Annotated in this window: 57 protein-coding genes (1 of these 57 cut by a window edge); 31 read left to right on the top strand and 26 right to left on the bottom strand. The window is 67.8% G+C overall.

Features of this window, described 5'->3' with window-relative positions; all coding sequences use genetic code 11:
* Together FHU13_RS22080 and murB are read right to left on the bottom strand one after the other, a co-directional pair.
* On the bottom strand, positions 1–508 hold the 5' portion of the coding sequence (locus tag FHU13_RS22080; RefSeq protein ID WP_183437996.1) for a D-alanine--D-alanine ligase. The gene continues 416 nt to the left of window position 1, outside the view; the window shows 508 of its 924 coding nt (coding positions 1–508); it begins with the start codon at positions 506–508; its stop codon lies off the left edge, out of view.
* 43 nt (positions 509–551) lie between these two features.
* Positions 552–1475: a UDP-N-acetylmuramate dehydrogenase gene (gene murB, locus FHU13_RS22075; RefSeq protein ID WP_183437995.1), complete on the bottom strand. Its 924-nt coding sequence runs from the start codon at positions 1473–1475 to the stop codon at positions 552–554.
* Between the two features lie 293 nt (positions 1476–1768).
* Here murB and FHU13_RS22070 point away from each other — a divergent pair, with 293 nt between their 5' ends.
* The gene (locus FHU13_RS22070) at positions 1769–2152 is read left to right on the top strand and encodes a transcriptional regulator (protein WP_183437994.1); all 384 of its coding nucleotides are present in this window, start codon (positions 1769–1771) and stop codon (positions 2150–2152) included.
* Positions 2153–2166: 14 nt separating this feature from the next.
* Here FHU13_RS22070 and murC read toward each other — a convergent pair whose 3' ends face one another.
* The 3 genes from murC to FHU13_RS22055 are packed head-to-tail and all read right to left on the bottom strand — an operon-like array spanning position 2167 to position 5892.
* The gene (murC, locus tag FHU13_RS22065) at positions 2167–3573 is read right to left on the bottom strand and encodes a UDP-N-acetylmuramate--L-alanine ligase (RefSeq protein WP_183437993.1); all 1407 of its coding nucleotides are present in this window, start codon (positions 3571–3573) and stop codon (positions 2167–2169) included.
* 46 nt (positions 3574–3619) lie between these two features.
* A complete protein-coding gene (murG, locus tag FHU13_RS22060; protein ID WP_183437992.1) occupies positions 3620–4729 on the bottom strand; it encodes an undecaprenyldiphospho-muramoylpentapeptide beta-N-acetylglucosaminyltransferase in 1110 nt (369 codons plus the stop codon).
* On the bottom strand, positions 4726–5892 hold the full coding sequence (locus tag FHU13_RS22055; protein ID WP_183437991.1) for an FtsW/RodA/SpoVE family cell cycle protein: 1167 nt from the start codon (positions 5890–5892) through the stop codon (positions 4726–4728). The genes murG and FHU13_RS22055 overlap by 4 nt, the downstream gene beginning before the upstream one ends.
* 264 nt (positions 5893–6156) lie before the next feature.
* On the opposite strand from FHU13_RS22055, the gene guaB reads away from it, so the two are divergent.
* Positions 6157–7647: an IMP dehydrogenase gene (gene guaB, locus FHU13_RS22050; RefSeq protein WP_183437990.1), complete on the top strand. Its 1491-nt coding sequence runs from the start codon at positions 6157–6159 to the stop codon at positions 7645–7647.
* A gap of 465 nt (positions 7648–8112) precedes the next feature.
* Here guaB and FHU13_RS22045 read toward each other — a convergent pair whose 3' ends face one another.
* Positions 8113–8958: a hypothetical protein gene (locus tag FHU13_RS22045; protein ID WP_183437989.1), complete on the bottom strand. Its 846-nt coding sequence runs from the start codon at positions 8956–8958 to the stop codon at positions 8113–8115.
* A 219-nt stretch (positions 8959–9177) separates the two neighbouring features.
* On the bottom strand, positions 9178–10059 hold the full coding sequence (locus tag FHU13_RS22040; protein WP_183437988.1) for a hypothetical protein: 882 nt from the start codon (positions 10057–10059) through the stop codon (positions 9178–9180).
* 207 nt (positions 10060–10266) lie between these two features.
* Here FHU13_RS22040 and panE point away from each other — a divergent pair, with 207 nt between their 5' ends.
* Positions 10267–11205: a 2-dehydropantoate 2-reductase gene (gene panE / locus FHU13_RS22035; RefSeq protein ID WP_183437987.1), complete on the top strand. Its 939-nt coding sequence runs from the start codon at positions 10267–10269 to the stop codon at positions 11203–11205.
* Between the two features lie 22 nt (positions 11206–11227).
* On the opposite strand, the gene FHU13_RS22030 is transcribed toward panE, so the two are convergent.
* The gene (locus FHU13_RS22030) at positions 11228–11404 is read right to left on the bottom strand and encodes a hypothetical protein (protein ID WP_183437986.1); all 177 of its coding nucleotides are present in this window, start codon (positions 11402–11404) and stop codon (positions 11228–11230) included.
* A gap of 95 nt (positions 11405–11499) precedes the next feature.
* Between FHU13_RS22030 and FHU13_RS22025 the strand changes: the two genes are divergently transcribed.
* Positions 11500–12852 (top strand): RsmB/NOP family class I SAM-dependent RNA methyltransferase, encoded by a 1353-nt coding sequence (locus FHU13_RS22025; RefSeq protein WP_183438072.1) that lies wholly within the window; start codon positions 11500–11502, stop codon positions 12850–12852.
* Positions 12853–12987: 135 nt separating this feature from the next.
* Entirely contained in the window at positions 12988–14016 is a 1029-nt protein-coding gene (locus FHU13_RS22020) for an alpha/beta hydrolase (RefSeq protein WP_183437985.1), read from the top strand.
* Positions 14017–14072: 56 nt separating this feature from the next.
* Here the strand turns inward: FHU13_RS22020 and FHU13_RS22015 are convergent, their stop codons facing one another.
* Positions 14073–14300 (bottom strand): hypothetical protein, encoded by a 228-nt coding sequence (locus tag FHU13_RS22015; RefSeq protein WP_183437984.1) that lies wholly within the window; start codon positions 14298–14300, stop codon positions 14073–14075.
* A gap of 169 nt (positions 14301–14469) precedes the next feature.
* Between FHU13_RS22015 and guaA the strand changes: the two genes are divergently transcribed.
* Together guaA and FHU13_RS22005 are read left to right on the top strand one after the other, a co-directional pair.
* The gene (guaA, locus tag FHU13_RS22010) at positions 14470–16035 is read left to right on the top strand and encodes a glutamine-hydrolyzing GMP synthase (RefSeq protein ID WP_183437983.1); all 1566 of its coding nucleotides are present in this window, start codon (positions 14470–14472) and stop codon (positions 16033–16035) included.
* A gap of 71 nt (positions 16036–16106) precedes the next feature.
* Entirely contained in the window at positions 16107–17051 is a 945-nt protein-coding gene (locus FHU13_RS22005; RefSeq protein WP_183437982.1) for a DUF6925 family protein, read from the top strand.
* A gap of 72 nt (positions 17052–17123) precedes the next feature.
* Here the strand turns inward: FHU13_RS22005 and FHU13_RS22000 are convergent, their stop codons facing one another.
* The 5 genes from FHU13_RS22000 to FHU13_RS21980 all read right to left on the bottom strand — a co-directional run bounded on the left by FHU13_RS22000 (position 17124) and on the right by FHU13_RS21980 (position 22077).
* Positions 17124–19475 (bottom strand): TonB-dependent receptor family protein, encoded by a 2352-nt coding sequence (locus tag FHU13_RS22000; RefSeq protein WP_183437981.1) that lies wholly within the window; start codon positions 19473–19475, stop codon positions 17124–17126.
* Positions 19476–19514: 39 nt separating this feature from the next.
* On the bottom strand, positions 19515–19880 hold the full coding sequence (locus FHU13_RS21995; RefSeq protein ID WP_183437980.1) for a hypothetical protein: 366 nt from the start codon (positions 19878–19880) through the stop codon (positions 19515–19517).
* Between the two features lie 112 nt (positions 19881–19992).
* Positions 19993–20400, bottom strand: a complete 408-nt coding sequence (locus tag FHU13_RS21990; RefSeq protein WP_183437979.1) for a hypothetical protein — start codon at positions 20398–20400, stop codon at positions 19993–19995.
* 172 nt (positions 20401–20572) lie between these two features.
* A complete protein-coding gene (locus tag FHU13_RS21985; RefSeq protein ID WP_183437978.1) occupies positions 20573–21232 on the bottom strand; it encodes a 3-oxoacid CoA-transferase subunit B in 660 nt (219 codons plus the stop codon).
* A 107-nt stretch (positions 21233–21339) separates the two neighbouring features.
* Positions 21340–22077, bottom strand: a complete 738-nt coding sequence (locus tag FHU13_RS21980; RefSeq protein WP_183437977.1) for a CoA transferase subunit A — start codon at positions 22075–22077, stop codon at positions 21340–21342.
* A 365-nt stretch (positions 22078–22442) separates the two neighbouring features.
* Here FHU13_RS21980 and FHU13_RS21975 point away from each other — a divergent pair, with 365 nt between their 5' ends.
* Positions 22443–24344: an AsmA family protein gene (locus FHU13_RS21975; RefSeq protein ID WP_183437976.1), complete on the top strand. Its 1902-nt coding sequence runs from the start codon at positions 22443–22445 to the stop codon at positions 24342–24344.
* 36 nt (positions 24345–24380) lie between these two features.
* Here FHU13_RS21975 and FHU13_RS21970 read toward each other — a convergent pair whose 3' ends face one another.
* Complete coding sequence (locus FHU13_RS21970) at positions 24381–25592, bottom strand: D-alanyl-D-alanine carboxypeptidase family protein (RefSeq protein ID WP_246714791.1); 1212 nt, start codon at positions 25590–25592, stop codon at positions 24381–24383.
* Positions 25593–25805: 213 nt separating this feature from the next.
* Here FHU13_RS21970 and FHU13_RS21965 point away from each other — a divergent pair, with 213 nt between their 5' ends.
* From FHU13_RS21965 to FHU13_RS21940, 6 genes are all read left to right on the top strand, one after another.
* The gene (locus FHU13_RS21965) at positions 25806–26195 is read left to right on the top strand and encodes a hypothetical protein (protein ID WP_183437974.1); all 390 of its coding nucleotides are present in this window, start codon (positions 25806–25808) and stop codon (positions 26193–26195) included.
* A 94-nt stretch (positions 26196–26289) separates the two neighbouring features.
* Positions 26290–27441, top strand: coding sequence for a ribonuclease D (gene rnd / locus FHU13_RS21960; RefSeq protein WP_183437973.1), 1152 nt, complete (start codon positions 26290–26292; stop codon positions 27439–27441).
* 253 nt (positions 27442–27694) lie between these two features.
* The gene (locus FHU13_RS21955; protein ID WP_183437972.1) at positions 27695–27982 is read left to right on the top strand and encodes a hypothetical protein; all 288 of its coding nucleotides are present in this window, start codon (positions 27695–27697) and stop codon (positions 27980–27982) included.
* A gap of 48 nt (positions 27983–28030) precedes the next feature.
* Positions 28031–28957 (top strand): DNA-3-methyladenine glycosylase family protein, encoded by a 927-nt coding sequence (locus tag FHU13_RS21950; protein WP_183438071.1) that lies wholly within the window; start codon positions 28031–28033, stop codon positions 28955–28957.
* Between the two features lie 19 nt (positions 28958–28976).
* A complete protein-coding gene (locus FHU13_RS21945) occupies positions 28977–29414 on the top strand; it encodes a GNAT family N-acetyltransferase (protein WP_183437971.1) in 438 nt (145 codons plus the stop codon).
* A 56-nt stretch (positions 29415–29470) separates the two neighbouring features.
* Complete coding sequence (locus FHU13_RS21940; RefSeq protein WP_183437970.1) at positions 29471–29689, top strand: hypothetical protein; 219 nt, start codon at positions 29471–29473, stop codon at positions 29687–29689.
* Positions 29690–29702: 13 nt separating this feature from the next.
* Here FHU13_RS21940 and FHU13_RS21935 read toward each other — a convergent pair whose 3' ends face one another.
* The 3 genes from FHU13_RS21935 to FHU13_RS21925 form a co-directional block, all read right to left on the bottom strand.
* Positions 29703–30617 (bottom strand): metallophosphoesterase, encoded by a 915-nt coding sequence (locus tag FHU13_RS21935; RefSeq protein ID WP_183437969.1) that lies wholly within the window; start codon positions 30615–30617, stop codon positions 29703–29705.
* A gap of 34 nt (positions 30618–30651) precedes the next feature.
* The gene (locus FHU13_RS21930; protein WP_183437968.1) at positions 30652–30867 is read right to left on the bottom strand and encodes a hypothetical protein; all 216 of its coding nucleotides are present in this window, start codon (positions 30865–30867) and stop codon (positions 30652–30654) included.
* 333 nt (positions 30868–31200) lie between these two features.
* Positions 31201–32592: an aminotransferase gene (locus FHU13_RS21925; protein WP_183437967.1), complete on the bottom strand. Its 1392-nt coding sequence runs from the start codon at positions 32590–32592 to the stop codon at positions 31201–31203.
* Between the two features lie 120 nt (positions 32593–32712).
* Between FHU13_RS21925 and FHU13_RS21920 the strand changes: the two genes are divergently transcribed.
* Entirely contained in the window at positions 32713–33252 is a 540-nt protein-coding gene (locus FHU13_RS21920; protein WP_183437966.1) for a hypothetical protein, read from the top strand.
* A 22-nt stretch (positions 33253–33274) separates the two neighbouring features.
* Here FHU13_RS21920 and FHU13_RS21915 read toward each other — a convergent pair whose 3' ends face one another.
* A complete protein-coding gene (locus FHU13_RS21915; protein WP_183437965.1) occupies positions 33275–33637 on the bottom strand; it encodes a hypothetical protein in 363 nt (120 codons plus the stop codon).
* Positions 33638–34119: 482 nt separating this feature from the next.
* Positions 34120–34923, bottom strand: coding sequence for a response regulator (locus tag FHU13_RS21910; RefSeq protein WP_183437964.1), 804 nt, complete (start codon positions 34921–34923; stop codon positions 34120–34122).
* Between the two features lie 179 nt (positions 34924–35102).
* Between FHU13_RS21910 and FHU13_RS21905 the strand changes: the two genes are divergently transcribed.
* A complete protein-coding gene (locus FHU13_RS21905) occupies positions 35103–35324 on the top strand; it encodes a NepR family anti-sigma factor (protein ID WP_183437963.1) in 222 nt (73 codons plus the stop codon).
* A 73-nt stretch (positions 35325–35397) separates the two neighbouring features.
* Here the strand turns inward: FHU13_RS21905 and FHU13_RS21900 are convergent, their stop codons facing one another.
* Positions 35398–35574: a DUF1328 domain-containing protein gene (locus FHU13_RS21900; protein ID WP_003599466.1), complete on the bottom strand. Its 177-nt coding sequence runs from the start codon at positions 35572–35574 to the stop codon at positions 35398–35400.
* Positions 35575–35803: 229 nt separating this feature from the next.
* On the opposite strand from FHU13_RS21900, the gene FHU13_RS21895 reads away from it, so the two are divergent.
* The 3 genes from FHU13_RS21895 to FHU13_RS21885 all read left to right on the top strand — a co-directional run bounded on the left by FHU13_RS21895 (position 35804) and on the right by FHU13_RS21885 (position 38349).
* Complete coding sequence (locus tag FHU13_RS21895) at positions 35804–35950, top strand: hypothetical protein (RefSeq protein WP_183437962.1); 147 nt, start codon at positions 35804–35806, stop codon at positions 35948–35950.
* Between the two features lie 353 nt (positions 35951–36303).
* Positions 36304–37326: a DUF2865 domain-containing protein gene (locus tag FHU13_RS21890; protein WP_183437961.1), complete on the top strand. Its 1023-nt coding sequence runs from the start codon at positions 36304–36306 to the stop codon at positions 37324–37326.
* A 90-nt stretch (positions 37327–37416) separates the two neighbouring features.
* Positions 37417–38349 carry an MBL fold metallo-hydrolase gene (locus FHU13_RS21885; protein WP_183437960.1) on the top strand — a complete coding sequence of 311 codons (933 nt, stop codon included), beginning with the start codon at positions 37417–37419 and terminating at the stop codon, positions 38347–38349.
* 11 nt (positions 38350–38360) lie between these two features.
* On the opposite strand, the gene FHU13_RS21880 is transcribed toward FHU13_RS21885, so the two are convergent.
* A complete protein-coding gene (locus FHU13_RS21880; RefSeq protein ID WP_183437959.1) occupies positions 38361–39140 on the bottom strand; it encodes a DUF1499 domain-containing protein in 780 nt (259 codons plus the stop codon).
* A 122-nt stretch (positions 39141–39262) separates the two neighbouring features.
* Here FHU13_RS21880 and FHU13_RS21875 point away from each other — a divergent pair, with 122 nt between their 5' ends.
* The gene (locus tag FHU13_RS21875; protein WP_183437958.1) at positions 39263–39736 is read left to right on the top strand and encodes a MarR family winged helix-turn-helix transcriptional regulator; all 474 of its coding nucleotides are present in this window, start codon (positions 39263–39265) and stop codon (positions 39734–39736) included.
* Positions 39737–39856: 120 nt separating this feature from the next.
* Here the strand turns inward: FHU13_RS21875 and FHU13_RS21870 are convergent, their stop codons facing one another.
* Entirely contained in the window at positions 39857–40045 is a 189-nt protein-coding gene (locus tag FHU13_RS21870; protein WP_041371474.1) for a general stress protein, read from the bottom strand.
* Positions 40046–40251: 206 nt separating this feature from the next.
* Here FHU13_RS21870 and FHU13_RS21865 point away from each other — a divergent pair, with 206 nt between their 5' ends.
* Complete coding sequence (locus tag FHU13_RS21865) at positions 40252–40473, top strand: hypothetical protein (protein WP_312889628.1); 222 nt, start codon at positions 40252–40254, stop codon at positions 40471–40473.
* A 184-nt stretch (positions 40474–40657) separates the two neighbouring features.
* A complete protein-coding gene (locus FHU13_RS21860) occupies positions 40658–41107 on the top strand; it encodes a Crp/Fnr family transcriptional regulator (RefSeq protein ID WP_183437956.1) in 450 nt (149 codons plus the stop codon).
* An 89-nt stretch (positions 41108–41196) separates the two neighbouring features.
* Here FHU13_RS21860 and FHU13_RS21855 read toward each other — a convergent pair whose 3' ends face one another.
* A complete protein-coding gene (locus FHU13_RS21855; RefSeq protein WP_183437955.1) occupies positions 41197–41640 on the bottom strand; it encodes a VOC family protein in 444 nt (147 codons plus the stop codon).
* Between the two features lie 188 nt (positions 41641–41828).
* Between FHU13_RS21855 and FHU13_RS21850 the strand changes: the two genes are divergently transcribed.
* The 6 genes from FHU13_RS21850 to FHU13_RS21825 all read left to right on the top strand — a co-directional run bounded on the left by FHU13_RS21850 (position 41829) and on the right by FHU13_RS21825 (position 48011).
* Positions 41829–42521 (top strand): L,D-transpeptidase, encoded by a 693-nt coding sequence (locus FHU13_RS21850; RefSeq protein ID WP_183437954.1) that lies wholly within the window; start codon positions 41829–41831, stop codon positions 42519–42521.
* A 114-nt stretch (positions 42522–42635) separates the two neighbouring features.
* On the top strand, positions 42636–43286 hold the full coding sequence (locus FHU13_RS21845) for a hypothetical protein (RefSeq protein ID WP_183437953.1): 651 nt from the start codon (positions 42636–42638) through the stop codon (positions 43284–43286).
* Positions 43287–43413: 127 nt separating this feature from the next.
* Positions 43414–43566: a DUF3096 domain-containing protein gene (locus FHU13_RS21840; RefSeq protein WP_003599447.1), complete on the top strand. Its 153-nt coding sequence runs from the start codon at positions 43414–43416 to the stop codon at positions 43564–43566.
* 224 nt (positions 43567–43790) lie between these two features.
* Positions 43791–46457 (top strand): pyruvate, phosphate dikinase, encoded by a 2667-nt coding sequence (gene ppdK / locus FHU13_RS21835; protein WP_183437952.1) that lies wholly within the window; start codon positions 43791–43793, stop codon positions 46455–46457.
* Between the two features lie 203 nt (positions 46458–46660).
* The gene (locus FHU13_RS21830; RefSeq protein ID WP_183437951.1) at positions 46661–46918 is read left to right on the top strand and encodes a hypothetical protein; all 258 of its coding nucleotides are present in this window, start codon (positions 46661–46663) and stop codon (positions 46916–46918) included.
* 187 nt (positions 46919–47105) lie between these two features.
* A complete protein-coding gene (locus tag FHU13_RS21825; protein ID WP_183437950.1) occupies positions 47106–48011 on the top strand; it encodes a cell wall hydrolase in 906 nt (301 codons plus the stop codon).
* Positions 48012–48140: 129 nt separating this feature from the next.
* Here the strand turns inward: FHU13_RS21825 and FHU13_RS21820 are convergent, their stop codons facing one another.
* Positions 48141–49772, bottom strand: coding sequence for an alpha-D-glucose phosphate-specific phosphoglucomutase (locus FHU13_RS21820; protein WP_183437949.1), 1632 nt, complete (start codon positions 49770–49772; stop codon positions 48141–48143).
* Between the two features lie 103 nt (positions 49773–49875).
* Positions 49876–50556, bottom strand: coding sequence for an MgtC/SapB family protein (locus tag FHU13_RS21815; protein WP_183437948.1), 681 nt, complete (start codon positions 50554–50556; stop codon positions 49876–49878).
* A gap of 139 nt (positions 50557–50695) precedes the next feature.
* Between FHU13_RS21815 and lgt the strand changes: the two genes are divergently transcribed.
* The 3 genes from lgt to pgeF are packed head-to-tail and all read left to right on the top strand — an operon-like array spanning position 50696 to position 53477.
* Positions 50696–51586, top strand: coding sequence for a prolipoprotein diacylglyceryl transferase (lgt, locus tag FHU13_RS21810; RefSeq protein WP_183437947.1), 891 nt, complete (start codon positions 50696–50698; stop codon positions 51584–51586).
* Positions 51587–51588: 2 nt separating this feature from the next.
* The gene (locus tag FHU13_RS21805) at positions 51589–52680 is read left to right on the top strand and encodes a class I SAM-dependent methyltransferase (protein ID WP_183437946.1); all 1092 of its coding nucleotides are present in this window, start codon (positions 51589–51591) and stop codon (positions 52678–52680) included.
* 29 nt (positions 52681–52709) lie between these two features.
* The gene (gene pgeF / locus FHU13_RS21800; RefSeq protein ID WP_183437945.1) at positions 52710–53477 is read left to right on the top strand and encodes a peptidoglycan editing factor PgeF; all 768 of its coding nucleotides are present in this window, start codon (positions 52710–52712) and stop codon (positions 53475–53477) included.
* Positions 53478–54034: the final 557 nt, after the last annotated feature.

Below are 54034 nucleotides of genomic sequence, written 5' to 3'. Positions count from 1 at the left end.
CTTCCTCCCCATAGACCCACGCGTCGGAGCCCAGAATCTGAGGCGGATGGGAGCGCTCTTCGCGCACGATGATGACCCCCATGGAGGAGCCCTCGGCGATGGGCTTGACGACGTAGGGAGGGGTTAACGGGTGTGACTTCGCCGCATCATGACGGTTAACGACCCGGCCCTCCGGAACGCTCACACCGGCCGCGCGCATGACCGTTTTGGCACGCTCCTTGTGCATGGCGAGCGCTGAGGCCAGCACGCCGGAATGGGTGTAGGGGATCTTCAGGATTTCGAGCAGGCCCTGAATCGTGCCGTCCTCACCTGCCGGCCCGTGCAGCGCGTTGAGCGCCGCATCGGGTCGGAGCTCCGTCAGCACGGAGGCGATATCGGGCCCGACGTCGACGCGGGTGACGCGATATCCCTCCCCTTCCAGCGCCGCGGCGCAGGCCGTACCGGAGCGAAGCGAGATCTCCCGCTCGGAGGACCAGCCGCCCATCAGGACGGCGACGTGCTTGGACATGGAGGGCTCCGTCGAAAAATTCGGCTTTAGGGAAGGGGCCGGCTCAGGCGGTCTCGACGCCGATCCGCTTGATCTCCCAGTGCAGCTCGACGCCGGAAGTCTCGCGCACCCGGCGGCGCACCTCCTCGCCGAGCCCTTCGATGTCGGCCGCGGTGGCGCCGCCGCGGTTGATCAAGAAGTTGCAGTGCATCTCCGAGACCTGTGCCCCGCCGCGGACCAACCCGCGGCAGCCGGCGGCGTCGATGAGCTGCCACGCCTTGCCGCCCTCTGGGTTCTTGAAGGTCGAGCCGCCGGTGCGCTCGCGAATCGGCTGCGCGGCCTCGCGGGCGGCAGTGACCCGCTCCATCTCCGCCTCGATTTCTTCGCGATCGCCGGGACGGCCGCGGAAGGTCGCGCTCGTAAAGATCACGTTCTCGGGTGCCGAGGAATGGCGGTAGCGGAAGCCCATTTCGGCATGGGTGAAGCTATGGACCTCGCCCTTCCGGTCGATGCCGCGGGCCTCGACCAGCACGTCAGTGGTCTCGCCGCCATGAGCGCCCGCATTCATGCGCAGCGCGCCACCGACGGATCCTGGGATGCCGCGGAAGAAGGCGAGCCCATCGAGGCCGGCTTCGGCTGCCGTCTTGGCGAGGCGCATGTCCGGCACGGCAGTGCCGGCGCGGATCATCTCGCCATCGATCTCGACCGAGCCGAAGGCCTTGCCACCGAGCCGGATCGTCACGCCGGGAATGCCGCCGTCGCGCACGATCAGGTTCGAACCGAGGCCGATCACCGTGACCGGCACGGACGGCTCGAGAGCGGCCAGGAACGTGGCGAGATCCTCCTCGTCGGCCGGGCTGAATAGAACCTGCGCCGGCCCGCCGACACGGAACCACGTGAGGTCGGCCAGCGACTGGTTTTCGAGGAGGCGACCGCGAAGGTTCGGCGCGGCGGCGCGGATGTCGTCGATGAGGGAGTGCGCGGTCATGCTAACCTGTCGCTCGCATCTGTCGATTCTGGCGGAGGACCGCGGTGGGACGGAGCTTGGTTTTCACCCGTGCTGCCGCTCGCGCCTTGAGTCGGATGCCGCGGAATACCGAGGATTTGATCCGCGGCAAGCTCCGTCCGCTCTCTCCAACAACGTCAATGCCCTCTAGGGCAGCGACGACCGGCGCCGCCTTCGGTTCGGCGACTGGCGAGTGCTCTTCACCAATGGAGCGGATCGGATCATTGTCCACAAGGTCGGTCCCCGAGGTTCGATCTACGGGTAGCAGAGGCACCATGACCATCGTGCGGACCCGCGCGCCCTCCGGCGAGGCCATCGTGATCCTGCCCGAGGCCGAGTTCGAGCGGCTGAGGGAATTGGCCGAGGACACGCTCGACACGCGCACGCTCGACGCTTCCGAGCGCCGGCTGGCGGCCGGCGAGGAGGAGCTTCTGAGTGAGGACGACTTAGCCGGCTTGTGCCGGGCGCCGAGTCCCCTCGCCTTCTGGCGAGGTCGGCGCGGCATCGCCGCCGACGGACTCGCGCAACTTTGCGCGGTCGAGCCGAGTCTGCTGGTTGCGATCGAGCAGGGAGAGGTCAAGGCCGAGCCTGCCATCTACCGGCGGCTCGCGCGCGCCCTCGACGTCGAGGACCTAGCGCCCGAGCCGGCCAGCGCGTGAAGCGAGCGCACATCTCACCCCTGCAACGCCGCCAACTCTCCCGGCAGCGCGTAGGCCCACTGGGTGATCGTGCCGGCGCCGAGGCACACCACGTAGTCGTTCGGGCCGGCGCGGCCGGCGACGAGGCGGGCGAGATCCTCCGGGCGCTCCAGGGCGACCGCGTCGCGGTGGCCGCGAGCCTTCAGGCCAGCGATCAGCGAATCGCGGTCGATGCCTTCGATCGGCGCCTCGCCCGCGGCGTAGACCGGGGCGACGATCACCGTGTCGGCGTCGTTGAAGCAGGTGCAGAAATCCTCGAACAGCGATTGAAGCCGGGTGTAGCGGTGCGGCTGCACCACCGCGATCACGTTGCCGTCGGTCGAGGAGCGGGCGGCGCGTAGCACAGCGGCGATCTCGACCGGGTGGTGGCCGTAATCGTCGAAGATCGTCGCGCCGTTCCACTCGCCTGTGCGGGTGAAGCGGCGCTTGACGCCGCCGAAGCCCGAGAGCGCCTTGCGGATCGCCTCCTCGGACACGCCGAGTTCGTGGGCCACCGCCAGCGCGGCGGTCGCGTTGAGCGCATTGTGGCGGCCCGGCATCGGCAGGACGAGATCCTGCATCTCCAGGCGGAAGCCGGGGCGGCGGTCGCGGATCATCACCCGGAAGCGGCTCTGGCCGCCTTTCAGGTCGATGTCGAGGAGGCGCACGTCGGCCTGCGGGTTCTCGCCGTAGGTGATGATGCGCCGATCCTCGATATGGCCGACCAGATCCTGCACGATCGGGTGGTCGATGCACATCACCGCGAAGCCGTAGAACGGGATGTTGTCGATAAAACGCCGGAAGGCGTCCTTGATCGCATCGAACGAGCCGAAATGGTCGAGATGCTCGGGGTCGATGTTGGTGACGATGGCGACATCCGCCGGCAGCTTGAGGAAGGTGCCGTCGGATTCGTCGGCTTCGACCACCATCCAGTCACCCGCGCCCATGCGCGCATTGGTGCCGTAGGCGTTGATGATGCCGCCGTTGATGACGGTCGGATCGAGGTTGCCGGCATCGAGCAGCGTCGCGACGAGCGAGGTCGTCGTGGTCTTGCCATGGGTGCCGGCCACCGCGACGCAGGACTTGAAGCGCATCAGCTCGGCCAGCATCTCGGCGCGGCGCACCACCGGCAGGCGGCGCTCGCGGGCCTCGACCAGTTCCGGGTTGTCGCGGCGGATCGCGGTCGAGACCACGACGAGGGCGGCGTTCTCGACGTTCTCCGCCCGGTGGCCGACGAAGGTGCGGATGCCGTTCTCGGAAAGCCGCCGGACATTGGCGTTGTCGTTCGCGTCCGAGCCCTGCACGGTGTAGCCGAGATTGGCCATCACCTCGGCGATGCCGGACATGCCGATGCCGCCGATGCCGATGAAGTGGATGGGGCCGAGCTTTTCGGGCAGCTTCATGTCACGAACCTTTAGAGCCCCGGAGCGCGCAGCGTCCGGGACGAGATCAGGCAGCGGCCGCGGTCTCGACGACGAGCGCGGCGAGGCGGTCGGCCGCGTCGAGGATGCGGGCGGTTTTGGCGGCAGCGGCGGCCTGGGTCAATTTCCGCGGCGCCTCGAACAGATCGACCAGCTCGGCGGCGAGCCGGTCGGGGGTGAAGGCGGTCTGCGGAATCGACAGCGCGGCACCGATCTGCGCCAGCGTTGCGGCGTTGGCGGCCTGATCCTGATCGAGCGCCCCGGGCAGCGGCACGAGGATGGCGGGCCGACCGATGGCGGCGAGTTCCGAGACCGTCGAGGCGCCGGAGCGCGCCACCACGAGATGGGCGGCGGCCATGCGGCCGGGCAGGTCCTTGAAGAACGGCGCCGCCTCGATCCCGCCGAGCCCCATGGCGAGGTAACGGTTCTGCGTCGCCGTCAGATCCTCGGGCCGCGCCTGCTGCACGAGGTGCAGGCGGGCGCGCAGATCTTCCGGAAGCCGCTCGATCGCGGCCGGCACGACCTCGCTCATGACGCGGGCGCCCTGGCTGCCGCCGAAGACGAGGAGGCGCAGCGGCGAGCCCGCATCGAGGGTCGGATAGGGCTGCTCTGCGACTGCGAGCACGGCAGGGCGAATCGGGTTGCCGGTATGAACGCGGCGCGCCGTCGCCTTCTCGGGGACGCCGCGCACATCCTTGAAGCCCGTGGCGATGACCCGAGCACCCTTGGCGAGGAAGCCGTTGGCCCGGCCCATCACCGCATTCTGCTCGTGCAGGATGGTCGGCACCCGCAGCAACTGCGCGGCGAGAATCGGCGGCACGGTCGGGTAGCCGCCGAAGCCGACCACGGCCGCCGGGTTTAGGCGCCGCACGGCGCGGGCCGCCTGCCCGAACCCGCGGCCGAGCGTCAGAACGGCGCCGGCCCGGTGCAGGGCCGAGCGGCCCGAGGGCGTCGCTGAGGCGATGGTGACGATCTCCTCCGCCGGGAAATCGCCCGCGATCGAGTCGACGCGCGCATCGGTGGCCAGCGCAACGCGGACGCCGCGCTCTTTCAGGGCGTAGGCGAGGCTCTGGGCCGGGAACAGGTGGCCGCCGGTTCCGCCCGCGCAGACCAGGACGAGGGGCGTGAAAACGGTCACTGCATCAGCCCCGGAACGGCGGAGGGCATCGTGCCGGGCGGGCGCTGGTTGACCGTGGTGGTGCGCGGCCGCTTGCGGGTGAGCGCCACGAGGAACCCCATGCCCAGTGCCAGCGAGATCAGCGAGGAGCCGCCGTAGGAGACGAACGGCAGGGTCATGCCCTTGGCCGGCATGAGCTGCGTATTCACCGCCATGTTGATGCAGGCCTGGAGGCCGAAGAGCGTTGTCAGACCGGTGATGGCAAGCCTCGTGAAGGTATCGTCGGTGCGGCGCGCGAGCTTGAGCCCGCGGATGACGATGTAGGCGAAGAGTGCCACGAGGCCCAGGCAGACCAGCACGCCGAATTCCTCGCCGGTCACCGAGAAGATGAAGTCGGTATGCGCGTCGGGCAGGTGGCGCTTGGCCACGCCCTCGCCGGGGCCGGTGCCGAACCATCCGCCGGAATTGAACGATTCGCGCGACCAAACCTCCTGGAAGCTGTCGCCCGATTCCGGGTCCATGAAGCGGTTGATGCGCTCGCGTACGTGGTGGAGGAAGGTGTAGGCGGTGAACACGCCGATCATGCCGGCGAAGCCTAAGCCCGCCACCCAGAACCAGTGCAGTCCGGCAACGAAGAACAGGGTGCACCACACCATCGTGATCAGCATGGTCTGGCCGAAATCGGGCTGGAGGATCAGCGGCACGATGGTCAGCGGCAGGAGCAGGAACGCGAGAGTGACACCGGGCATGTCGCGGCGGTTGGCGCCCTCCGAGAACGCCCAGGCGGTCACGACCACGAAGGCGGGCTTCACGAACTCCGAGGGTTGGAGACCGAAGGAGCCGAACTGGATCCAGCGATGCGCGCCCTTGATCTCGGGGCCGAACTTGCCGGCCAGGATGCAGAGCACCACGCCGATCAGCCACGTAGCCAGCGCGAAGCGCCGGATGTGGCGCACCGAAAGAAACGAGACCGCGATGATGAGCAGGATCGTCGGGGCGAGATACATCGCCTGCCGATTGAGGAAGTAGAAGGTCGGCAGGCCGATGCGCTCGGCGACCGGCGGCCCGCCGCCCATCAGGAAAACGAGACCGGCGACCATCAGGCAACCGAGGCCCGCGAGCAGGCCGCGATCGACCGTCCACCACCAATCCGCCAGGGGACTGCGTTCGGCGCGCGACATCATGGGGAGGGCTCGTCTCCAGCCGGCCGGTCCCGCAACAGGACGCGGGCGGTCCGCCGTGATCGTGGAACGTAAGGGTTAATGGTGGGTTGCCGCGCGGAGTCAGAACTGAGCCGAAGGGCTTCGATCGCCACTCAGCCATGCACCGCAAAGGGGTGCGGCGGCTTTGCGTGCATCGCATGCCCGTGATACTGGCCCCTGCCAACCCGATCCCGCTGGCCGGACGCTCCCGGCCCGGCGCAACACCCGTCTCCGGAGTTGGTTTCCATGGCCCGTATCAGCGCTGACACGATCATCGAGGGCCTTACCTTCGACGACGTGCTGCTGCGCCCCGCCGCGTCCTCGGTGATGCCCACCGAGGTCGATGTCGCGACCCGTCTCACCCGCACAATCCGGCTCAACCTGCCGATCATCGCGTCGGCGATGGACACCGTCACCGAGGCGCCGATGGCGATCGCCATGGCGCAGAACGGCGGGCTGGGCGTGATCCACCGCAACCTCGAGCCGGCCGAGCAGGCCGAGCAGGTCCGCCTCGTCAAGAAGTACGAATCGGGCATGGTGCTCAACCCGATCACCATTCACCCCGACGAGACGCTCGCCGACGCCTTCGAGGTGATGAAGAAGAACCGCATCTCCGGCATCCCCGTGGTCGAACGCGGCCCCAACGGCTCCCGCGGCAAGCTCGTCGGCATTCTGACGAACCGCGACGTGCGCTTCGCCACCAATATCGGCCAGCCGGTGGCCGAACTGATGACCCGCGACCGGCTCATCACCGTGCGCGAGGGCGTGACGCAGGACGAGGCCAAGCGGCTGCTGCACCAGTTCCGCATCGAGAAGCTGCTCGTCGTCGACGACCACTACCGCTGCATCGGCCTCATCACCGTCAAGGATATCGAGAAGCAGGTCACCTATCCCAACGCCGTCAAGGACGAGCAGGGCCGGCTGCGGGTCGCCGCCGCCACGACGACGGGTGATTCCGGTTTCGAGCGGGCCGAGCGCCTGATCGATGTCGGTTGCGACGTGATCGTGGTCGATACCGCCCACGGCCATTCCCGCAAGGTGCTCGACAGCGTGGCGCGGGTGAAGCAGCTCTCCAACGCCGTGCAGATCATCGCCGGCAACGTCGCCACCGCCGAGGGCGCCCGCGCCCTGATCGATGCCGGTGCCGACGCGATCAAGGTCGGCATCGGCCCGGGCTCGATCTGCACCACCCGCATCGTCGCGGGCGTCGGTGTGCCGCAGCTCACGGCGCTGATGGAGGCAGTCGAGGCCGCGCAGGGGGCCGATGTGCCGGTGATCGCCGACGGCGGCATCAAGTTCTCGGGCGACCTCGCCAAGGCGATCGCGGCGGGTGCCTCCGTCGCCATGCTGGGCTCGCTGCTGGCGGGCACCGACGAGGCACCGGGTGAGGTGTTCCTCTACCAGGGCCGCTCCTACAAGAGCTACCGCGGCATGGGTTCGGTGGGCGCCATGGCCCGCGGCTCGGCCGATCGCTACTTCCAGGCCGAGGTCAGCGACACCCATAAGCTCGTGCCGGAGGGCATCGAGGGGCAGGTGCCCTACAAGGGTCCGGTCGCGGCGGTGCTGCACCAGCTCGCCGGTGGCCTGCGGGCGGCGATGGGCTATGTCGGCGCGGCCACCGTGCCAGACTTCCAAGAGCGGGCGCAGTTCGTACGCATCACCAATGCGGGCCTGCGCGAGAGCCACGTCCACGACGTGACGATCACCCGTGAGAGCCCGAACTATCCGAGTCGGTGACGATATGGTCGCGAGGTCCTTTCCACGGGGCCTCGCAGGATCGGCTTCGGAGCCAGATCACACTGACCGGTAGGACCAGACATTCCAGGAAGATCAGCACGCGGAGCGTGGCGGCCACCGCGCGACCGCGTGCCGGGACCGGTGAGAGAGAGTGGCGCATCGTCGGCCTTAGCGGTGCGGCAAGAGCGGTGCGGCAAGCGGAGATGAGCGCGGATCTCTGAAACGTAATGATTATTAATCTAGTTGTAGAAAATTTCTCCCGCATCTAAAAAAATCTCCGCATCCCTGCGGCGGCTGCGGAGACCAAGTCTTGGGAGGAACGCGTCCGGCGAAGGTCAATAACCGCCGCTCCGGTACGTGGCGGAGTTCCTGCCTGACGCCAAAGTACCTTTCACGACCGGTTGCCTACCCTCAATGACATGAATCAAATAGTGTCGCACAATTCGAACCCGTGCGCACGGTAAGCTATGGTTTCGTCATCGGTGTGCTCGGTGCGGCCTCCGCCTGTCGATCGATCACCGCTGCGAACTCGTCCGGGCTCAGGGTGATGAACCGGCGCAATGCCTCCTGAAACTCCGCTTCCTTGTCGGTGGTGGGACAGGCAAAGCCGCGAGACTTCGTCACCTGCATGCGGATCGCTGCCTCGTAAGGAGCCATCTCGGGCCGGAGTACGGCCAACTTCGCCTCGACCGCTTCACGCTGCGCTTCGGTCGCAACCACGCCGCAAGTCCGCAATACGCCCTGAAGGGCGAGTCCTACCGTGTAAGTGGCCATCCGCGCCCGGGAAGGCAGCGGGGGTTCTACCGTCACGCTGGGCTTGCTCGGCGGTCCGCTCGCGCACAGACGCAGAGCGGCGAAGGCCGCTGCGAGATCGGGCGCGGCGACCGCCATGTCGCCGTCGGCGAAACGAAGGGCCAGCACTCGCGCGCCCAGCAGGTCCGGTACGATCGTCTCCGGCAGCGCCGTGCGCAGGATCTGTCCGTCGCCAGTCCAGATCAGCGTCGTCCCGGCAGGCTTTCCGTCGAGGAGCATCGGCACGGCGAACCGCTCGCCAGCCGGAAAATCCCAGTTCCTATCGGCGACTGCCAGGGTGAGCCCGCCACGGTCGAGCGAGACAATCACGAGGCCGATGATCTCGCCCCGTGTGTTCTTCTCGGTGCGGGTCATCCGGCAGGCCTGTGCGTCGGGCTGGCCGACACGGCGCTCGACCGTCCAGCCGCCCACGGTCTCGACCGCCGCGCGGTCCGCGGCAGCGAGCGGGCCGCCGAGGAGCGTCGCCAGCATCGCTGCCGTGACGGGTGAGAGGCGCACGCGACATCTCCGCGAGGACAGCCGGCCCCCGGCTCCCCGCGGAATGCGGAACAACCAGCCGGTCCGGAAAGCCTAGCCGCAGCGGGCCGGCGCAACCAGCCACGAAGAATGCATCCCTCACAGGGTTTTGCGGATGAGTGAAAAGGAGGGATTTCGTCCCGCCCCATCGTTCGGCTCTCTCTGGTGCCGAACCCTGTAGCGTATCCGCGCGTGTGAGCCTCAGAGCTTCGGGCCGGATGGAGCTTCCGGGTTCTTCTCGGCCGCGGGCTGTTTTTCCAGGGCGGCGACCAAATCTTCGGGGCTCATCTCAATGAACTTCCGCATGATCTCCTGGAAATTTCCCTGATTGTCCACCGTCGGGCAGGACTCACCATTGCGCTTCAATTCACTGCGCACCTTTGCTTCGAGCGGCGCCATCTCCGGCTGGAGCGCCGCCATCCTCGCTTCCACTCCGGCACGCTGCTTGCCGGTGGAGGGCACGTCGCATTCCTTCAGCACGCGCTGCACGGACAGCCCGATCACGTAGGCCGCAATCCGCTGCTGCGACGGCGTGGGGGGCTCGGCCGGTGCGGCTTGTGGAGCAGCGGCGGCGGATTTGGCCGGCGCGGCGTCGCAGCGCCGCAGCGACTCGTAGCCCGCCGCGAAATCCGGGATGCGGAAATCCGCGTCGCTGTCCTCGAAGCGCAGGATCACCGTCTTGGCCGCGAGCAGGTCGGGAACAACGCTGTCCGGCAACTGGGTGCGCAGGGTCTTCCCGTCTCCGATCCAGGTCGTCTTCAGCTTGATCTGCTTCTTGTCGAGGAAGAGGGGAACCTTGATCGGCTCCTCCTTGTCGAATTCCCAGCCCTGATAGACCAGCACGAGCGCGGCCGAGGAGTCCCGGAGAGCGAAGACCACCGCATTGGCGGCGTTGTTGTCATCCTTGTCTTCGTAGGCATGGGTCATGATGCAAGGATTGGCGCTGGTATCGCCGACCGTCCGCTCGATTTCCCAGCCCTTCACGACTTCGAAGGGCTGCCGTTCGACCGCCGAGGCAGATTGTGAGCTGAAGACGGGAAGTAGTCCCGCGGCCAGAGCGGCGAGGATGGGAAGGGCGCGCATGGGCGAAATCCGCAGAAGCCAGCAATCGCCGGTGCGGAATGCAGGGGCCGTCTGGTCACTAAGCTTAGCCGCAGCCGGGCTGCGACTCCAGATCTATGCAAGGCGCGTATCCCTCCATCGAGGAAACTAATGACCGGATCGCTGAGGCGACAGGGTGCGGGACGGAAGGCATCGCGATATGTGAGGACGCAACGAAAGGGGAGGACGATGCGGATTCTCGTGGTCGGGGCCGGCGCGACCGGCGGCTATTTCGGGGCACGGCTGGCGGAAGCCGGGCGAGATGTCACCTTCCTCGTGCGTCCGGCGCGCGCCGAGCGGCTCGCGGCAGACGGACTGCGGGTCCTCAGCCCTGTCGGCGACCTGCATATTCCGGCGCCGCAGACAGTGACGGCCGACCGGCTGGCCGAAGCCGGCCCGTTCGATCTCGTGCTCCTCTCCGCCAAGGCTTACGACCTCGACACGGCGGTGGCGGATGTCGGACCCGCCGTCGGTCCCGGCACGGCGGTGCTGCCGATCCTCAACGGTCTGCGCCATCTCGACGTGCTGGATCAGGCCTTCGGTGCAGACCGGGTGCTGGGAGGAAGCTGCGGCATCGTCGCTACGCTGACAGGCGACGGCGCCATCCGGCAGATGACCGACTTGCACAGCCTCACCTATGGTGAACGCGACGGCTCGCGCTCCGAGCGGATCGGGCGCATCGAAGCGCAGATGGAGGGCGTACGCTTCCAGCCGCGTGCCAGCGACAAGATCCTGCTCGAGATGTGGGAGAAGTGGGTCTTCCTCGCGACGCTCGCGGGGGCGACCACTTCGATGCGGGCCGCCGTGGGCGACATCGTCGCGGCGCCCGGCGGAAGGGCGTTCATCGAGGCGCTGCACGACGAGTGCCAAGCGGTGGCCGCCGCCAACGGCAACGGTGCCCGCGAGAAGGTGTTTGCCGGCGCCCGCAAGATGCTGACGGCCGAAAGCTCGGCGATGACGGCCTCTATGCTGCGCGACATCGAAGGAGGCGCCCGTATCGAGGCCGACCACATCGTCGGTGACCTGATCGAGCGCGGGCGGTCCAAGGGCGTGGAGACGCCGGTGCTCGACCGGGTGCTGACGCACCTCAAGGCCTACGAGCACCGGCGCGCCCGCGAAGCGGCTTGAGCAGCCCCGCCCGCACCGTTCGTCAGTATCGGCCGGGCGGCGGCGGAGGCGGGTTGCCGTATTCAAGCTGGGTCTTGGCGTCCGGCCGGCGGGCGGGCGGAGGCACTGGGTCGAGGCTGGGCGCGGCCGGCGCAGTGGAGCAGGCGGCGAGCGTGAGCGCGAGCAGGCTCGCGCAGACGACGGGCTTCAGGGACGGCATCCCGGGGGTCCTTTCCTCACATGTCCTTGACGGACGGGGCCATCGTGCCGTTCTGGACGGGTAAAAAGCCGGAAGCTCGGCCGTATCGTGTCGGGCTGCGGGTCCAAGCGTGGCCGCACGGTGGCAAGTTTAACGAAACGTTTCCGGAGCTGATCCTGACCCCCTCCGCCCGCCTCTCCGCCGCCATCGAGATCCTGGACGACATCGCTGAGCGCCGCCGCCCGGCCGCCGATGCCCTCAAGGATTGGGGCCTCGCTCACCGCTTCGCCGGCTCCGGCGACCGAGCGGCGATCGCGAGCCTCGTCTATGACGGCCTGCGGCGCCGGGCCTCCGCCGCCTGGATCATGGGCGGGGAGACCGGCCGCGCCATTGTCATCGGCATGCTGCGCCTGCAGCGCGGCCTGGCCGAGCCGAGCATCGCCTCTTTGTTCGACGGTGCGCGCTTCGCGCCCCCTCCCCTCACCGAGGACGAGCGGAAGCGGCTGGTGGAGGGAAGTCTCGCCGATGCGCCGCCCGAGATCGCGGGCGATGCGCCAGCTTTCGTGCTGCCTTCGCTGACGGCAGTATTCGGTGATGCGCTCCTGCCCGAGCTGCGTGCGCTCGGCCGCCGGGCGCCGCTCGACATTCGCGTCAACACACTGAAGCAGAGCCGCGAGGCGGCCTTGGCGACGCTCGCCGACCTCTCGCCTGAAGCGACGCCGCTCTCTGCCCTCGGGCTGCGCATCCCGCTGGGCGAGGACGGGCGCGGCCCGGCGCTCCACGTCGATCCGCTGTTTCTGGAAGGCGGATTCGAGATTCAGGACGAGGGCTCACAGATCGCGAGCCTGCTGGCCGCGGCGAGGCCGGGCGAGACCGTCGTCGATCTCTGCGCCGGTGGGGGCGGCAAGTCGCTGGCGCTCGCCGCGATCACCGGCAATGCCGCCCGGCTCATCGCCACCGATGCCGATCCGCGCCGGCTCGCGCCGATCCACGAGCGCCTGCGCCGCGCTGGCGCGCAGGTCGAGGTGCGCACGCCGCGCACTGGCAAGGCACGCTCCGACGTGCTGGCCGATCTCGACGGTACGGTCGATCGGGTGCTCGTCGATGCGCCCTGCACCGGCACCGGCACGTGGCGCCGCAATCCCGACGCCAAGTGGCGCCTGCGGCCGGGCAGCCTCGCCGGCCGGATCGCCGAGCAGTCCGAGGTGCTCGACCGGGCGGCCAAACTCCTGCGTCCCGGTGGAACCCTCGTCTACGTCACTTGCTCGCTCCTGCCCGAGGAGAACGATGCCGCCGTGGACGGGCTGCTCCAACGCGGACGCGGTGCGATCCAGGCGGTCGCGACCGATCTTGCTGCTGTCGCAGGTCTCGATGAAAGGGTCCGCCGGACGGCGCGCGGTATCCAGATGAGCCCGGCAATGACCGGCACCGATGGCTTCTATGTCGCGACGATGACACGCAAAAGCTGAGCGGGTGTCGGATCGGTCGCAGGCGTACGCGGTTGTCCACGGGAGCCGCGTAGGGGACACGTTGAAGCCGCCGCCACGGACGTGAATCCTGCGCGGTGCCGCGGCGGGAGTTGCGATGACGGCGAGGCCCAGACCATGACGCTCCATCGGCGAGCCCTCCTCGCAGGGACGGCGACGGTGCTGACCGGGGCCGGGACGCGGGCGCAGCAATCGGACCTGCAACCGGCCTTGCGTCTTCCGGTTCGTCCGCAGACCGGTGATATCGTCCAGCCTCTGCCGAAATCCGCACCCGGCTCGGACCTCGAAGTCATCGATCTGTGGCCGGATCTACCGCCGGGGGGCGGCGGCCCGTTCCGCTCGGAATACCGGTTCGACGAAACCCTGACCGGCGTCATCACCGCCGTGGCGCGCCCCTGCCTCCTCGTCATCCGTCCCGAACGCCCGAACGGGGCCGGTGTCCTAATCGCTGCGGGTGGCGGCTACCTGCGCATCGACATCGGCAACGAGGGACTGCCGGTGGGACAATGGCTGGCGCGCGCCGGCATCACCGCCTTCGTGCTGGTCTACCGGCTTCCGAGCGAGGAATGGCGCGACGGTCCCGACGCGCCGCGGCAGGATGCGCAGCGGGCCATGCGCCTCATCCGCTGGAAGGCGGAGGAATACGGGCTCGATCCGGATCGGATCGGCGTGCTCGGCTTCTCCGCGGGCGGCCATCTGATGGGCGTGACCGCGACCGATGCCGAGCAGGATCTCTACGACGACATGGACGATGCGGACGGCCTCAGCGCCCGCCCTTCCTTCGCCGGGCTGATCTACCCGATCATCACCATGCGGAAGCCGTTCGACCGCACCATGTCGAGCCGCCGGGTGCTTGTCGGCGACGATCCGCCCGATGCGCGGCGGCGGGCCTACTCGGTGGAGGTCCAGGTCAACGAGCGTACGCCGCCGGTCTTCATGGTCCAGGCGTCGGACGACCGGATCGCGGTGACCGACCATCCGCTGCTGATGTACGCAGCTTTGCGGGCAGCGAAGGTGCCGGCGGAGATGCACCTGTTCGAGCGCGGCGGCCACGGCTTCGGGCTGGGCGTGCCGGGAAGCCCGGCGGCGGCCTGGCCTGCGCTCTTCATGGCTTGGATGCGCGGCCACGGCCTGCTGAAGTCGTAAAAAAAGCGGCCCCCGTCTCCGGGGGCCGCTTGTCGTCCTGCGTGAGGAGACGCTGATCAGAAGCAGCGGCGCTCGCGGGTGATGACGACCCGGCCGAACCGGCTGCGGCGCTTCGTGACGACGGTCTTGCAGCGAGGACCGCGGATGACGCGGCGGCTGTACTGCGCCTGCTGGAAAAGACCTTCCGTCAGCGGAGCGGCGCCGGAAAGGGGAAGGGCCTGGGCCGGCGCGGTGGCGCCGAAACCTGCGATCGTGACGGCGATTCCGAAGAGGGCTGCTCTCATGGTCGGATGGCTCCTGTCCGTTTCGAGGGGCGTGCCGTGTCGCCCCGAATTCGTGAACGTGAGATTAACGGCGGTGACTTGAGGGCCGCCGCATGTGCCCCCCGACACGGCGCGCGTTGCGCGGCTACGAGGCCTCGTCTAACCGGTAGCGCAGAAGGCCCGAGGCAGCATGACCATCGACACGTCCCACCACGACAAGATCCTGATCGTCGATTTCGGCTCCCAGGTGACGCAGCTTATCGCCCGCCGCGTGCGCGAGGAGGGCGTCTATTGCGAGATCGTGCCGTTCACGAAGGCCGAGGCCGCCTTCGACGAGCACCGGCCCAAGGGCGTGATCCTGTCGGGCGGGCCCGAATCGGTGACGACGGACCTTTCCCCGCGGGCCCCGCAAAAGATCTTCGAATCCGGCGTGCCGGTCTTCGGCATCTGCTACGGCCAGCAGACCATGGCGGCCCAGCTCGGCGGCGAGGTCGAGGGTGGCCACCATGCCGAGTTCGGCCGGGCCGAGGTCGAGATTCTCTCGGACTCCCCGCTCTTCAAGGGCGTCTGGCATGTCGGCGAGAAATATCCGGTCTGGATGAGCCACGGCGACCGCGTCACGAAGCTGCCGGACGGCTTCGCCACCATCGCAATGTCGCGCAACGCCCCCTTCGCCGCCGTGGCGGACGAGGGCCGCCACTACTACGCGGTGCAGTTCCATCCGGAGGTGCATCACACGCCCCACGGCGCGCTGCTGATCCGCAACTTCGTGCGCGACATCGCCGGCTGCTCCGGCGACTGGACCATGGGCACCTACCGCGAGGAGGCGATCGCCAAGATCCGCGAGCAGGTCGGCAAGGAAAAGGTCATTTGCGGCCTCTCCGGCGGTGTCGATTCCTCGGTTGCGGCGGTGCTGATCCACGAGGCGATCGGCGATCAGCTCACCTGCGTCTTCGTCGACCATGGCCTGATGCGCCTCGGCGAGGGCGACGAGGTGGTCCGCCTGTTCCGCGACCACTACAACATCCCGCTCGTCCACGTTCAGGCGCAGGACCTGTTCATCGGTGCCCTCGAAGGGGTCGATGACCCCGAGGTGAAGCGCAAGACGATCGGCCGCCTGTTCATCGACGTGTTCGAGGCCGAGGCGAACAAGATCGGCGGCGCCGCCTTTCTCGCCCAGGGCACGCTCTACCCGGACGTGATCGAGAGCGTCTCGTTCTCCGGCGGTCCCTCCGTGACCATCAAGAGCCACCACAATGTCGGCGGCCTGCCCGAGCGCATGAACATGCGGCTCGTGGAGCCTCTGCGCGAGCTATTCAAGGACGAGGTGCGTCTGCTCGGACGTGAACTCGGTCTGCCCGAGAGCTTCGTCGGCCGCCATCCCTTCCCCGGACCCGGCCTTGCCATCCGCTGCCCCGGAATCATCACCCGCGAGAAGCTGGAAGCGCTGCGCAAAGCCGACGCGATCTATCTGGATGAGATCCGGCAGGCCGGGCTCTACGACACGATCTGGCAGGCGTTTGCGGTGATCCTGCCGGTGAAGACGGTCGGTGTCATGGGCGACGGACGTACCTACGACCACGTCTGTGCACTGCGGGCCGTCACTTCCGTCGACGGCATGACCGCCGATTTCTACCCCTTCGACATGGCCTTCCTCGGCCGCGTCGCCACGCGGATCATCAACGAGGTGAAGGGCATCAACCGGGTGACCTACGACATCACCTCGAAGCCGCCCGGCACGATCGAGTGGGAGTGATCCCGGCTTCGCCGGATCGACCCGCGCCCGACAGGTCCTGGGCCTTTGCGCGCGGTCACCGGACGGGATGGGTGGAGGCCGCCGACGTCGCAACGCTGCTGCGCGGCGCTCTGGCCGATGCCCAAGTCACTTGGAGTCTCGGCAGCTTCGGCGCCCTCGCCGAGTTCATGCGCGACGAGGACGAGGCGGTGCGCACCCTTCCCGATGCGCGGATGGGGCTCGCCACCGCCCGCGGTGCCATCGCTCTGAGCCCGAGCGCCGATCTGCGGCCCGTCGCATACGAGACCGGCTTCTCCGACGGCTACAACCACGCCGTAGCGCTTTGCCTTCCCGAATCCGCCTGCGCCATGAATGGGCGAAGCGTGGTCACCGAACTCGGCCCCGACCAGGAGGCGGCCCGGGCCGAGGACCGCGAGGCAATTCTGTTCGATCTCGGGCTCGGGCTGCTGGCCGTCGATGCCTGCCTGCGCGCAAGCGATCCCGAGGCCGTCGCATGCCTGCGTGCGGGCGTCGGCAGGCCGTTCTTCGCCCCTGACAACCCGATCGGCCCGCGCCTCGTGGCGATGAGCCTGCATCGGATCTTCCTCGCGCGCATCGGGCGGATCGAGGTCTATGCGCCAATCCCCGCTCCCGGCGGGATGAGTCCCGAGGGGCCGCACACGCATGTTCTGCCGAAGCTTCTTCGGGCGGGGCGCACGCACGCAGCGACGACTCCGATCCCCGATGGCTTCGTGCCCTGCGCAGGGATGCATCCGCCCCACCCCTACAAGGACGGATCGGGCCGCCGCATCCCCTTCGATACCGCCCGTCACGCGGCTTTCCAGATCTTGCTCGACCGCTGGGGCGATCCGGATCTCCTGGCGGTCAAGCGCGGGATGACGCCTTCGAAAGCTGTCTCACCGAAACACGCTCAATCGGCCCGCCGCGTCGCCGAGCTTCAGGCCCGCTTCCTCCGCGGCGGGAGCGCGGAGGCGATGCCGGGCGACAAGGACGAGACCGCCGCCGAGCACACCTGATGCCGGTTCCTGCCTGTTGCCGCCGGGCGTGGAGAAGGGGTGCGGAAGTGGCCGGCCGATCCGCGATCGCTGTCAGAACGACAGCTTCATGCCCGCCACGAACGTCCGCGGTGGTCCGGCGAAGATCGAGCCCGTCGTGCCGGCGAGGACGGCGCGGCCGTTCTGCGCGCCCGTCGCGGCGCTGATAGTGTTGGCCAGCGGGTTGGCTGAGCCGACATACGCCGTGTCGAGGACGTTGCGCAGCTCGCCGTAGAGGTCGATCCGCCGAGCGTATCCGTACGGCAGCAGGGCCGAGTAGTGGATGTTGAGGTTCAGGATCGCGAAGCCCGGCACCTTCAGGAAGTTGGCATTGTCGACATAGTAGCCATCCTGGGCCACCACTTCGGCGAAGCCGCCGAGCCCGGCCAGCGGCCCCGCTGGCACATCGTAACCGACCCGCGCCAGAAGCTGGTGGGCCGGCACGCCGGGAATGCGGTGGCCGGCGCGGTCGAAGCGCGCGCTGAGGCTGCCGGCGCTGATCTGCTCGACGTACTCGGTGTAGACCTGATCGTCGAAGGTATAGGCCAGCACGCCCCGCCAGCCGGTGGCGAGGGTCCAATCGGCTCCGACCTCGATGCCCCGATGCTCGGAGGCCGGCGCGTTGAAGGTATAGTTCAGCAGGCCGGCGCCCGGTGACTGCGTGACGAACTCGTTGCGGAAGAACTCGTAGAAGCCGGTCACGCTGAGCCGCAGTCCCTCCAGGGGGATGAAATCGGCGCCGAGATCGAACCCGAGATTCTCCTGTGTCGTCAGGTCGGTGTTGTTGCCCGGAAGTCCGGTGGCGTTCACGAACAGGCTCGCGAACGAGGGCGTGGCGTAGCCCGTGGCCACACGGCCGCGCAAGGCCCAGTTCGGAGCAGGCCGGTAAACGAGGGCGAGTTCCGGCGCCACGTTCAAGAAGCGGCGGTCGGCCGTGGCGAGCGCCGAGACCGTGCCGGCTGCGTTCGTCGCGAAGGTTCGGTTGCTCCCGGTGATGCTCGAATCCTCGGCGGAGAGCCCGGCTACGGCCGTCCATTGCGGCGCGAGTTCGAGTTCGAGCCGGGCCCGGCCGCCGAGATTCGCTTGCACCGTGTCCTGTAGTCCGATCAGCGCGCCGAGCCGGGCCCCTCCATAGGGCGCGCGGTTGAAGACCGAGGCGGTGATGTCGACGGCGCTGTAGGCGAGAGCCGCATAACCGACGGCCGGCAGACCGAACAGCTCGCCGCGGCGCGTCAGGTCGGTCTGCACGAAGTACGCGGGCAGGCTGCCCCGGCCTGAGGTCGTGTAGAACGGCTGATTGTAGTTGCGCTCGTCGAAGCCGACCTGCACCCGCCACGCGGTCTGGGCGTCGATGTCATGCTCCCAACGTCCGGCGATGATCGTGCGCCGGTCGTTGCGGCGGAATGCGCCTTCTACCGCCGTCACCGGCGCTCGCGGGCCGAAGGCGCCGTTCGCCAGCAGGCCGAAGGTGGTGCAGCCGGGTGCCCCCGTCGCCGCGGCTTCGCAGCCGCGCTGGTAGGGGTTGAGGCGGAACTGGTCCAACGACGCGCGGGCCGGGATGTTGGCGGTGACCTCGTTGTTGATGACCTTGAGGGTGAAGCGGTTATCCGGGGTCGGCGTGTAGCTCGCCAGCAGATTGACCGTCTGCGTGTCGTAGGAGGAATTGTCCTGGTAGCCGTTGGCGCGCACGTCGCTGGCGAACAGGCTGATCTCGAACGGGCCGCTCACGCCTCCGACGGTGAACGAGTGGCTGAGATAGCCGAAGCTGCCGGCATCGACGCCGATCTCGTAGCCGTCGATCTCGCGGCCGCTGCGGGTGCGAAAGGCCAGCGCGCCGCCGGTGGCGTAGTTGCCGAACAAAGCCGATTGCGGGCCGCGGAACACGTCGATGCGCGAATAGGCGCGGGGATCGACGAGATCGAAGCGCGAGGCGCCATCGGGCTGGGTGACGGGGAAGCCGTCCTCCAGCACCACCATGTTGCGGGTCACGCCGGTTGCGCGAGCGTTGTTGCCACGGATCGAGATCACCACGTCGCGCCCGCCATTGCCCTGACGCAGCGTGACGCCGGGACTGTCGAGCAGGACCGTGCCGATGGAGGTAGCGGGGCGGTTGGCGATGGTGCCCTCGCGGCCTACCGCAGTAACGACCTGACCGACCGGGCGCTCGATGACAACGGGCGCCGCGCCCGGCGGGGCGGCGATGCCGAAGCCGGGCGAATCGGAACCGCCTCCCGCCCCGCGCCGCGAATTGCCTTCGCCGGTCACGGCGAGTTCTTCGAGGATGACGGCTTCGTTGGCGGTTTCCGCTTGAGCCGCTCCAGGCAGAGCGAGCGACGACGCGGCGAGGAGACGAGCGACACGGCGCGCTGCGGTGACGCCGGCGGCGCCCGACAGGAACAATGGCATGGTTTCGAGGTCCGTCTCTGAGGGATCGCGGCGATCGGCTCAGACGACGGGCGGACCTCGGGGACCAGTGCCCTGATCCGGCGGGGCGCGGGCACGGATCGCCGCCACGGCCCGCCAGGGAAGCGGCACGGCGCGCGGCGACCACGCGGCGAGGGAAGAGGCTGCCTGTGGCGGCGGCAACAGGCTTACGGCCTGGACTTGGGTGCAGCAGGCGTGATGACCGCAGGTCTGACCATCCTCGGCCGGCTGTTCGGACGTCGCGTGCTCCGCACAGAGAATGCCGCCATCGAGGCGCGGCACGGCGGGCGCGAGGACCGTGAGGAAGGCCTGGAGTACGAGCGCATAGAGCGCGATCACCCCGATGATCGCGCGGCCGTGCACGGATCGGTGCGGGTGCTCGCGCATGGCCACGCTTCTAGGAGGCGTCCGTGCGAATGGTCAAAGCGCAGGCAAGGCCGATCCTGCGAGGGCGCCCGGGGGCTCGTGGACAGCCGGGCGCCGATGGCGAAAGAAACGATCAGGCCGGCAGACCCGTCGGCTCGAACAGAAAATCGTCGACGGAGGGGATCGTCACCGCGAGGCCGGTGCTGTAGCCCGCCTTCGACAGACGCCAAGGCCGCTCGGAGCGGGCGCGGATCGCCTCGGAGGGACGCAGGCGGCGCAGCGAGCCGTCCTCGCCCATCTCCTCGATGGTCAGGAAGCCGTAGACTTGGAGACGCGAGGCGATCAGCTTGGTCTCGCGGTCACCCGCCGGCACCCGCAAGCTGCCCGTCGCGTAGACCGCGTCCATCAGGCTGCGCTGGTCGGCCCGCGAGCGGCTCCGTGGTGCCGCGACGGCCCCGAACTCGGAGGCGATGGCTCCCTGCCGCGCCGCAGCCGGTCGGCGAAAGGGGATGACGTTGTCCGTTCCCGGAACGCTACGCATACACACGCACCTTCGTATCGCGAAAAGCTCCCCGACCGGTGCGCTCTCACGGCGCCGTCCCGGCCGATGCGAAGCTTTCGACGATCCCGATTAATGCCTGCTTAGCCATGCCAGCCCGCGGCGGGCGAAAGGCGTCCCGAAACGGGCCGCCTTCCTGTCCGGGCTCTGCGCCTCACCTCAGCGCGACCTTGAACGCGCCTTCCGTCTTGGCGCGGATCTCGTCCTCGGTGACGCCCTCGGCGAGCTCGACGAGCGTCATGCCGCCCTCGCCCTTCTTGTCGATGGTGAACACGCCGAGATCGGTGATCACCATGTCGACCACCTGCGTGCCGGTGAGCGGCAGGTCGCAGGCCTTCAGGAGCTTCGGGCTCTCGGAGCCGTCCTTGCCCTTGGCGACGTGCTCCATCACCACGACGACCTTCTTCACGCCGGCGACGAGATCCATCGCCCCGCCCATCCCCTTCACCATCTTGCCGGGGATCATCCAGTTGGCGAGGTCGCCGTTCTGCGCCACCTGCATCGCGCCGAGGATCGACAGGTCGATGTGGCCGCCGCGGATCATTCCGAAAGAGTCGGCCGAGGAGAAGTAGCTCGTGGTCGGCAGCGCGGTGATGGTCTGCTTGCCGGCGTTGATGAGGTCGGGATCCTCCTCGCCCTCGTAGGGGAACGGCCCCATGCCGAGCATGCCGTTCTCGGATTGCAACTGCACCGACATGCCCTCGGGGATGTAGTTCGATACCAGCGTCGGAATGCCGATGCCGAGATTCACGTAGAAGCCGTCTTCCAGCTCCCGGGCGGCGCGCTCCGCCATCTGCTCACGGGTCCAGGCCATGGTCTTGACGTTCCCTCGTTTGGCGCATCCTCGGAGCGACGATGTGCCGTCCGCCGCAGGGGCGGCGACGCGCCGTCGCGCTCGTGGCCTCTCGGCCGATGTTCGACTCAGATCTGGCCGCCGCCGGCCGCCGCCGCTTCCGGCTCCTTGCGCTTGCGCACGGTGCGCTGCTCGATGCGCTTCTCGCGCACCGGCACGTGGAGGATGCGGCCGATGAAGATGCCCGGTGTGTGGATGTGGTCGGGGTCTATCTTGCCCGGCTCGACGAGGTGCTCGACCTGGGCAACCGTCACCTCGGCGGCGGTGGCCATCATCGGATTGAAGTTGCGCGCCGTCTTCCGATAGACGAGGTTGCCTTCGGTATCGCCCTTCCAGGCGTGGACGATCGCCAGATCCGCGAACAGACCGCGCTCCATCACGTAGCTCTCACCGTCGAACTCGCGCACTTCCTTGCCTTCGGCGACCTTGGTGCCGACGCCGGTCTTGGTGAAGAAGGCCGGGATGCCGGCACCCCCGGCGCGGATGCGCTCGGCCAGCGTGCCCTGCGGGTTGAACTCGATCTCGAGTTCGCCGCCGAGATACTGGCGGGCGAATTCCTTGTTTTCGCCGACATAGGACGAGATCATCTTCTTGACCTGGCGGGTATCGAGCAGCTTGCCCAGCCCCACGCCGTCGATGCCGGCATTGTTGGAGACGACGGTCAGATCCTTCACACCGGAGGCCTGGATCGCGTCGATCAGCTCGTCCGGGATGCCGCACAGGCCGAAGCCGCCGGCCATGATCGTCATGCCGTCGCGCAGGAGGCCGGCGAGCGCGGCCTTCGGATCCGGGTAGACCTTCTTCATCGACAGCGTCCCTTCCTCGTCTTCCGCCGTAGCGAACGTGGCCAAGCTTCGGGCATTTTGATGCGGCGGCCGGCCGCCCTCCCGATCGATGGCGATCGGGTGTGCAACGCAAGACCGTCTTCGTCAAACCGGCGACGCATTTATGAGCGATGCAAAAATCCCGCGCCGTAACCGTCCGCCGGGTCGAAGGGGCCGCACCCGGTCCTTCTCCACAGCACGGCCGCGCCATCCACCGCGTTGCGGGCCGGTCTCGTCCCGTCCGCGAGACAGGAGGACCGGAACCGGCTAAGCAGGCGGATCGCACGGCTCGTCACGCCGATGCGGTTCGGTCCGATCCGATCCGTATCGCCCGCCCACGGAGTGCAATGTCGCTGCGCCGCACCCTTTCCGCCCTCGGACTTGGGCTTCTCGCCACGGCTTTGGTGGCCGGCTGCCTGCCTTGGTCGGTCGAGGCCCCCAGCGCAGCCCGCTTCGTGAGCGGCGGCCTGCAGCAGAGCTGGGGCGTGGCACTCGCGGCCCAGGGGCGCACCGAGGTGGTGCTGCTCCCGCTTCCGCGGATCGTGTTCCAGGATATCCGCCTGACCGAGGGCAATGCAGGTGGGCCGGTTCTGGCCTCGGGCGGAAGCCTCTCGCTTCAGCTCGGCCTCGCCGCCCTGCTCACGGGCCGGGTCGAAGTCGATTCCTTGACTCTCGACGGCGCCGAGGTGGTGCTGCCGCAGGAAGCCGGGGATACCCGATGGTCGAGCGCGTCCGAGCGGCTGACCCACAGCATCGCCGGCGAAGACGGGGACCGGCCGCGGCGGGTCATCCTCGCACGCTGCGCGGTCACCGGCCTCGATCCGCGGGTCGGAGCGCTGCGCACCGTCCGCGACGTCGATCTCACGGTCTCCTGGCCGACCTGGAGCGAGAGCCTCGCTTTGACCGGAGGCTTCCGCTGGAGCGACGGCAGCGCCCGGATCACGCTCGCGGGTCTGCGCCCCTACGCTCTCCTCTCCGGCGGTGAGAGCCCGTTCACCGTCGCCCTGACTTGGCCGACCGGTTCGCTGAACGCCGAGGGTAGCGGCAGCGTACGCGACGGTCTGAAGGCCGTCGGCACCGGACGCCTTCAGACCCACTCCCTCCACAGGACTCTGGCGCTCACCGGCGGAGGCCTCGCCCTGTCGCCCTTCATCGAAGACTTCTCGGTGGAGGGCAGCTTCGAGGCCGGCTCGGGTCAGATCCAGTTCCCCAGCGTCACCGTGCGCAGCGACGGCAACAGCCTCGAGGGCGCGGGCTCGGCCACCTTCGGCCCGCAGCGCACCGCGGTACAGGCCACCCTCGCGGCCGAAAACCTCAACCTCTCGCCCCTGCTCGCCGGCCTTCTGCGGCTGACGGGCTTCGATCACGCCGACGACCGGGCGTGGCGTGCGCGATCCCTCGACCTACGGCCGTTTACCGGGGGTGATCTCGATCTGCGGATCTCCGCCGGCAGCGCCCGGATCGGTCCGGTGCAACTGTCGGATCTCGCCTCCAGCGTCCTCGTCCGCGAGGACGGCATCGAAGCCTCCCTCGGCCGCGCCAACGTGCGGGGCGGCATGGTCAAGGGCCGCGTTTCCCTCGCCGCCGGGGAGTCGGCGGCGGCACTGACGCGGGTCAAGGCCCAGGGCAGCTTCGACGGGCTCGATCTCGGTGCCCTTCTGGACGATCTTGGACAAGCCCGCTGGATGGTCGGGGCTACGCGAGGGACCCTCACCCTGGAGGCCGCCGGGCATGATGTCGGGGCCCTGGCGCGATCCGTTTCAGGCCGGGTCGCCCTGGAGAGCGAGGACGGTGCCCTGTCCGGGCTCGACCTCGCCGACGTCATCCACCGCGGCGGGACGATGGCGCCGGGTGCGCTGGCGCGGCGCAACGGCCGGACGCCATTCGAGCACGCCGCCGTGACGCTGCTGTTCGCCGACGGCGTCGGCGAGATCGTCGAGGGCCGGCTCGCCTCCCGCACGCTCGGCGCCTCACTGATTGGGCGGGTCGCTCTGGCCGACCGCCGCTTCCAGGCTCGGGCCGAAGTCCAGTCGCGGATGAATGCCTCCGACGGAACGCCGCCGACGGCCACGCAATTCGAGATCACCGGCCCTTGGAATGCGGTGAGCGTTCGAGCGAGCGCAGATTCGCATCCGGGAGGAGACGACGCTCTGAAGAGTGCCGCCCCGGATTCCATCCGGCGGCCCGGAGCGGACCTGCCGCTCGGTCTCCGCGCCTACGCACCCGCGAACGTCTCCGCCGCTCCCTGAAGCCCGGACCAGTCGGGTCCGGGATCACCGTGAACCTCACGAGTTGCCGCTCGCCGCGCCCGCGGCGGACGTGCCACCGGAGCCGTTACCGCCCTTGGCCTTCTCGAAGGCACGGCGGAAGAGGTCGGTGCCGACCTCGAGCGCCGCGTCGAGCGCCCGCTGCGACAGGGTGCCGGCCTCCACCGTCTCGCCGGCATAGATCGGCTGCTCGAGGGCGATCGCGTCGCCGCGAGTGATGCGCAGCCGGCCGACCTCGCGGCCCTGCTCGACCGGTGCAACGAGCGGACCCTGATAGACGACCTTGGCCGTGACACGGTCGGTTGCGCCGCGGGGGAGCAACAGGCGCACCGGCTTCTTGGCCACCACCTGCACCGAGCCCTTCTCGCCGCCGAAGACCGAGACATCGGCCACGGTCTCGTTCGCGGCGAAGACCTGCCGCGGCTCGAAGGCGCGGAAACCCCATTCCATCATCTTGCGAGCCTCCGCCGCGCGGTCCCGCGCGGTCTTCAGGCCGGAGACGACCATGATGAGCCGCTGACCGTTTTGCACCGCTGATCCGGTGAGCGCGTAGCCCGATTCCTCAAGATAGCCGGTCTTCAGGCCGTCGGCGCCGATGTCGAGAGTCAGGAGCGGGTTGCGGTTCTGCTGCTTGATCTTGTTCCAAGTGAATTCGCGCTCGGAATAGATCTTGTAGAACTCGGGGTAGGTATCGATGAGGTACTGGGCGATCCGCGCCATGTCGCGGGCGGTCACTTTCTGGTCGGGGGCCGAGTAGCCGGTCGCGTTGCGGAAGGTCGAGCGCGTCAGTCCGATCTCCTTGGCGCGCTGGTTCATCATCCCAGCGAAGGCTTCCTCGGTGCCCGCCATGTTCTCGGCGATGGTGATCGCCGCGTCATTGCCCGATTGCACGATCAGGCCGCGCAGAAGGTCGGAGAGCTTGATGCGGCTGTTCACCTGCGCGAACATCGAGGAGCCACCCCCCCCCGCCCCGCCGCGGCGCCACGCGTCCTCGGTCACCGTAAACTCGGTGTCCATGGAAAGACGCCCCTCCTTGATGGCACGGAACACGATTTCCGCGGTCATCAGCTTGGCCATGCTTGCCGGAGAGAACGGCTCGTCGGCCGCCTTTTCGAACAGCACCGAGCCGGACTCGGCATCGATCAGGATCGCGTGGACGGCCGCGGTCTGGAAACTCTGGGCGCGCGAGGGCGCCGGATGGAGGCAGGCGCTGAAGACCGCAGCCAGCATCCCCGCGAGCGCCCAGCGCGCCGCTCGGAACCGTGTCTCACCCATTTTCGCCTCTCCCGCGAACCCGCTTTTCGCCCGTCCCCGCCAAGCGTGACCTTAGCCCGGATACAATGCGATTTCGAAGGCAAAGTTCGTTTCCGCACCGCGTCATGACGGCACCGGAAATCTCTGCGCGCGCTTGTGGAAAACACGGCCAAATCCCATATCAACACCATGGAATTTCGAGACTTTCATCCCATCAAGGCGCCCGGCCGCCGGGCCCGTCGCCCGGCCGCGCCGGCCCGAGCCGGCGAGGGTCAGGACCTCTGGCGGACGCTGCTGCTCGAAGGGACGTTCGAGGTCGTCTACGAGGATGCTCGCGGCGCCTGGACGACCCGTACCCTGGACGCGCGCGAGCTGAAGCTCGGGCCCGGCCGCACTCTGCTCGGTGGGACGGACCGGGCGCACGGCCTCTACCGCGGCTTGCGTGCCGATCGCATTCGGCGGCTGACCGAGCCCGCTTCCGGCACGCGCATCGAAACCGGCATCCTCGATTGGCTGCTGGCCCGCGCCGAGGCGCAGCGCAAGGCGCGCGGACCGCGCAACCCTCGTCGGGCGGCGTGAGCCGACGAAGTTTTCGCGTTTCCATGCAATCGCGTGGGGACAAGAGGGCTCTCGTCGGCTCGCGATAGCGCACGACCTTCGGTATAGCCAGTTCATGGAACTGATCTCCGCAACGCAGGCCTTGTCCGACGCCTGTGCCCGGCTCGCCGCGCAGCCCTTCGTGACCGTCGATACGGAGTTCATGCGTGAGACGACCTATTACCCGAAGCTCTGCCTGATCCAGATGGCGGGTCCGGACGGGTTCGCCTGCCTCGTTGATCCGCTGGCGAAAGATCTCGATCTCCAGCCGTTCTTCGGACTGATGGCCGACGAGAGCACCGTGAAGGTGTTTCATTCGGCGCGGCAAGATCTGGAAATCATCTGGTTGCTCGGCGGGCTCCTGCCGCACCCGTTCTTCGACACGCAGGTCGCGGCCATGGTCTGCGGCTACGGTGACTCCGTCTCCTACGAGCAGCTCGTCAACGATGTCGCCAAGGCGCGCATCGACAAATCTTCCCGTTTCACCGATTGGTCGCGCCGGCCCCTCTCCGAGGCGCAGCTCGCCTACGCCCTGTCGGACGTCACGCATCTCGTGACGATCTACCAAGTGCTCGCTGCCGAGCTGCTGAGCACCGATCGCGGCCTCTGGCTCGATGAGGAGATGGCGGTCCTCACCTCACCCGAAACCTATCAGGCGGAGCCCGCCCAAGCCTGGCGCCGGCTCGCCGGACGGATGCGCAAGCCGCGCGAGATCGCTGTGCTGATGGAGGTGGCTGGCTGGCGTGAGGCGGAGGCACAGAGCCGCAACGTGCCCCGTGGGCGCATCCTCAAAGATGAAGCGGTCATCGATATCGCCACCGCCGGGCCTCGCAGCGTCGAGGCGCTCGGGCGGCTGCGCACCATCCCCGCCGGCTTCGAGCGCTCGCGCACCGGCACCGAGATCCTCGCCGCGGTCGAGCGAGGTTTCGCCCGCGACCTCTCGCAGATCGCGCTGCCCGAGCGCAGCCGATCCCGCGGCGGCAACGGTGCACTGGTTGATCTCCTCAAGGTGCTGCTCAAGGCGGTAGCGGAGGCCGAGGGTGTGGCGCCCAAGATCATCGCAACCGTGGACGACCTCGAGGCGCTGGCCGAAGACGACGCGGCCGACGTAGCCGTTCTTCAGGGCTGGCGCCGCAGCCTGTTCGGTGACAAGGCCCTGGCCCTCAAGCATGGGCGCATGGCGCTCTCGGTGGAGCGCGGCCGGGTAACCGTGCGCGAACTGCCGTAGCGGCTCCGGCTCGCGACCAATCCGGATCGGGGGCTCCCCATCCGCTTCTCTCCCTCTCGGCATGCGCGCTGGCCGTCGCGCTCCCGGCCGGCCACGAATTCGTCGGGCTCTGGCACGGCAGTCGCCCCCGAGAAGACGTGGGAGAAGCGTACGTCTGTCATCGCGGGATCTTGGCGGCGGAACCGTGGTGACGTAGTTCGGGATTAAGTGGCAAATCTTTTTGCCTCTCGTTCCCGGTTGCTGTCCCCCACCCATGTTCGAGCCGAACGAAGTTCTTCAGGTTCTGAGCGGCCGCGGAGCCCTGTCCGCGGAGGGGATCGAGCCGGTGAAGGTCCGCTACAAACTCGTTGTCGAGCGACGCGACGGCATCGTTCGCGCCCATGGAAGCGTGACGGGCCGCCATAGCGCCCTGCACCCGCTCTGGCTCACGCCGGATGCGACGCTGCATCTGAAGGACGCACGTCTCCTGGCGGTCTCCCTCACCGATCTCGTGGGCGATACCGCCGAGTTCGAGAGCACCGAACCGGTTGCGCCGGGCTGAGACCCGCCTGAGAGTGGCGTGACTTTCGTGCCGCCCCTCCCCTGAATGATGACGCTCGCCCCTTCGCCCGAGGCCCGTGAAAACGGCGCTTGCTTCGCCCTTGCCGTTCGGCCGCCCTACGACTGGGCTCATCTCGAACGCTTCTTCGCCGATCATGCGAGCCCCGGCGTCGAGATCGTGACGGGCGGCCGCTACGCGCGCACATTCAGCCTGGACGGGCGGCGCGGCACGCTCTCGGTCACATTGCAGGCGGATGCCCTGTCAGTGCGCATCCACGGCCTCGGCTCGAATGATGCCCACGCGGAGGCCCTGGCACGGGTGCGTGCGATGTTCGACCTCGACATCGACCCGCAGGCGATCGCCGACGGCCTCGGCTGCGATCCGCTCACCGCTTCCCTCGTGGCACGGCGCCCGGGCCTGCGGATGCCGGGAGCCTTCGACGGATTCGAGCTGGCGATACGGGCCATCCTTGGACAACAGGTCTCGGTCGCCGCCGCCACCCGCCTCGCCGGCCGTCTCGTTGCCGCCTTCGGCACGCCTCTTGCCCCGGAGGAGCATGGAGAGGAGCCGGGCCTGACCCACCTGTTTCCGACACCGGAACAGCTTCAGGATGCCGAGATCTCACTCGTCCTCAACATGCCCCGCGCCCGCGGGCGGGCGATCCAGGGGCTCGCCGCGGCGATGCTGGCGACGCCCGATCTGTTCGCCCCGGGCCGCGATCTCGACGACACTGTCGCCCGGCTCAAGGCCCTGCCCGGCATCGGCGAGTGGACCGCGCATTACGTTGCCATGCGCGCAATGGCTCAGGCCGATGCCTTCCCCGCGGGCGACATCGGGCTGATGCGCGCCCTCGATACCGGCACCGGGCGGCCGAGCCGCACCGCACTTCTCGACCGTGCCGCGGCGTGGCGGCCCTGGCGCGCCTATGCCGCGATCCATCTCTGGGCCGAGGATGCCGCACGGAGGACGCCATGAGAGGCCATGAGAGGTTGCCATGACGATCCGTGATCCGGCTGCCGCCGACGAGGCCGATTGGCGCCGGCTCTGGGTGGGCTATCTCGCCTTCTACGGCGAGGATCTTGCCGAGGCGGTCACCGCCGCAACGTGGCGGCGTATCCTCGATCCCGCCTCGCCGGTCTTCGCGCGGGTCGCGGAGCGGGAGAAGCGGCTCGTAGGCATGACCGTCAACGTCCTGCACGAGGGAACGTGGACCGTTGCGCCGATCTGCTACCTGGAGGATCTCTTCGTGGCGCCCGACGCGCGTGGCACCGGGCTCGGCCGAGCGTTGATCGCCGACCTCATCGCGTTAGGGAAGGAACAGGGCTGGTCGCGGCTCTACTGGCACACGGAGACCGGGAATGCGCAGGCCCGGCGGCTCTACGAGCGTTTCGCCACAGCCGACGATTTCTGCCGCTACCGCCTCGTCCTTTGACCGTTAACGCCTCATTTACCATGACCGCATCACGGTCCGGTTCAGAGGAGAGAGCCATGAACCGACGAGTCGGCCGTAGTTTCGATGTCCTCAGCGAGGCGCAGCTCAGGGCCGGGCGCACCGCTGCCCGCCGGGTTGCTGCCGAAGCCCTGGTCCCCCATGCGGGCCCGCGGCCGATCGCCCAGCTTCTCGACACGATTCAGCAGGTTGCGGAAGCCGCGACCGGCGAGCGCAGCTTCCTGCATGTCGGCGCTCCGGCCTCGCGAAAGGGTTGAGGACGAGAGGGGATCAGGCTGCGGGCGCCCCGCTGCCGAGTTCAATCAGCACGATCTCGGGCGGTACTCCGAACCGTATGCCCACCCCGCTGACGCCCAGGCCGCCGGAGATGATGAGGTGGCGCTCGTCCTCGACCACATGCCCGTAGGCGAAGCGCTGACCGTAGCGCGAGGGCAGCACCGGCGAGTAGCCCAGCATGCGGATCTGGCCGCCGTGGGTGTGGCCGGACAGGGTCAGCGAGACGCGGGCGGGCACCTTCACGAAGATGTCGGGCTCGTGCGCCATCAGGATCACGGGCGCCGCGTCGGTCACCTGCGCGAGCGTGGCCGGGAGGTCGGCAAGGCTGCGGCGGCTGCCCACCGGTAGGAACGGCTCCTGATCGGCGAGACCGGCGATCCAGAACGGGCGGCCGTCATGGAGGAGCCGCACCGCGTCGTTCTCCAGCACCGGGATGCCGCGCGCTTCAAGCAGCCGACGGATCTCGACCGGCCCCCTGCCCGCTCGCATCGCCTCGCGGTCGTCCCACCAATCGTGGTTGCCGAGCACGGCGTAGGTGCCGAGCGGGGCGCGCAGACCCTCGGCGATCCTCGCGAAATCGGAGAGCGGCACCCTGTGCCACGTCACCTTCCGTCCCGCCGGGTAATCGCCGAGCAGGAGGATCAGGTCGGGCGCGAGCGCGTTCGTCGCCGCCACGATCTCCGCGACGCGGTCGAGCGGCATGTACGGCTCGCAGACATGGATGTCGGCGAGCACGGCGATGCGCAGGCGATGATCCGGGTCCCAGCCCGGCGGCGTCAGGCCGTAGCGTGTCAGTGCGAGCCGGAAACGCGGCTCGACGACGAAGGCGTAGGCGCCCCCGGAGCCGAGCGTCAGCGCCGAAGCGCCGAAACCGCCCAGAACCTGCCTGCGGGTCGGAAGGATGAGCATGCCGCCGGACCTGGCGGCGCGGCAGCGTCGAGCCTCAGTCGACGGGCTCGTCCTCGTGTACGAAACGGACGGTGTTCCGGGCTTCCGCCTTGGCGCGGGCTGCCTTGATGGCGCTGCGGCTGACGTGGACGGCGGCGGCCAGCGCCGGAAGGGCAACCGGGCGGAAGTTCTCGCGATCCCCGGCCACGGTCGCCGGGGCGGCGCTGCCCGGCTCTGCCGCGAAGGTCGAGGTTCGGCTGGGGGCGTACATGGTTCCTGTCCTGTTTGCGCTTCGGGGCGGCCGTTGCGCGGCCGCGTCGGTTCGATCTCACACCTCGCTTGTGCAGCGAGGACGACCTTTACACACCCGCGTCGTGGCAAGATTGCGAAGATGCCGTCTCCACCTTGATCGATCCGGCGACATGAACGGAAGCTTAAGACTTCCGAAACGCCGGAAATTCGAGCAAGATGACAAATCGGGCACCGCGCATTGTCACCTTTCGGCCACGCGATAGTGCATCGCAATAAAGCCCATCTTGCAATGCCCTCCGTAGATTTACACCCGAAGAGCTGGCGACTTGGTGGCCGGTCTGAGTTGTATCTCTCAGGGTGTCGGTCCGGGCTGCAGGCCTTCGTGCGCGATCCAGGCCGCCGTGCGATCCAGAGCGCGGATCAGGCGATCGAAGAGGGTGTCGATTTCGTCCGGCTCGATCACCAGCGGCGGACAGACGGCGATACGGTCGCCAGCCAGGAAGCGCACGATCAGCGCCTCGTCCTGGGCGAAGGCGACGCAGCGGGCCGCCACAGCCGCCTTCGGCTCGAACTGGCGCTTCGAGGGCTTGTCGGCGACGATCTCGATGCCGCCGATCAGGCCCAGGCCCCGCGCCTCGCCGACGAGCGGATGGTCGGCCAGCCGCGCCAGCGCCGCCTGGAAATGCGGTGCCCGCTCGGCGGCACGCTCGACGATGCGGTCGCGCCGGTAGATGTGGAGTGCGCGGTTGGCGACCGCGCAGGCGACCGGATGCCCGGAATAGGTGGTGCCGTGGCCGAATCCGCCGAGCTTGACGCTCTCGTCCAGCATCGCCCGGTAGAGCGGCTCGTCGATGCTGATGCCGCCGAGCGGTAGGTAGCCGGAGGTCAGCGCCTTGGCGAAGGACAAGGTGTGGGGGCGGATGCCAAGCGCCTCGCTGCCGAACCACGTGCCGAGGCGGCCGAAGCCGCAGATCACCTCGTCGGCGACGAGGCGCACGTCGTAGCGGTCGAGCACCGCCTGGATCGCCGGGAAATAGCCGGCAGGCGGAACGATGGCGCCGCCCGCTCCCATCACCGGCTCGGCGAAGAAGGCAGCGACCGTGTCGGGGTCCTCGGCGAGGATCTGTGCCTCGAGTTCCGCCGCGAGGCGTTGCGCGTACGCCTCCTCGCTCTCCCCAGCTTCCGCGCCGCGGTAATGGTGCGGGCAGGCGGCGTGCAGGAAGCCCTCGATCGGCAGGTCCCAATCGGCGTGGTTGGCGGGAAGGCCGGTGAGCGATGCGGTCGCCACCGTCACGCCGTGATAGGCCTTCTTCCGGGCGATGATCTTTTTCTTGCGCGGGCGCCCGAGCGCATTGTTCATGTACCAGAGCAGCTTGACCTGCGCGTCGTTGGCTTCTGAGCCTGAAGAGGTGAAGAAGATCTTCGAGGTCGGGACCGGCATCAGCTCCTTCAGCGTCTCGGCCAACTCGATCGCCGGATCGTGGCTGCGGCCCGAGAAGAGGTGCGCGAAGGGTAGCCGGCCCATCTGTTCAGCGGCGGCCTCGACCAGCTCCTCGTTGCCGTAACCCAGAGCCGTGCACCAGAGCCCGGCCATGCCTTCGAGGTAGGGACGGCCGTCGGTATCGTAGACCCAGACACCGTGGCCCCGCTCCAGCACCAGCGGACCGGTCTCCCGGAAGGTGGAGAGGTTGGTGTAGGGGTGGATCAGGGTCTCGACGTCGCGGGCGGCGATGTTCGACAGCATGATGCGGCAGCCGGAAGACTACGCCGACAGGATGCGCCGGCAGCGCCGCCACACTAACGGCCGCAATCTCCCTCAGGAAGGCGCCGTCCGCCTGCCTCGAAGACGCAACGACCGCTCGTCATGCTCGATCCGGCCACCATCGTCGCCGCGCCCGCTCCGGGCCGTGCCTGCGGCTCCTGCACGCTCTGCTGCAAGGTTTACGATGTGCCCGCTGTCGAGAGTCCCGCAGGGCGCTGGTGCCGACATGTCCGTTCGGGCGGCGGATGCGGCATCCACGCGGAGCGTCCCGACCATTGCCGAGCCTTCCACTGCCTCTGGATGACGGAAGCCTGGATCGGGCCGGAATGGCGACCGGACCGCGCGAAGATGGTGCTCAGCCTCGACCCGGTCACGCGTTTCCTCAACGTCCAGGTCGATCCCGGACAGGCCGCGGCCTGGAAGCGTGCGCCCTACCATGATCAATTGCGGCGGTGGGCAGCGGCTTCGCTGCCGCTCCGGCGCTACGTGCTCGTTCACGTCAACACGGCGACGACCGTCGTGCTGCCGGATCGGGACGTGCCCCTCGGAACCTTTGCGCCCGGCGACACGCTTGTCGCGCGCGAGCGGATGGGGCTGGCGGGAATGACTGCCGACGTGGAAAAGGTTTCACGGCCTGTCTGACGCTTGATCGGCCGCAGGCCGATCAGGTCATGCAGCGACCGGGAACCATGCGGCGCGCCTCGGGCCCGACCAGCGAGCTGAGCGGAGCCTCGCAGCCTTCCTTCGTCAGGCGCCGGGGCTTCGCTGGGAGTTCTTCCTGAGCCGAGCGGGTCGGCACCGTTTCGGTGCGCGTGGACGGGCGCGGCGCCGTCGCCACATGGATCGGGTAGAGAGCCGTAGAGTAGGGGCGCGTGCCTGGGAGGGGCGTCGCGGGTGTCTCGTAGGCGACCCGCGGAGCAGTCGGGCCCCCCATCGCATCGGCCTCCTGCCGGACGACCGGCACGAGAATCAGGGTCAGGATCGCAGCGGGAACACTCACACCGAGGAGGAGGCCGGTCCGAAGCATCTTTGCGATCTCCGATGGGAGCTTGACAGGTTGTCATCACAACGCTGCTTTCCGATCACCGGTTCCTTCACTGTCCCGCTTCGGATCAAGTCAGTATTCTTGCCCCGCTCGGTGATCTCATTCCGGTGCCGGCGCTCGCCGGCGAGCCGCGATCGGCGTGGCAGAAAAGCACCTGTGGACGGAAAATCGACGTTTCAGTGTGTCCTCCGGAACCCAGCCCTTCGATATTCGTTGAATGAAGACCCGGCCACCTGGTCCTCCCCGCATTCCCCTTGTGCATCGGCCGGAACCTCTTCACGGGTCGGACAATGGTCCGGCCCGTTTTTTCGTGCGCGTTCCCCGTTGCTGTTGCCACTCTGCCGATGGTGGTCGCCTGCCGACGGATCGAGCCTCGGTTCGAAAAGGGCCCCAACGGTCGCCCGCGAAAAAGGGCGCCGGCCTCGCGGCCCGCGCCCTCTTCTAAGTAGCCCCGAAGCGTCGGTTCAGGCGTTGTGCGCCTCGCGACGACGGGCGCTCTGCTGGAAGAACAGCGCTTGGCTGATCACCGCCGAGACGTTGGCGGGCTGGAACGGCTTGGCGATGAGGAAGGCCGGCTCCGGCCGCTCGCCGGTGAGGAAGCGCTCAGGATAGGCGGTGATGAAGATCACCGGCACCTCGAAGGTCTTCAGAAGATCGTTGACCGCATCCAGGCCCGACGAGCCGTCGGCGAGCTGGATGTCGGCGAGGATCAGTCCGGGGCGCTTGCTCTCGGAGGCGATCTTGACCGCCTCGGTCCGCGTGCGTGCCACGCCGATGACGTTGTGGCCGAGCCCTTCCACCAGGGCTTCGAGATCCATGGCGATGAGCGGCTCGTCCTCGATGATCAGGATCTCGGTCGCCATGTCGGCCGCGAGTTCGCGCCCCGCCTCATCGACGAGATCGCGCACTTTGTTCACGTCCACATCGAGGATCACGCCGGCATCCTCCTCCGAGAAACCTTCGAGGCACGAGAGCAGGAAGGCCTGCCGGGGTAGTGGGGTGATCTGGCCGAGCCGAACCTCGGCCGGCAGATCGTGCTGCACCTGATCGCTGTGACCGTTGACGGAGAGCGAGTTCCAGATCCGCGTGAAGACGCGGAAGAGATCCGCTTTGACGTTGGTGCTGCGACCCAGGGTCTCAGGCTCGTTGACCAGCGTTTCGAGCGTGGCCGCGACGTAGGCATCGCCGGCCACCTGACTGCCCGTGAGCGCGCGCGCATAACGGCGCAGATACGGTAGGTGCTGCACGACCAGTTGTGCTGTCGACATGAGTTCCCCTGAGCCTCTTCGCTCTTCGTTTATCGATGCGCCCCTAACGCGGGGGCTCGACGTCCGTTCCTGGCCCATGCGGAACCCACGCCGCATGGCCGCGTTGCTGCTGCAGCCATGACTCATGTCAAGCTGCAAGACAATCGCGGCAGATGTGGCGCCAAGGGGATCGTGAAAGCATGAACGAGGACGAGCCGGCCGGCGCGTGCCCGACCGGGGACCGGCCCACTCGATTGCGTGGCGAGAACGGTTTCAATGACCAGACGCAGAGGCGCATCGGAAACCATCTGCGCGCGATGTACGATTCCGTTGTGCAACAGCCGATTCCGGACCGTTTCCGAGATCTGATCGCGCGCCTTGAGGATGACAGACCGATATCGGATGAGCCGGCCGGCCCCTGACTCGTCCGTCTCGTTTTCTCGAACGGTTCGAGCCGCTCCCGGTGTCGGGTGCGGCTCGCTTGTCAGACGATCGTTACAAAGTCGGCGAGCGACCGCGCATCAGGCCAATCACCGCCGAAATCGCGAACAGAACGATCGCGACGAAAAACACGAGCTTGGCGGCCTCCATGGCCGTGCCAGCGATGCCGCCGAAGCCCAGCAGGGCCGCAACGAGGGCAACCACCAGGAACGTAACAGCCCACCCGAGCATGTCGAACTTCCTTCTAACGACTGGCGCGGCCCGTGCCGCCGCCTCTTGGAAGCAATAACGCCAAGTTTTCGTCGCAAGTTCCTTTTGCGATGCCGACGCCGTGAAGAGTTTATTACGAACCGCGTGCGACCGTCGCCGACTCTCGGAACCGACTGGCAAATCCGGCCGTTCGTCACCATCTCACTGCAAGACGACGACCAGACGTGATGATGTGAAGGAGGCCTCTGGCGTGCCCGCACAGAAAAAGCTCTTAATTCCGGCGATCGCGCAGGCGAAAGCCGCCTTGGAAGCGGCAGCCCGGCTCTTGTCGGCGCTCTCGCCGCAGCCGGTTCTTCAGCCCATTCCGGTTCGTGTGAAATCCGCTCGCCGCCGTTGAGGCAGGTAGCCGCCGTTCCATTGTCTCTCTTCGATCGCTGCGAGGCAATCACATCGAGCGCCGTCCCTTTGGGCGGCGCTTTTTCGTTGCATCGACCTTTCCACAGATTTGCTATCGGCCGCAGCAGATCACGCAGCGTCGTGCCCAACGGACTGTGCCGATCCCTCAGTATTTTGAGCAGGGAAAAGCCATTTCGCTGGTTCGAATGGGAGGCGTTTGGCCATTTCTGCGTGGTCTTCCGAAATTGTCATCGCCATGATCGGCGGCCTAGCTGACGCCCAGGCGATACGTTCGACCGGTCCAGCTTCGATGGCGGACTCGTCGTACGCGCCGGAGCGACGGGGGCGGCGGGGATGGGTTTCGGCAAGCGTGCGCCCGGAGCATGGGCGACGAGTGGCACCTCCTATCCGGTTTTGGCGCTGCGCCGACGCCTCATCACGACCGCGCTCATCGGCTTGCTGATTGGCGTCGGCATGACGAGTGCCACGACGATGGTGCGGGCCGCCGAGCGCGGCCTGCTGAACGGTCTGTTCGAGACGATCTTCGGTGGCGCGAGCCCCGTACCGGTCGCGAAGCCAATGCCGAAGGCGCCTCGTCGTTACGCATCGCTGCCCGACACGCGACGCGTCGCCGGATATCGCTTCGTGCAGCGGACGCCGCGTCTCGATGCGCGCCCGGTGCAGCCCAGCCGGCGGGAGCGAGCCGTCGCCCCGACCTCCTTCGTGTCAGGGACACGGACCGTCTGCGTGCGCCGCTGCGACGGATACGTGTTTCCCCTGGGCCGCCTGCATGCACGGGCGGATCTTCCCGTTCATGCAGCGGCCTGCGCGGCCGCCTGCCCCGGCGCGCAGACCGAGCTGTTCACCCTGGCAACGGGGCGGCCGGAGCTTGAGCAATCGGTCGGTCTCGACGGCCGCCCCTATCTGCGCACCGCCTCGGCCAATCTCTACCGCCGCACGCGCGTCGAAAGCTGCTCATGCCAACCGTCAGGTATCGCCGGTCCGTTGATGCCGTTGGCCGATGACCGAACCTTGCGTCCAGGCGACGTGGTCGCCTCGGAGGAGGGAGCCGATGTCGTCGCGGGTCTCTCTCGGGCAGGACCCACGCTCGTCGATTATCGGGTCGCGGCCTTGAGCCAACGCGGCTGTGGCGCCATCGAAGAACGGGTCGGAGCCCTGCATCGCGACGCGGCGAGTGTGGCGTTTCAGGAGGTGCTACGCGCGACGAAATCCGGATCCCGCCGCCTGCGCGTCGCCGATGCGCAGAACATGAAGCCGCGGATCGAGATGGCCTCCGCAGGTTTCGCGCCGGTCGTCTCACGGGGTGAAGGCTTCGCGCAGGTCCGCGTCGTGTCGCCCTCGCCGTTCAGGCAATGATCGCCTCTTTCCGGCAGGCGGGCGCACGAGTTGGAGAATGCGCCGGGCTGTCGTAGGCGAGCGGCACCGTCGTCGTTTGAAGCCGTCGTCATGAGTGAACCGTCCACGGACGCGCAGGCCCCCTCCCCCAGCTTCGAGAGCGCTCTTCCCGCGCCCGGGCGGACTGAGACGATGAGCCCGCTCGTGCGCCGGCGGATCTGCCCCAATGGCGGCCCCTTCACCGCGAGTGGGACCTGCAGCTACGTGGTCGGGCGCGGCCGTGTCGCCGTGATCGATCCGGGGCCGGCTGAGGCCGAGCACATCGACGGGCTGTTGGCCTCGCTCGACGGCGAGCACGTCGAGGCCATCGTCGTGACTCACACCCACCGCGACCATTCTCCCGGCGCCCGCCTGCTGCAAGCACGCACGGGCGCGCCGATCGTAGGCTGCGGCCCGCACAGGGCCGCGCGGCGGCTCGCCGAGAACGAGCTGCCCGCCCTCGATGCCAGCGCAGACCGCGAGCACCGGCCCGACCGGGAACTGGAGGATGGGGAGAGCCTGACCGGCGAAGGATGGACCCTGACCGCGTTGGCGACCCCCGGCCACACCATGAACCATCTCGCCTTCGCCCTGCCTGAGGAGAACGTGCTGTTCTCCGGCGATCACGTCATGGCTTGGTCGACCTCCATCGTCGCGCCGCCCGACGGGTCGATGCGGGCCTACATGGATTCGCTGGAGCGCCTGCGAGAGCGGAGCGAGACACTGTACTGGCCGGGCCATGGCGGACCGGTGCGCGATCCGCGACGCTTCGTGCGCGGACTCGCCGCCCATCGCCGCCAACGGGAGGCGGCGATCCGCGCCCGGCTGGACGCGGGCGACCGCGACATCGCGGCCATCGTCCGCACCGTCTATCAGGGCCTCGCCCCGCACCTGCGCGGTGCGGCGGCGCTGTCCGTCTTCGCCCATCTCGAGGATCTGGTGGAGCGGGGCCTCGCCGTGACCGATGGCCCGCCGCTGCTCGCTGGAACGTTCCGGCCCGCTTGAGGACAGCGCGGCTACTTGAGTGCGATAGCGAGGTTGGCGACCTCGTCCAGGTAGGAGCGGATTCGATCGGCATTGTCGCCGAAGTCGCGGTCGCCGATCCGGGATGCGGAGCGCACGTCGATGCGGGCGCCGTCGGCCCGCGGATGCACCCGCACGGTGATGTCGGCCGGCAGGTTCAGAATCCGTGTATGGGCCACCGCCTCGATGCGACCGTTGCCGATCCGTCCGCCGGGCCGGATCGCCTCGATGATCTGCCACTTGCGATTCACGGCCGCCTTGCGCGCCAGTTCGAACGCCTCGTCGGCCTCCACGTCGAGGGTCAGCGGCGCGATCTGCGGATAGGCCGCACGCTGCGCTTCGCGCGTTGCCGACCCGGGTTCGGGCGGGTAGCGGCCGTCGCGGGCAGCGAAGGCAAGGCGTGAGCGTGAAAAGGCGGGCGGGCGCTCGGTGTCCGTCGACACATCGGTGAGCGCCGGCAGGCGCACGCCCTTGAGCGCCGCATAGGCCGGATAGGCGAGGACGAGGCTCGCGAGGAACAGGCCGCCGATGGCCGCCCCGAGACCGCCCGCGCCTTCGCGCCAGACCCGCACCATTGCGAACAGGGCGAGCGCCACCGCGACGACGGAGAGGGCGATCCCGCTCCCGAGCACGGCGAGCGCTGGCGCCGGCTCGGCCGAGGGGCTGCGCACGATCAATACCGCCATGGCGGTGACGATCAGGGAGAACAGGGCGAGCGTCCGCGCGTAGCGGCCGGCCCGCGTCACCGGTTCATCGAGAAGCTGACGACGCATGACACCGGAAACGGATGAAGGGATGTGAAGCGTGGATAAACTGCCGAGCAGTCTACAGGTTGGGGGTGAGCCGCGCCACTCGGCTGCCCGGCGGACATCCCTCTGCTACAAGCTGGACGGACATGTCCGAGCGTCAAGCCCGTCCCGCTTCGAAGGCCGAACCCAGCGACCCCTTGCGGGTCTGGTTTCGCTTCATCCGTCTCAGCCGGCGCGTTACGGCCGCCGTTGCCGCGGAACTGCGGGAACTCGGCCTTTCGATCCCGCAATTCGACGTGCTGTCGACCTTGAGCGAGCAGGAAGGACTGACGCAGCAGGAACTGGCCGCGCGGCTCTACGTCACGAAAGGCAACGTGTCGGGCCTGATCGATCGTCTCGTCGAGGCCGGGCTGGTCGAGCGCCGTTCGATTCCCGGCGATCGCCGCTCCCACGCGCTTCATCTCACCACCGCGGGTGCCCAGGTCGCAGCCCGAGGGATCGCCGCGCAGGCGGCCTATGTCACGCGCACATTGGGCCGGCTCGGTGAGGCTGATCTCCGCGATTTCGAAGAGCTCGTCGTCAAATGGCGCGAACTGGCCCGCGCCGATGCCGCTGGTTGAAAGTCCGCCGGAAAAAGAAACAGACGCCCGCGGCGCCCGTAGTTAGAAATATATTTCTGTTTTGTGAGGGGGGCCGGGCGGTCGAACGCGTGCAACGCGCCCGGAACCGCCTCGGCCGATTTAAGCCTCGCCCGTGCGGCCCGTCGACTGACCACCCTTGCGGCCGGCGGACGAGGCGAGCTCACGATCTTGCGAGAAGGATCGCTTCTCAGCCGGCACCGACCGACCACCCTTACTGGCGATCTCGCGCTGCCGTTCGATATTCATGGAAGCGAAACCTCGCTTCGAGGTGGAATTACCAGATGCCATCAGCGCCTCCTCAGGCAAACTCTTCACACCCTCCTCAACCGTCGTCCCTTTCGATTGTTCCTTGGCTGTATCATTGGCCGCGCTTGGGGAAACCCGTGTTTCGTCCAGACGTTAGCCCTGCTCACGCCAGCGCATGACGCAAGGTTGTGAACAGGTCTCCACAGGCCGGTCCAGACCCATGAGGAGCCGGGATGACGAACCGATACATGGTGAAGCCTTCGCTTGCGGCCAAGTCCGCCGCCACGTCGGCGGGCTCCGGCCTTCCTGAACCCAATCGGACGCCGCTGCCGGAAATGCCGGCGCCGGAGGACAGTTTGACGCCGACGACGCATGAGGAGCCCTTCGATTCTCCGCAGCCGAATGCCAGCGCCAAGCGCAGCCCGCCTGACTCAGGTGAACTCGGACTGTCGACGCGTCGAGACGCGTGACGACGGCATTATCGTTCCGAGGCGTCGAGCGTGCTTCAAGCGCGTGGGAGAGGCAGCGTTCTCGCCGGAGATTGTCTGCTTCGCCCTAGAGGCTCGAAGGTACGGTGGCTTTGACACGGTCCGCCGGTACGTCTACCCGCGGGCCTTTCCGCCTGCCGCCGTTCAGGCGCATCGGAGTGTGTCCATGACCCTCGACACCGAGGTGATGTCCCTACGGCAGGTGCCGTTGTTTCGTGAGGTCGAGCCGTCTCGCCTCAAGCTTCTCGCTTTCACCAGCGAGCGGGTGCATTTCGAGGCGGGACAAGCCTTCTTCGCGCGCGGAGAGACAGCGGATGCGGCCTATCTCATCCTCGAAGGGGCTGCCGCGGTCTCCATCGACGGGCCGTTCGGCCCCGTGCGCCTCGCGCTGCTCGGCCCCAACGCGCTCGTCGGCGAGATGGGCATTCTGGCCGACCAGCCACGCTCGGCGACCGTGATCGCCGACACCGCGACCACGGCTCTGCGGATCGACCGCGACGTGTTCATCGAGTTGCTCGCGCAGTTTCCGCAGATCAGCATCGCCGTCATGCGTGAACTCGCTCTACGTCTTGAGCAGACCAATCAGAGACTGGCTGAGCAAGTCGGCAACGCCTGACAGGGGTAGCGTTCGCGCCGGTCCGATCCAGGCGGGCGACACCTCGTGGACGAACTGCAACCGGCTTGATCGGCGGTCCGAACTGAGGATCACGGCGTCGGATAGGTAATGAACTCCATCAGCGAGCCGTCCGGGTCGCGGAAGTAGACGCTCACGCCCTGGCCCGCCGCACCGTTGCGTTCGACGGGTCCCAACTCGACCGCAACGCCATGAGCGGCCAAATGTGCCGCCGCCTCCTCGATCGTGCCCGACCAGCGGAAGCAGAGATCGCTGCCGCCGGGCATGACCGGTTGGCGGGCACGCGGCGTACCGATCTGGCCGGGACCGTGCACGTTGAGCTGGACGCCGCCGAAGCGAAACACCACGCCCTTGCCGAACGGGATCACTTCGGCCTGCAGCACGTCCCGATAGAACGCGGTCGAGCGCTCCCAGTCGGAGACGTGGATGACGCAATGGTCGAGGTGGATCGCCGGCGCGAGTGTCGTGACGACGACACCCACTTCCTCGACGCTTTGGGTCTCGGTCTCCGGCATCCTTCCCTCCGGCTCACGCGATTTTGTGCTGCAGATAACGCGGCCAGCGCGCTGGGCGAGGCCGCCTCACGGCAACGTTCCTCGCTCGATGCGGCCCCGAAGTCACACCCGTTCGAGCCTGAGGCGGGTAGTCATGGCGGATGTTCTGCAACGCTAACCCGCCGCCAGCGGCGGTGACAGGAGCCGCTATGGCAGCCCCCAAGACCGCCGGCACGGCCGCGCCCGTCACCACTCGGGCGGCGATCCGCCGCGTGATGCTCGCGGTGTTCTGCCTCGTTCCGCTTGCGGCCTGCCAGTCTTCCAAGCCGGGCCCGATGGCCGGCGGCGATGACGATGCGGCCTGGTACATCGGTACGATGCCCGACAAGCCGTTCGACGTGCCGCTGGTCGACCGTTCGCGGATCGACCCAAAATATCGCCGTCAGGAGGTCGCCTATAGCGGTCCCGAAGCGCCGGGAACGATCGTCGTCGATATCGACAAGCGTCAGCTCGCTCTGGTGCAGGAGGGCGGCACGGCGCTGCAATACGGCGTCGGCGTGGGCAAGGCCGGCTTCTCGTGGAAGGGCGACGCGCGGGTCGGCCGCAAGGGAGTCTGGCCGGATTGGAGCCCGACCACCACGATGGTCTCGCTCAACCCGGGCATCGAGCGCTCGCGCAAGGGTGGCGTCGACAATCCGCTCGGCGCGCGTGCGCTCTATCTCTACAATGGCAACCGTGACACGCTCTTCCGCATTCACGGCACCAATGAGCCCTGGAGCATCGGCGAGCAGATGTCCTCGGGCTGTGTGCGCATGCTCAACGAGGACATCGTTGATCTTTACGAGCGCGTCCCCGTTGGCGCCCGTGTGGTCGTGAAGCGCAGCGGCAAGTATCGCGCCTGAGGACGCCTTCGCGTCGAAGGGCCGGTGCCCGCGTCCCGACCGTACGCGCCGGCCTCCTTGCCGACGCGACGCGGCTGATCCGGCGTCCGGCGTCGATTGGAAAGGAGCCGTCACGTGCTGATCGGCGTGCATTACCCGAAGGCGGGCGGTTCATCCGTGGGAACGGCCCTCATGGAGGCCTATGGCACGGAACTGATGCGTGACTACGACGACGCGCCGCCTCGTGTCGATTCGCCGGTCACGTTCGATCCGATCGGATATTTCGCCCGAGACTTCACGATTCCGCTCGGTATCGAATGTGTCTACGGCCATCTTCACATCAACAAATATCGGCGCATTTCCGATGCGAGACGATTCGTTATGCTTCGTCATCCCGTCGATGCATTGATTTCGACGTATTTTTACTTCCAATCTGTGCCCGATAATGTCGGCGGCATCTTGCTGCAATATATCAAGAAGAATAAGCTGACGATCTTGGAGATGGCTCGTATCCCGACCTACACGCACTTAATGTCGAGAACGTACTTCGGCGGCGTCGATATGTCTTGCTTCGACCTCATCGGACGGCATGATCGGCGGGACGTATTCTTCGCATCACTCGCGGCGCTGGCGGAACGGCCGATCGATCCCGGCCACAAGATCAACGTCACGCCGCGATACGACGAGCGATCTGAGATGCTCGACGACACGCAGATGATGTCGCGGCTTACCGATATCCTAAGGGACGACGTCCGGTTCTACGAGCGGCACGCCTACAGGGATTGACGATCGAGACGTGCAGCCCGGACGTGAGTCACCGAGCACTGCCCGGCCCGATCCTCCTGGGTAAGGAACTGGAGCCGGGGCCAGAACGTCTTCAGGGTGCGGTCAAGCTTGGCCGTGGAGTGTAATCATGACCATCACCGTGTCGAACCTGCAGCCGATCATCGCGATCCTGGCGGGCATCCTCATCCTGATTGCGCCGCGGCTCCTGAACTATATCGTGGCGGTCTACCTGATCGTCGTTGGATTGATCGGCCTGGGTGTCCTGCGTCATTTTTCCTGAACCGCGCACCGTAATGCTCGACGCGGCTCGGACGAGACGCGGTGTACGCGCTCGCGCCAGGTCTCTGTCCTCAAGCGTGCGTACTTTCGTTCCTGACAGCCCCCTCGCATCGTCACTCCCCGCCGCGGAGCGACGCGAAGCTAATCCTTGCACTGCGACATGAGATGCGCCACGCCCGCGTGAGCGGCGCTCAGGTCGCCAAAATCCGTCCAGCGGAGAGACTGATGACGAAATGGGTCTATTCCTTCGGTGACGGCAAGGCCGAGGGCGAGGCGTCGATGCGCAACCTCCTCGGCGGCAAGGGGGCAAACCTTGCCGAGATGTCGAATCTCGGCCTTCCGGTGCCTCCCGGCTTCACCATCACCACGGAAGTCTGCACCTACTACTACCAGAACGGCGAGACCTACCCGGCGGAACTTGCCGGCGAGGTGAAGGCTGGCCTGGACAAGGTGGGTGCGCTCACCGGCCGCCGCTTCGGCGATGCGGATAAGCCGCTGCTGGTCTCAGTCCGCTCGGGTGCCCGCGCCTCCATGCCGGGCATGATGGACACGGTGCTCAATCTCGGCCTCAACGACGCCACCGTCGAGGCCCTGGCCAAGGACGCCGACGACGAGCGCTTCGCCTACGATTCCTACCGCCGCTTCATCACGATGTACTCGAACGTCGTGCTCGGCGTGGAGCATCACGCCTTCGAGGAGGCGCTGGAGCACTACAAGGAAGAGAAGGGCCTCAACCTCGACACCGAGCTGAAGGCCGACGACTGGAAGCACCTGATCGGCGTCTACAAGAAGATCGTCCGCGACGAGCACGGCTCCGACTTCCCGCAGAAGCCCGAGGACCAGCTCTGGGGTGCGATCGGCGCGGTCTTCGATTCCTGGATGATCCCGCGGGCCAAGAAGTACCGCGAGCTGAACCAGATCCCCGAGAGCTGGGGCACGGCCGTCAACGTCCAGGCCATGGTGTTCGGCAACATGGGCGACACCTCGGCCACCGGCGTCGCCTTCACCCGCAACCCCTCCACCGGCGAGAGCGCGCTCTACGGCGAGTTCCTCATCAACGCCCAGGGCGAGGACGTGGTGGCGGGCATCCGCACCCCGCAGGACATTACCGAGAAGGCGCGGATCGAGGCCAAGTCCGACAAGCCGTCCATGGAAAAGGCGATGCCCGAGAGCTTCGCCGAGCTGACGCGGATCTACGGGATCCTCGAAAAGCACTACCGCGACATGCAGGACATGGAGTTCACCATCGAGCGCGGGAAGCTCTGGATGCTCCAGACCCGCAACGGCAAGCGCACCGCCAAGGCGGCCCTGCGCATCGCCGTCGAACTCGCGGGCGAGGGTCTGATCTCGAAGGAAGAGGCGATCAAGCGCATCGAGCCGGGCGCGCTCGACCAGCTTCTTCACCCGACCATCGATCCGAATGCCGAGCGCAAGGTCATCGCCACCGGCCTGCCGGCCTCCCCCGGCGCCGCCGTCGGCGAGATCGTGTTCAACTCGGAAGCGGCGGAAGCCGCCAAGAAGGCCGAGCGCCGCTGCATCCTCGTGCGCATCGAGACCTCGCCGGAGGACATCCACGGCATGCACGCCGCCGAGGGCATCCTCACGACGCGCGGCGGCATGACCAGCCACGCGGCCGTGGTCGCCCGCGGGATGGGCAAGCCCTGCGTCTCCGGCGTCGGCTCGATCCGGATCGACTACAAGGCGCAGACGCTGACCGTCGGCGGCGTGACCCTGAAGGCGGGTGACGTCATCACCATCGACGGCTCGACCGGTCAGGTGATCCAGGGCGAGGTCAAGATGCTCCAGCCCGAGCTGTCGGGCGACTTCGCCGCCCTGATGGAGTGGGCGGACGCAGTCCGCACCATGAAGGTGCGCACCAACGCCGACACCCCGGCCGACGCCCGCGCCGCCCGCAAGTTCGGCGCTGAGGGTATCGGCCTGTGCCGCACCGAGCACATGTTCTTCGAGGGCGACCGGATCGTGGCGGTGCGCGAGATGATCCTCGCCGACGACACGGAAGGCCGTCGCGCGGCACTCGCGAAAATCCTGCCGTACCAGCGCCAGGACTTCGTCGAGTTGTTCACGATCATGTCTGGCCTGCCCGTCACGATCCGCCTCCTCGACCCGCCGCTGCACGAGTTCCTGCCGCACACGGACGAGGAGATCCGAGAGGTGATGTCGGCCACCGGCATCAGCGAGGACAAGATCCGCAACCGTATCCGCGAACTGTCCGAGCACAACCCGATGCTCGGCTTCCGCGGCTGCCGTCTCGCCATCGCCTTCCCCGAGATCGCCGAGATGCAGGCCCGCGCAATCTTCGAGGCCGCGGTACAGGCCGCCAAGGATACCGGCGCCCCGGTGACGTCGGAGGTGATGGTACCGCTGGTGTTCACGCGGATGGAGTTCGACATCGTCAAGGCCCGCATCGACGCCATGGCCAAGGCCGTGTCGGAAGAGACGGGTGAGACGCTCGACTATCAGGTCGGCACGATGATCGAGCTGCCGCGCGCGGCGCTTAAGGCCGGCGAGATCGCCGAGACCGCCGAGTTCTTCTCATTCGGCACCAACGATCTCACCCAGACCGCGCTCGGCATCTCCCGCGACGATGCCGCGACCTTCCTCGGCCCCTACACACAGAAGGGCATCCTCTCGGTCGACCCGTTCGTGTCGATCGATCAGGAGGGCGTGGGCGAACTGGTGAAGATCGGCGCAGAGCGCGGCCGTGCAACCCGCCAGGGGCTCAAGCTCGGCATCTGCGGTGAGCACGGCGGCGACCCGGCCTCGATCGCCTTCTGCCAGGAAGTCGGCCTCGACTACGTCTCCTGCTCGCCCTTCCGCGTGCCGATCGCCCGCCTTGCAGCAGCGCAGGCGGCTCTCGGCAAGGATGCCTGAGACCGGTGCGTGAGACCGCTGACCGAAGACCCCGCGGGCCCTCGCCCGCGGGCATTTCAGGAACGGCATGGCAAGCTTCGCAATAATTTTGCGGACAGCCCGCTGAACCCGTGTTGCCCAGGCACGTTACCTGCTAGCGGAAGACCATAGCGCGGCGAGCGTCGATCGGTCTTTCGGCCAGGGCATCCGCGGGACTTCCAGCCATGTCGCATCCCGACTCCCCCTCTGCCCTCCTGCAACATCGTGCCATCATTCCCGGTCACCGGGCGATGCAGGCCGCCTATCTCGGAGTTCTCGCGACATTCGCCGCAGCTGCCGGCGTGGTCGGGCTCGTTTACCTCGAGGCCGACCGCAACGAGCGCCAGGCGGGCCAAACGATCATCGCTTCGCAGAATGGTAGCGGCTACGTCGCCATCTTGGTGAACGGCATGGCCCAGCGTCACGGCCGCCCGGCGCCCTAAGTGCCTCACGAAGCTCCCGGCTACCGACCGTTCTCGCTTCGGCGACGACGGTGCAGGGGAGCTTCGTGAGATTCACTTAACCGTCCGGCAACCACGTTCGCGATTAAACTCTCACCCGTGAGGAACGGTCGCTCCGGCTTGGCTTAAGCTGCAGCTTCCGGCCGCTCGTGAGTGTGGAGTGTCGGCGTTGCGTACGAGGCGCGTTCGAGGCCTGGGCCTCGGTCCCCGCTGGATCGTCTCGGCCGTCGTGCCGTGGATGGTGGCCACCGGCCTGCTGGTATCCTTCACCGCTACCGCGGGCACGGACGCCACGCTTCGGCTCGAGCGGCTCTCGGAGCGGGATGTCACCGCCACGGGGGCCCTGGTCGCGTCCACCTCGTGGAGCCCGGACGTGATCGATGCCGGTCTCGTGGCGCCCGGCGCTCCGCACGAAGCCGAGCCGGGCGAGGACGGTCTCCCCCATCTCGCCGACTCGGACGGCGCCACCCCTGCCACGCCTCGCGCGGTCGCCTTGTCGTCAGTGACGCCGGCTCCCGCCGACGCGACCCCGATCGAGGTCGCCGCGTCGAACCTCGCATTGCCCGGTTTCTCGACCCGGCTCGATCGTAGCCCGTCGGTGCTCGATCCGCAGATGTCGACGCCGGAGGCGAAGTCCCACTACGCCGACCTGATCAATCCGGATGCGATGGACCGCGAACAGCGCTGCCTCGCCGAAGCGGTCTATTTCGAAGCCCGCAGCGAACCCGAAGAGGGCCAGGCGGCCGTGGCGCAGGTGGTGCTGAACCGCGTCAAGAGCGGGCTCTATCCGTCCTCGGTCTGCGGCGTCGTCTACCAGAACCGCCATCGTTTCATGGGTTGCCAGTTCTCCTTCGCCTGCGAGGGCAAGTCGCTGCGCATCACCGACGCGGAATCCTGGCGCAGCGCGACTCGCGTGGCCAGCGCGGTGATCGAGGGCCGGACCTATGTCAGCGAAGTCGGCGGCGCGACGCACTACCACGCCGACTACGTGCGCCCCGGCTGGTCGCGCCGGCTCAAGCGCAAGGACATGATTGGCCGGCACATCTTCTATCAGCTCAAGCCCAATCAGACGTAAGGTCCGCCGAAACGCCGCTCGCTACCCCTGCTCACCTGCCCTGCTTGAGGTACTTCGCTCGGCCGATTGCCGGAAGCTTGTCCGTGTCACGGTCCGGTGGGAACAGGCCGAGCGACTCCGTTCCGCCCGTCACGTCACGACGCTCGGCTCCACGCGTCCGGTGATCGCCTCGATGTCGGCGAGTGCCCGCGCCACGGCGACGACGGGGCCGAGCATGTCGGCCACCGGCAGCTCCAGCCGGTCGGGGGCTGATTCGTAGCGCTCGATATAGACCCGCAGGGTCGCCCCGGCGGTGCCCGTCCCCGAAAGGCGGTAGACGATGCGCGCATCCTCCTCGAAGGTGACCCGCACGCCCTGCGCCTCCGTGACCGAACCGTCGACCGGATCGACGTAGCGGAAATCGTCTGCCGCCTTGACGGTGAGGCCACCGATCTTCGTGCCCGGCAGGGAAGCGAGCTTGGCGCGCAGGCCCTCCATGAGCCGGTTGGCGGCGCCGGAATCGATCTCCTCGTAATCGTGGCGGGTGTAGTAGTCGCGGCCGAACTCGGCCCAATGCGCGCGCACCAGCTCCTGCGCCGGCTTACCGGTCGCTGCCAGGATGTTGAGCCAGAGCAGGACCGCCCACAGCCCGTCCTTCTCGCGCACATGGTTCGAGCCGGTGCCGGCGCTCTCCTCGCCGCAGAGTGTGATGCGGCCGGCATCCAGCAGGTTGCCGAAGAACTTCCAGCCGGTCGGCGTTTCGAACGCCTCGATCTTCAGGGCGGCAGCCACGCGGTCCACGGCGCGGCTCGTCGGCATTGAGCGGGCGACGCCGGAGAGCCCCGCGGCATAGCCCGGTGCGCGGTGGGCATGGGCGGCGAGGATGGCGAGGCTGTCGCTCGGCGTGACGAAGAGGTTTGGCGCCACGATCATGTTGCGGTCGCCGTCACCGTCGGAGGCCGCACCGAAATCCGGCGCGTCGGCCCCGTGCATCAGTTCGAACAGTTCGTGGGCGTGGACCGGGTTCGGATCGGGATGGTGCCCGCCGAAATCGGGCTTGGGCTCGCCGTTGACAACCGTGCCGGGTGCCGCGCCGAGGGCGTCCTCGAGGATCGCCTTGGCGTAGGGGCCGGTCACCGCCGAGAGCGCGTCGAAGCGCATCCGGAAGCCCGAGGCAAACATCTTCGCGAGCGCCTCGAAGTCAAACAGCGTGCGCATCAGCTCGGCGTAGTCGGCGACCGGATCGATCACCTCGACCGTCATCCCGTCGATCTCGGTCGTGCCGATCCGGCCGAGATCAAGGTCGGGCGCGTCGGAGATGCGGTAATCGCCGATCGCCTTGGTGCGCTCGAAGATCGCCGCCGTGACGCTCTCCGGCGCCGGGCCGCCGTTGCTGCCGTTGAACTTGATGCCGAAATCGCCCTCCGGCCCACCGGGATTGTGGCTCGCTGAGAGCACGATGCCGCCGACGGCGCCGTGCTTGCGGATGACGCAGGACGCCGCCGGCGTCGAGAGCAGGCCGTTCTGCCCCACCAGCACCCGCCCGAAGCCGTTGGCGGCGGCGATCTTGAGGGCGATCTGCACCACCTGCTCGTTGAAGAAACGCCCGTCGCCGCCGATGACCAGGGTCGCGCCCTTCCGGTCCGGGATGCAGTCGATGATCGCCTGGACGAAGTTCTGGACGTAGTGGGGCTGGCGGAAAACGGGCACTTTCTTGCGGAGGCCCGAGGTGCCGGGCTTCTGGTCCGGATAGGGGCTGGTGGGAACCCGCTTCGACGCCATCGTTCGCTCGACTCTCGAAAAAGATACTGTCCGCACGTCGTAGTGCGCTTTGTTGGTTCGAGTAGGGCGCTCGTGCGGATTTCGCGATGCTCCGGCGGTCCCGTCACACCTCCGAGCCTAGGCGGATGTTCAGAACCGACGGGTTCTGCCTCAGGCGCTCGGCGATGGCAGCGACGCTCGTCTGCGAAAGGCGGACGAAGGCGATCGTCACCTCCTCCACGCCCTCCTGGTCGCCCGGACGCACCACGAACTGGCGCACCCGCGAGGCACGCTCGCCGGTGACCTCCTGGAGAGTGTCGATCGAGAGGCTCCCGGCTTTGACGGTGAGATGGAGCGCGCGGCTGTGCAGCCGGTCGCGCCATCGCTCCTCGATCGGCTTCACGCCCGCGAGAATACCGACGACGAGCACCGTCGCGGCGATCGCCGCGACGTAGAGGCCGCCGCCGACGGCAAGGCCGATCGCCGCCACCGCCCATAGGCTTGCGGCGGTGGTGAGCCCCTTCACCGTCTCGCCGCGCAGGAGGATCGTGCCCGCGCCCAGGAAGCCGATGCCGGAGACGACCTGCGCGGCCACGCGCGAGGGGTCGAGCACCACGTCCTTCTGCCCGAGCACGTCGGAGAAGCCGAAGGCCGAGACGATCATGAAGAGGCAGGCGCCGACGCAGACCAGCATGTGCGTCCGCAGACCCGCGGCCCAGAGCAGCCGTTCCCGTTCGAAGCCGATCACGCTGCCCATGGCGCCCGCGAGTACGAGGCGCGCCACCATCTCGCCGTTGCCGAGCATCGCTCCTCCCGCGCAAATCGTCCCGCCGAGATTGCGCCTCGTGCTCCCGACGCGCAACGATGCTCCGCCTTGACGCTCCACGGGGCGCGGGTCCAATGCGGCGTGCATTCCAAAACCGTCAGCCGCTCGTGGGCCGTCGATGCCGCCGCTTCTCGCCCTCCCCTTCCCGGCCATCGATCCGGTCGCGGTCTCGATCGGACCGATCGAGATCAAGTGGTACGCCCTGTCCTACATCGCAGGGCTCGTCGGCGGCTGGTTCTATGCGCGCCGGCTGGTCGCGGCGGATTCGCTCTGGGGCGTCGTCAAGCGTCCTACGCTCACTGACATCGACGACCTGATCGTCTGGGTCGCGCTCGGCGTCGTGCTGGGAGGGCGCATCGGCTACGTCCTGTTCTACAACCTGCCGCTCTACATGGAGCATCCTCTTGAGATCCTGGCGATTCGCAACGGCGGCATGTCGTTTCACGGCGGATTCCTGGGCGCGATCCTGGCGCTGCTGCTCTTCGCCCGCGCGCGCGGGCTAAATGGCTACACCATGCTCGACATCGCCGCGGTGGTGGTGCCGGTCGGCCTGTTCTTCGGGCGCATCGCCAACTTCGTGAACGGCGAGCTGTGGGGCCGTGCCGCGCCGGATTTTCCCTACGCCGTCGTCTTCCCCACCGGGGGTGACGTGCCGCGCTATCCGAGCCAGCTCTTCGAGGCCGCCACGGAAGGGTTGTTGCTGTTCATCGTCATGGCGCTCGCCGTGCGCCGTTTCGGATTCCGCAAGCCGGGCCTGCTCGGCGGCATCTTCGTGCTCGGCTATGCACTGACGCGAACCTTCTGCGAGTTCTTCCGTGAGCCGGACCGGCAACTCGGATTCCTGTTCGGTCGGGACGTCAACGCTCTCGGCGGCGGCGTGACCATGGGGATGCTGCTCTGCGTGCCGATGGCGCTGGTCGGCCTCGTCTACATCGTACTCGCCGCCCGCGGGGTGACGCGGCCCCGGCTGAAGGGTCCGGATATCCAGGCGGAAGCGGGACAGATCTGAGCGTGGACGCCGAGGCGACGCCGCTCCTGCCGATCCTGGCGCGGGAGATCCGCGCGGACGGGCCGATCGGCCTCGACCGCTACATGGCGCTCTGCCTCGGACATCCGCTTCACGGCTACTACGCCACCCGCGATCCCTTCGGTCGGGGCGGCGACTTCGTCACCGCGCCGGAGATCAGCCAGATGTTCGGCGAGCTGATCGGCGCCTGGGCGGCCGCTTTGCTGCCGATGATGTCGGCGGTGGCCCCGGGCCAGTGGCCCTGCCTCGTCGAACTCGGACCGGGACGCGGCACGCTGATGGCCGACGCCCTGCGGGCCCTGCGCGCTGCCGGCGCCACCTTCGATCTCCACCTCGTCGAGACCAGCCCGGTGCTGCGCCGTATTCAGGCTGAGCGGCTCGCCGGTGCCGCGCCGGCCTTCCACGACTCCGTGGCGAGCCTGCCCGACGCGCCGCTGCTGGTCATCGCCAACGAGTTCTTCGATGCCTTGCCGGCCCGCCAGTTCGTGCGGACGGATCGCGGATGGTGCGAGCGCCGCGTCGGCCTGACGGCGGAAGGTGATGCTCTCGCCTTCGGCCTCGACCCGGAACCCGATCCGCATCTCACGGCGCAGGCGCCGGAAGGCGCGGTGCTGACTCTGCCGAGCCAAGGGCTCTCGATCATGCGCGACCTCGGTCGGCGCCTCGTCGCGAAGGGCGGCGCAGTTCTCGTCATCGATTACGGTGGCGATCGGCCCGGTTTCGGCGACACCTTCCAGGCGGTGACAGGCCATCGCTTCGCCGATCCGCTGAGCCGGCCCGGCGAAGCGGACCTGACTCTGCACGTCGATTTCGGTGCGCTCGCCCGCGCGGCGCGTGCGGAGGGCATGGCCGCGCACGGGCCCGTGACGCAGCGCGACTTCCTGCTGGCGCTCGGTCTCGCGGCCCGCGCCGAGCGGCTGAAGGCCCATGCCACGCCGGATCAGGCGCGGGCGATCGAGGCCGCCGCCCTCCGCCTGACCGACCCGGACCCGCGCGGCATGGGCGCCCTGTTCAAGGTGCTCTGCGCCAGCCATCCCGCCCTCTCGCCCTTGCCGGCGCTTCCGCCCCCTGCCTGAGCCTTCAGAGAGAGAGAGTCTGCGAGACCATGTTCATCGAAGCGCCCGAGCTGAGCTCGCATTCTTATATCCGGCACGCCTTTTTCACCCGGCAGGGAGGCGTTTCCGACGGGCTCTACGCCTCGCTGAACGGCGGGATCGGCTCGAACGACGAGCCGGCGCGCGTTGCCGAGAACCGGGCGCGCATGTGCGCTCAGCTCGGACTTCCGAGCGGGAACCTCGTCAGCCTCTACCAAGTGCATTCGGCCGAGGTGGTGACCGTCGAGGTCCCGTTCCCGCTTGCCGAGCGCCCAAAGGCCGACGCAATGGTGACCCGGGTACCCGGCTTGGCGCTGGGTATCGCCACGGCCGATTGCGGCCCGATCCTGTTCGCCGACCCGGAGAACCGCGTCGTCGGCGCGGCCCATGCCGGCTGGAAGGGCGCCCTTACAGGCGTCATCGCCGCCACGGTCGCGGCCATGGAGGCGCTCGACGCTGAGCGTGAGAGCATCGTCGCCGTGCTCGGGCCGACGATCGCGCAAGCGTCTTACGAGGTCGGCCTGGACTTCATGGAGCGTTTTCGTTCCGAAGTCCCTGGCAGCGAAAAGTTCTTCGCCGAAGGACGGCCGGACCACGCTCAGTTTGATCTGCCGGCCTTCATTCTCGAACGACTGGCCGAAACCGGTATCGGCGAAGCCACCGCGCTGGGCTTGTGCACCTACGCCGATCCCGACCGATTCTATAGCTTCCGGCGCACGACGCACCGCAGCGAGCCGGATTACGGCCGGCTAATATCGGCGATTGCACTCATGCCTTGAGTATATTCCTAGGGTTCTCACAAATGTCGTTGTATCCATGCAACGCCGGACGCAAGGGTGCCCACGGCCAGGCTTTTGTGCGCTGAAGCACTCGCATGTCGCACTGCATCCATCGTAAGCCTTCCGACGTCGCGGAACGCCGTGGTTGCATCCCTGCGACAATCTGTCCGGAAGCTTCACCAAAAAAAGCTCGGCCGTAAGTGAACCTTGGCCGTTGGGTGACGTTTCTCGGTTGGAACGACGGCAGACTAAGACCACTGCCACAAAGGGGCCGCCTTCGGGACGGTCGGCGTGGTCAAGCCGCAACAGCATCTTCCGAGATGCTGGCATAGATACGGGGCACCGTGCCGCCTCGCTTCCCCGGAAGCACCGGCACAGTCAGAGAGGACCAGAGTAATGAAATCCTTCCTTCGCGCCGGTACGGCCATCGCCGGCATCGCCTTCGCCGGTTCGGCGCTCGCTGCCGACCTGCCGCGCCGCGCCGCGCCGCCGCCGGTGTTCCAGCCGGTGCCGGTCTTCACCTGGACGGGCTTCTACGCCGGTTTCAACGCCGGTTA

This window comes from Methylobacterium sp. R2-1 (assembly GCF_014191355.1).
Lineage (GTDB): Bacteria > Pseudomonadota > Alphaproteobacteria > Rhizobiales > Beijerinckiaceae > Methylobacterium.
The sequence above is the reverse complement of the archived record's forward strand: the minus strand, read 5'-3'. Positions and strand labels throughout refer to the sequence as shown.

What these genes read in the sequence shown, in the direction of transcription:
- FHU13_RS21820 (WP_183437949.1), bottom strand. Translation starts at nt 49,772, where the DNA reads ATGGCGTCGAAGCGGGTTCCCACCAGCCCCTATCCGGACCAGAAGCCC.
- FHU13_RS21950 (WP_183438071.1), top strand. Translation starts at nt 28,031, where the DNA reads ATGACGCTCGCCCCTTCGCCCGAGGCCCGTGAAAACGGCGCTTGCTTC.
- FHU13_RS22000 (WP_183437981.1), bottom strand. Translation starts at nt 19,475, where the DNA reads ATGCCATTGTTCCTGTCGGGCGCCGCCGGCGTCACCGCAGCGCGCCGT.
- FHU13_RS21890 (WP_183437961.1), top strand. Translation starts at nt 36,304, where the DNA reads ATGGGTTTCGGCAAGCGTGCGCCCGGAGCATGGGCGACGAGTGGCACC.
- FHU13_RS21995 (WP_183437980.1), bottom strand. Translation starts at nt 19,880, where the DNA reads ATGCGCGAGCACCCGCACCGATCCGTGCACGGCCGCGCGATCATCGGG.
- FHU13_RS21990 (WP_183437979.1), bottom strand. Translation starts at nt 20,400, where the DNA reads ATGCGTAGCGTTCCGGGAACGGACAACGTCATCCCCTTTCGCCGACCG.
- FHU13_RS21855 (WP_183437955.1), bottom strand. Translation starts at nt 41,640, where the DNA reads ATGCCGGAGACCGAGACCCAAAGCGTCGAGGAAGTGGGTGTCGTCGTC.
- rnd (WP_183437973.1), top strand. Translation starts at nt 26,290, where the DNA reads ATGGAACTGATCTCCGCAACGCAGGCCTTGTCCGACGCCTGTGCCCGG.
- FHU13_RS21920 (WP_183437966.1), top strand. Translation starts at nt 32,713, where the DNA reads ATGCTCGATCCGGCCACCATCGTCGCCGCGCCCGCTCCGGGCCGTGCC.
- FHU13_RS21905 (WP_183437963.1), top strand. Translation starts at nt 35,103, where the DNA reads ATGAACGAGGACGAGCCGGCCGGCGCGTGCCCGACCGGGGACCGGCCC.
- FHU13_RS21980 (WP_183437977.1), bottom strand. Translation starts at nt 22,077, where the DNA reads ATGAAGAAGGTCTACCCGGATCCGAAGGCCGCGCTCGCCGGCCTCCTG.
- FHU13_RS21900 (WP_003599466.1), bottom strand. Translation starts at nt 35,574, where the DNA reads ATGCTCGGGTGGGCTGTTACGTTCCTGGTGGTTGCCCTCGTTGCGGCC.
- murC (WP_183437993.1), bottom strand. Translation starts at nt 3,573, where the DNA reads ATGAAGCTGCCCGAAAAGCTCGGCCCCATCCACTTCATCGGCATCGGC.
- FHU13_RS21875 (WP_183437958.1), top strand. Translation starts at nt 39,263, where the DNA reads ATGTCCGAGCGTCAAGCCCGTCCCGCTTCGAAGGCCGAACCCAGCGAC.
- FHU13_RS21975 (WP_183437976.1), top strand. Translation starts at nt 22,443, where the DNA reads ATGTCGCTGCGCCGCACCCTTTCCGCCCTCGGACTTGGGCTTCTCGCC.
- guaA (WP_183437983.1), top strand. Translation starts at nt 14,470, where the DNA reads ATGACCATCGACACGTCCCACCACGACAAGATCCTGATCGTCGATTTC.
- FHU13_RS22055 (WP_183437991.1), bottom strand. Translation starts at nt 5,892, where the DNA reads ATGATGTCGCGCGCCGAACGCAGTCCCCTGGCGGATTGGTGGTGGACG.
- pgeF (WP_183437945.1), top strand. Translation starts at nt 52,710, where the DNA reads ATGTTCATCGAAGCGCCCGAGCTGAGCTCGCATTCTTATATCCGGCAC.
- FHU13_RS22030 (WP_183437986.1), bottom strand. Translation starts at nt 11,404, where the DNA reads ATGCCGTCCCTGAAGCCCGTCGTCTGCGCGAGCCTGCTCGCGCTCACG.
- FHU13_RS22040 (WP_183437988.1), bottom strand. Translation starts at nt 10,059, where the DNA reads ATGCGCGCCCTTCCCATCCTCGCCGCTCTGGCCGCGGGACTACTTCCC.
- FHU13_RS21935 (WP_183437969.1), bottom strand. Translation starts at nt 30,617, where the DNA reads ATGCTCATCCTTCCGACCCGCAGGCAGGTTCTGGGCGGTTTCGGCGCT.
- FHU13_RS21815 (WP_183437948.1), bottom strand. Translation starts at nt 50,556, where the DNA reads ATGCTCGGCAACGGCGAGATGGTGGCGCGCCTCGTACTCGCGGGCGCC.
- panE (WP_183437987.1), top strand. Translation starts at nt 10,267, where the DNA reads ATGCGGATTCTCGTGGTCGGGGCCGGCGCGACCGGCGGCTATTTCGGG.
- FHU13_RS21970 (WP_246714791.1), bottom strand. Translation starts at nt 25,592, where the DNA reads ATGCTGGCTGCGGTCTTCAGCGCCTGCCTCCATCCGGCGCCCTCGCGC.
- guaB (WP_183437990.1), top strand. Translation starts at nt 6,157, where the DNA reads ATGGCCCGTATCAGCGCTGACACGATCATCGAGGGCCTTACCTTCGAC.
- FHU13_RS21885 (WP_183437960.1), top strand. Translation starts at nt 37,417, where the DNA reads ATGAGTGAACCGTCCACGGACGCGCAGGCCCCCTCCCCCAGCTTCGAG.
- FHU13_RS22015 (WP_183437984.1), bottom strand. Translation starts at nt 14,300, where the DNA reads ATGAGAGCAGCCCTCTTCGGAATCGCCGTCACGATCGCAGGTTTCGGC.
- FHU13_RS21925 (WP_183437967.1), bottom strand. Translation starts at nt 32,592, where the DNA reads ATGCTGTCGAACATCGCCGCCCGCGACGTCGAGACCCTGATCCACCCC.
- FHU13_RS21945 (WP_183437971.1), top strand. Translation starts at nt 28,977, where the DNA reads ATGACGATCCGTGATCCGGCTGCCGCCGACGAGGCCGATTGGCGCCGG.
- FHU13_RS22070 (WP_183437994.1), top strand. Translation starts at nt 1,769, where the DNA reads ATGACCATCGTGCGGACCCGCGCGCCCTCCGGCGAGGCCATCGTGATC.
- FHU13_RS21870 (WP_041371474.1), bottom strand. Translation starts at nt 40,045, where the DNA reads ATGGCATCTGGTAATTCCACCTCGAAGCGAGGTTTCGCTTCCATGAAT.
- FHU13_RS21850 (WP_183437954.1), top strand. Translation starts at nt 41,829, where the DNA reads ATGGCAGCCCCCAAGACCGCCGGCACGGCCGCGCCCGTCACCACTCGG.
- FHU13_RS21860 (WP_183437956.1), top strand. Translation starts at nt 40,658, where the DNA reads ATGACCCTCGACACCGAGGTGATGTCCCTACGGCAGGTGCCGTTGTTT.
- FHU13_RS21830 (WP_183437951.1), top strand. Translation starts at nt 46,661, where the DNA reads ATGTCGCATCCCGACTCCCCCTCTGCCCTCCTGCAACATCGTGCCATC.
- FHU13_RS22020 (WP_183437985.1), top strand. Translation starts at nt 12,988, where the DNA reads ATGACGCTCCATCGGCGAGCCCTCCTCGCAGGGACGGCGACGGTGCTG.
- FHU13_RS21910 (WP_183437964.1), bottom strand. Translation starts at nt 34,923, where the DNA reads ATGTCGACAGCACAACTGGTCGTGCAGCACCTACCGTATCTGCGCCGT.
- FHU13_RS21940 (WP_183437970.1), top strand. Translation starts at nt 29,471, where the DNA reads ATGAACCGACGAGTCGGCCGTAGTTTCGATGTCCTCAGCGAGGCGCAG.
- lgt (WP_183437947.1), top strand. Translation starts at nt 50,696, where the DNA reads ATGCCGCCGCTTCTCGCCCTCCCCTTCCCGGCCATCGATCCGGTCGCG.
- FHU13_RS21880 (WP_183437959.1), bottom strand. Translation starts at nt 39,140, where the DNA reads ATGCGTCGTCAGCTTCTCGATGAACCGGTGACGCGGGCCGGCCGCTAC.
- FHU13_RS21915 (WP_183437965.1), bottom strand. Translation starts at nt 33,637, where the DNA reads ATGCTTCGGACCGGCCTCCTCCTCGGTGTGAGTGTTCCCGCTGCGATC.
- ppdK (WP_183437952.1), top strand. Translation starts at nt 43,791, where the DNA reads ATGACGAAATGGGTCTATTCCTTCGGTGACGGCAAGGCCGAGGGCGAG.
- FHU13_RS21965 (WP_183437974.1), top strand. Translation starts at nt 25,806, where the DNA reads ATGGAATTTCGAGACTTTCATCCCATCAAGGCGCCCGGCCGCCGGGCC.
- FHU13_RS21955 (WP_183437972.1), top strand. Translation starts at nt 27,695, where the DNA reads ATGTTCGAGCCGAACGAAGTTCTTCAGGTTCTGAGCGGCCGCGGAGCC.
- FHU13_RS21840 (WP_003599447.1), top strand. Translation starts at nt 43,414, where the DNA reads ATGACCATCACCGTGTCGAACCTGCAGCCGATCATCGCGATCCTGGCG.
- FHU13_RS21930 (WP_183437968.1), bottom strand. Translation starts at nt 30,867, where the DNA reads ATGTACGCCCCCAGCCGAACCTCGACCTTCGCGGCAGAGCCGGGCAGC.
- FHU13_RS21985 (WP_183437978.1), bottom strand. Translation starts at nt 21,232, where the DNA reads ATGGCCTGGACCCGTGAGCAGATGGCGGAGCGCGCCGCCCGGGAGCTG.
- murB (WP_183437995.1), bottom strand. Translation starts at nt 1,475, where the DNA reads ATGACCGCGCACTCCCTCATCGACGACATCCGCGCCGCCGCGCCGAAC.
- FHU13_RS21865 (WP_312889628.1), top strand. Translation starts at nt 40,252, where the DNA reads ATGGTGAAGCCTTCGCTTGCGGCCAAGTCCGCCGCCACGTCGGCGGGC.